Source organism: Micromonospora sp. NPDC023888, assembly GCF_040639415.1.
Classification (GTDB): Bacteria; Actinomycetota; Actinomycetes; order Mycobacteriales; family Micromonosporaceae; genus Micromonospora.
In genome coordinates, this window is the sequence record NZ_JBEZZW010000050.1 from 1 (window position 1) to 52,294 (window position 52,294).

Sequence of the window (52,294 nt, forward strand, 5' to 3'; positions counted from 1 at the left end):
CGGCGGCAGCCGGTCCGGCAGGGCCACCACCAGGGCGTACCCGCCGGTGCCCAACCCCATCAGCAGCGCACAGGCTTGATCCCTGCGTGGGCACGGTCGGCCGCAGCCCCTGACCTGGGGACCTGGGTGCCTCCGTGCCGGCTTTAAAGAGCTTGGGGGTGACCGCCTCGACATAGGCTCCGGTCAGGGTTGCTGCTGTTTCGGTGGGGTCTTTGGCTCGCATGAGTGCGCCGAGCACCGCCACCCCGACGGCTCCCGCCTTGACGCAGGCGGTTACCTGTTCCGGGGTCTCGACTCCGCCCAGCGCCAGCAGGGGTACCGGGCTGGTGCGCACCAGGCTGCCCAGCCCCGCAATGTCCAGGGCTGGGCCGTAACCCGGCTTTGTTCTGGTGGGCCAGACCGGGGAGACGGTGGCGTAGTGCTCGGTGGTCAGGCGGTTCAGCTCGGTTTCGTCGTGGCAGGAGCGGCCGACCAGGCGGTGGGTCGGCGGCGGGTACGCGCCGGCGGCGGGCAGGTGCACGGCGTCACCGCCGAGCGGATCGGGGCCGGCCACGATGAGGGTCCCGCCGACGTCGGCGAGGATCGCGCGCAGGTCGACGGCGAGTGCGGCACGTTCGGCGCGGGGCAGGTCCTTCTCCCGCAGCACCACCCAGCGCACTCCCCCGGCCACAGCTCCCGCCACGACCCGGTCGAGCCCGCTCCGCGCGACGAGCCGGTCGGTCAACAGGACAACACCGGACGGCGGGGTCACAGGTCCGGCCTTCCCTCGTCGGGAGTGGAGGCGAGCGCGTGGAAGCGGCGTTCGATCCGGCCGGCGCCGGCCGCGAGCCGGCCCGCCTCGACCGCGTACCGCATCGCGGTGGCCATCGCCACCGGGTCCGCGGCGCGGGTCACCGCGCTGGCCAGCAGCACCCCGTCGCAGCCCAACTCCATGGCCAGGGCCGCGTCGGAGGCGGTGCCGATGCCGGCGTCGAGGATCACCGGCACGTCGACGCCCTGCCGGATGAGCCGGATGTGGTGGGGGTTGCCGACGCCGAGCCCCGAACCGATCGGGGAGCCGGCCGGCATCACCGCAGCACAGCCCACGTCGGCGAGTCGGCGGGCGAGCACCGGATCGTCGCTTGTGTACGGCAGCACGGTGAAGCCGTCGGCGACCAGCTCCTCTGCGGCGCGGAGCAACTCCACCCCGTCGGGCAGCAGGGTCCGCTCGTCGCCGATCACCTCCAGCTTGACCCAGTCGGTGTCGAACGCGTCCCGGGCCAGCCGGGCCACCTTGACCGCTTCGGTCGCGGTGTGGCAGCCGGCGGTGTTGGGCAGCAGCCGTACCCCGCAGCGGTCCAGCAGGTCAAGCAGCCCGCCGGCCGTACCCGGGGCGGTGTCCACCCGGCGCAGGGCCAGGGTCACCAGCTCGGTGCCGGACGCCCGGATCGCCTGCTCCAGCACGTGCAGGTTGGCGGCCCCACCGGTGCCGAGGATCAGCCGCGAGGTGAACGTCTGTCCACCCAGCTCGAACGGCACGCCGCTCACCCGCCCTGCGCCGCGGTGAGCACCTCGACGCGGTCACCGTCGCGTAGTGCCGTGGTCGCCCAGCCCGCCCGGGGCACCACCTCGCCGTTGACCGCGACGGCCACCCCACGCGGTTGCGGCGCGACGGCACGGACCAGGTCGGCCACCGACACCTCATCCGGGACGCTTCGTCCAGCCCCGTTCACCGTCAACTCCACAGGTCCCCCTTCGTCGTCGGTTCGGGATCGCCCCCGGCCGCCGGGCCGGCGAACCGGTCCGGCCGGACCGCCGGTTCCTGATCGCCCCCGGTCGCCGGGCCGACGAACCGGTCCGGCCGGAAGGGCGCGAGCAGCGGATCGGGTACGCCCGTGCACACCAGGTCGGCGATCAGGTCGGCGGTGATCGGGGTGAGCACGATGCCGTGCCGGTGGTGACCGGTGGCGGCCAGCACGTCCGGCCGGCCGGGCAGCGGTCCGAGGATCGGCGCGTTGTCCGGGGTTCCTGGGCGCAGTCCGGCGACCGCCTCGACCAGGTCGTACTCGGCCAGCTCGGGCAGCAGGTCCACCCCGGCGCGCAGCAGGCGCTGCACGGCACCGGCGGTGACAGTGGTGTCCAACCGTTCCTCGACCGTCGCGCCGAGCACCACCTCGCCGTCGGCTCGGGGCACCAGATAGACGGGCTCGCCGTCGGCGTACCCCCGGATCACGTGCCGGAAGCCCGGCGCGACGCCGTCGGGCGCGCGGAGTCGGAGGATCTGGCCCTTCACCGGCCGCACGGGCAGGCCGGTGAGTGTGGCCGCCCCGCAGCCGGCGGCGACCACCGTCACCTGCGCATCCACGTCGGACAGTTGCGTGACCGCCTGCGGCACCAGCACCGCGCCGGCCCGCTGCGCGGCCGTGCGCAGCGCCGGCACCAGCAGTCGGGGGTCGACCTGGTGGTCGGTGGGCGCGAGCGCGCCGCCGCGCACCCTCGGGGCGAGCGCCGGCTCGCGGTCGCGCAGCTCGCTGGGGCGCAGTGGGGTCACCGGCAGGCCCAACCCCTGCTGGTACGCCCAGAGCCGGCGCGCCTCGGCCAGGTCGTCGCCGGTCAACCCGACAAGCAGGGTGCCGTCGGTCCGGTGGCCGATGTCGACGCCCGTGGCGTCGGCCAGCTCGGCGGCGAACGCCGGCCAGCGGGCGGCGGACGCCAGCAACAGCTCGGTCAGTTTCCGCTCACCGAAGTACGCCTCGGCGACCGGCGCGAGCATGCCGGCGGCCACCGCCGACGCCCCCGAGCCGGGTGCCGGATCGTGCACCACCACCCGCAGCCCTCGGGCGGCGCAGCGCCAGGCGATCGCCAGCCCGATTGGCCCCGCCCCCACCACCGCGACGTCCGGCCGGGCCCGGTCGCTCGATCGCGCTGACGGGGACCGGCCGGTCAGCACGTCAGGGCCTCGATCAGCTCGGCGGTCGCCCGCGCCGGGTCGGCGGCAGCGGAGACCGCACCGACGACCGCCACCCCGTACGCCCCGGCGGCCCGCAGCTCCGGCACCCGGTCGGCGGTCACGCCACCGATCGCGATGACCGGCACGTCGACGGCGTCGGCGACAGCGCGGACCCCGGCCGGCCCGATCGGGTCCGGCAGGCCGGGCTTGGTGCTGGTGGGGTGGCAGGGGCCGACGCCCAGGTAGTCGGCGCCCGCCGCGACGGCCTCGGTCGCTGTTCCCGGCGCGCGGGCGGTGGCGCCCAGCACACCTGTGGGGCCGAGCACCCGACGGGCGGCGGCGACCGGCAGGTCGTCCGCTCCGATGTGGCCGCCGGCCGCGCCCACCGCCAGCGCCACGTGCAGCCGGTCGTTGACCAGGCAGGTCGCGTCGTACGACACGCAGAGCGCCAGCACCCGCCGGGCCAGGTCGTACGCCTCCCGGTCGGTGGCGGAGTCCTCGACCCGGACCTGCACCACGAGGTCGGCGCGGGCCACCGCGAGGGCGGCCCGGACCACGCTGAGCGGGTCCCGACCGGGTCGGGTGTCGGTGATCAGATGCAGTCGCCCCAGGGACGGCACGGCAACGCTCCTCCCTGCGCCGGCATTACCCGGATCAGGTTCGACGGTCGGGGGCTGTCAGCCCCCCTCTCAGCCCGGTACACCGGGCTCCCGTGGGTTACTTGCGTGTCACCGTACGACAGATCCGCCGGTCTGCCAAGGCGAGGTTCGGCGGCGGCCGGCGGGCCGGAACGCACCGAATCGAGCTAGATCTGTGGGGCGGTTCATGCGGTCCTGTTCGGAATGTCGCCTGCCGTTGCAGAACCGTTACCCGCCGGCATCTTGCCGGACATTGAACCAGCCGAATTAATTTGTTCAGCGATTCGACAAAATGTCGGTGGGGGCACCCTGGCACGGCGTCACCACCGGCTCCATCAGGGACGGCCTTCGGCGAGCCGACTCCCGCGAGCTCTGTCACTACGACACAGGAGGCGGCGTGTCCCGTTCTCGTCGTGCCCGCTTACCCATCACCGCAACCCTCATCTCCCTGGCCCTCGCCTCGACGACCCTGTTCGGCACGCCCGCGCAAGCCGCGCCGGCCGCCGCACAGGTCCCGCCGAAGGACGCCGCGGCCGGGACCCCGGTCACCCAGGTGGCGCCGAAGGCGCCCCGAAAGGCAGCCGACGATCCCTTCTCGGTCCTGGTCTTCTCCAAGACCGCCGGCTTCCGGCACGACTCCATCCCCACCGGCATCGCCGCCATCCAACAACTCGGTGCCACCAACGGATTCACGGTGGACGCTTCCGAGGACGGCGCCGCATTCAGCGACGCCAACCTGGCGAAGTACAAGGCCGTGATCTGGCTCTCCACCACAGGTGACGTCCTCAACGCCGAGCAGCAGGCGGCGTTCGAGCGCTACGTGAAGGCCGGCGGCGGTTACGTCGGCATCCACGCCGCGTCCGACACCGAGTACAGCTGGGCCTGGTACGGCGACCTGGTCGGCGCGTACTTCGCCAACCACCCGCAGAACCAGCAGGCCACCGTCAAGGTGGAGGACCACGCCCACCCGTCCACGGCCGAACTGCCGGACCGCTGGTCCCGGTTCGACGAGTGGTACAACTTCCAGACCAACCCCCGGCCGGACGTGCACGTGCTGGCCAGCCTGGACGAGAAGAGCTACACCCCGGGCGCGGGCGCGATGGGTGCCGACCACCCGACCTCCTGGTGTCAGGACTTCGACGGCGGTCGCTCCTGGTACACCGGTGGCGGGCACACCCGGGAGTCGTACGCCGAGCCCGAGTTCCTGTCCCACCTGCTCGGCGGCATCCGGACCGCGGCCGGTGTCGCGGACGCCGACTGCGGTGCCACGAAGACCTCGAACTTCGAGAAGGTCACGCTGGACAGCAACACCAGCAACCCGATGGAGCTGGACATCGCCCCCGACGGGCGGGTCTTCTACATCGAGCGCGACGGCCGGGTGCAGATCGTGAAGCCGGACACCGGCAGCACGGTCACCGCCGTCGACCTGGACGTCTTCACCGGCAACGAGGACGGTCTGATCGGCATCCGGCTCGACCCGGACTTCGCCACCAACAAGTGGGTGTATCTCTACTACGCCCCGAACGACAACGTCACCCGCAACCTGCTGTCAAGGTTCACGGTCAGCGGCGACACCATCGACCTGGCCAGCGAGAAGCAGATCCTGCGGGTCGACACGCAGCGCAACACCTGCTGCCACGCCGGCGGCAGCATGACCTTCGACAGCGCCGGCAACCTCTACCTGGCCACCGGTGACAACACCAACCCGTTCGAGTCGAACTCGTACTCGCCGCTCGACGAGCGGCCGGGTCGCCAGGACTACGATTCGCAGCGCACCTCGGCGAACACCAACGACCTGCGCGGCAAGGTGCTCCGGATCCACCCGGAGGACGACGGGACGTACACCGTTCCGAGCGGCAACCTCTTCGCGCCGGGCACCGAGAAGACCCGTCCCGAGATCTACGCGATGGGCTTCCGCAACCCGTTCCGGATCGGCACCGACCCGAAGACCAACACGCTGTACGTCGGTGACTACGGACCGGACGCCAACGCGAACAACCCGGACCGGGGTCCCCGTGGCCTGGTCGAGTGGAACATCGTGACCCCCGGCAACTACGGCTGGCCGTACTGCACGGGAACGAACGAGGCCTACAACGACTACACGTTCCCGTCCGGCCCGAGCGGTCCGAAGTTCGACTGCGCCGCGCCGGTGAACAACTCGCCGAACAACACCGGCCTGACCAACCTCCCGCCGGTCGTCCCGGCCACCGTCGACTACGGCTACGCCGGTGACGCGCGGTACCCGGAGATCGGTGGCGGCGGCGCGCCGATGGGCGGCCCGGTCTACCGGTACGACGCCAACCTCAACTCCACCCGCAAGTGGCCGGCGTACTACGACGGCAAGGCGCTGCTCGGCGAGTGGAACCAGAACAAGATGTACACGATGCAGGTGACCGCCGACGGCAAGTCGCTTGTGGACATCAACCAGTTGCTCACCGGGATGAGCATGATCCGGCCGATGGACTTCGAGTTCGGCCCGGACGGCGCGTTGTACCTGATCGAGTGGGGCAGCGGCTTCGGCGGCAACAACGACAACTCCGGCATCTACCGGATCGACTACACCGCCGGTGACCGCGCGCCCATCGCGGCGGCGTCCGCCAACCCCACCTCGGGTCCGGCGCCGTTGACAGTCACCTTCTCCAGCGCCGGCTCCCGGGACCCGGACGGTGGCGCGCTCACCTACGCCTGGGCCTTCGGCGACGGGCAGACCTCCACCGAGGCGAACCCGACGCACACCTACGCGACGGCGGGCAACTACACCGCCCAGCTCACCGTGACCAACCCGAAGGGCCGTACCGCGGTGGCCAACGTGCCGGTCACCGTGGGCAACACCGCACCGACGGTGACCATCGAGTTCCCGCCGGACGGTGGCTTCTTCAACTGGGGTGACCAGGTCAAGTACACGATCAAGGTGACCGACCCGGAGGACGGGCAGATCGACTGTGCCAAGGTGAACCTCCAGGTGCTGCTCGGTCACGACGAGCACGCCCACCCGCTGGAGCAGCACACCGGCTGCACCGGCACCGTCCAGACGTCGCTCGCCTCCGGGCACGGCGCCGAGGCGAACGTGTTCGCGGTCTTCGAGGCCACCTACACCGACAAGGGTGGTGCCGGCGGCGCCGGTGCGCTCACCGGTCGGCAGATCGAGGTTCTCCAGCCCAAGCAGAAGCAGGCCGAGTTCTTCACCGCCACCGGCCGTACTCCGGTGAGCACCGGCGGCGGCGACGCCGGCGTGCAGCGGGAGGCCGGGGCCGACACCGCAGGTGGCGGCCAGAGCATCGCGTTCATCGAGGACGGTGACTGGTGGTCGGTCGCTCCGGCGAACCTGACGAACATCACCGAGATCCGGTTCCGGGCCGCCTCGGCCGCCGCTGGCGGTCGGATCGAGGTCCACGCGGGTGCTGTTGACGGACCGGTGGTCGCCACGGCCGTCGTGCCGTCGACCGGGGCCTGGCAGACGTACACGGACGTGAGCGCGCCGGTCACCGGTGCCGCGAGCGGTTCGCTGTTCTTCGTGGCCCGCGACCCGAACGGCGGAACGGGTTCGCTGTTCAACGTCAACTGGATGGACTTCGTCGGCCGCGGTGTCACCGAGAACGCGCCGCCGGTCGTCAGCGCCACGGCCACCCCGGCCACCGGCACCGCGCCGGTAACCGTCGCCTTCGACGGCACGGCCACCGACGCCGAGGGCGACACCCCGCTGACGTACGCCTGGGACTTCGGTGACGGCGGCACGGCGACCACCCTGGACGCCAGCCACACCTACACCAACCCGGGCACCTTCACGGCCACCCTCACGGTGACCGACAGCAAGGGCGCCAAGGCGTACGCCACGGTGCCGGTGCGGGCCGACGCTCCGGACACGTCCTGCTTCGGGGCGCGTTCGGACGACTTCAACGGCAACAGTCTCGACAAGGCCCGTTGGACAAGCGTGATCCGGGAGAACCAGCTCTACTCGCAGAGTGGCGGCGCGCTGCGGCTGCCCACCGGGGTGGGTGACCTCTACGGGGCTCGCAACGACGCCACCAACCTGGTGCTCCAGGCGGCTCCGACCGGCGCCTGGGAGATGACCACCAAGGTCACCCTGCCGGTGACTGCCAACTACCAGCAGGCTGGCCTGCTGGTGTACGGCGACGACGACAACTACGCCAAGCTGGACCTGCTGTACAACGGCAGCCGGCGGGTGGAGTTCATCCGGGAGACGGCTGCCACGCCGCGCAACGACGCTGCCGACAGCGCCGCCGCACCGGCGGGTGACACCGTGTACCTGCGGATCACCAGCGACGGGACGAACCTGACCGCCGCCGCCTCTGGCGACGGGCAGACCTTCACCCCGGTCGGCCGTTCGGCAGCGCTCGCCGGCATCACCAACCCGCGGATCGGGGTCTTCGCCCTCAACGGAGGCACCGAGGCGCCGGTTGTCGACGCCGCGTTCGACTCGTTCCAGGTCACGCCGGACGCCCCGGCCGGCCCGGTCGACCCGTCGGACGAGTTCACCGGCGACACGCTTGACAAGTGCCGGTGGGACGCCATCACGCGGGAGGACCCGGCCGGTTACCGGGTGACCGGTGGCGCGTTGCGGATCGACGTACCCAACGGTGACATCTACGGCACCGACAACACCGGGCCGAAGAACTTCATCCTCCAGACCGCGCCGTCCGGCGACTGGACCCTGGAGACGAAGGTCGACGGCAGCCTGCTGAACGAGCAGTACCAGCAGGCCGGTCTGCTCGTGCAGGCGGACGACGACAACTACCTGAAGTTCGACTTCATCGCGGACAACCAGGCCGGCCAGACGGTGACGCGGCGGATCGAGTTCCGCAGCGAGATCGGCGGCGTCGTCCAGAACCCGCAACCGGAGGCGACAAGCCTCACCTCGGCCGTGTGGCACCTGCGGCTGGCCCGCACGGGCGACACCTTCACGGCGTCGTACTCGGCCGACGGGACGACCTGGACCGCGTTGGAGGCACTGACCAACAGCGCGGTCGGGGCCACCCCGAAGGTCGGTCTGTTCACCCTCGGCGCCAACCAGACGGCGTCGAAGACCGCCTCGTTCGACTACTTCCGGCTCAGCACGGAGGTGGCCGACGAGACCGCGCCGGTCACCACGGCTGCGGTTTCCGGCACCCCGACCGACGGGTGGTACACCGGGCCGGTGACGGTGACGCTCACCGGTGCCGACGAGGCCGGCGGTAGCGGGCTCGCCGGTACGGAGTACCAGCTCGACGGGGCCACCACCTGGACGGCGTACACCGCTCCGGTGGCGGTGAGCGGCGACGGCGAGCACGAGCTGCGGTTCCGCTCGACCGACAAGGCCGGCAACGTGGAGGAGACGAAGACCGTCTCGGTCAAGATCGACGCCACCGCGCCGGTGACCACGGCGACGTTCGCTCCGGCGAACGACGCCGGCTGGCACGACGGGACGATCCCCGTCGTGCTGACCTCGACCGACGCCGGTTCCGGCGTGAAGACGGTGGAGTGGTCGCTCGACGGTGGCGCGTGGACGCCGTACACGACGCCGGTCGAGGTGACCGGTGACGGGCAGCACGAGCTGCTGTACCGCTCCACCGACAAGGCAGGCAACGCCGAGACGCTCAAGTCGGCGATCCTGAAGATCGACGGCACCAAGCCGACGCTGCTGGTCTCCGGCATCGCCGACGGCCAGCTCTACGGTGACAGCCAGGACGTTCGGGTGTCCTGGCAGGCCGTCGACCCGACCTCGGGCATCGCGACGGTGGTCGGCACGTTGGACGGCAAGGCGTACGCCAGCGGCACCCTGCAGGCCATGTACGAGCTTCCGCTCGGCCTGCACGAGCTGACCGTCACCGCGACCGACAAGGCCGGCAACACGACGACCTCGGCGGTCCGGTTCTTCGTCACCACCTCGTTCCGGGACATGCAGAACCTGCTGGACCGGTTCAAGGCGACGGGTCGGCTCTCGGCCAAGGCGCACAAGCAGTTGACGGCGAAGCTGGACGCGGCGCGCAAGGCCGAGGCGGCTGGCAACGACAACAAGGCGATCAAGCAGCTGACCGACTTCCGGAACCTCGCCGCCGACGCCACAGTGGTGGCCGAGGCGGAAATCCGGGATGTCCTGGTCCGGGACACCGACTCCATGATCGTCCGCCTCGGCGGCACGGCCAGCAAGGCCGGCGTCAAGGCGAACGACGGTGAACCGATCAAGGGCACCGGGCGGCTCGGTGGCGATGCCACCCGGCTGGCACCCGGTCGCCAGCTCTGATCCGACGAGGCCCCTCCCCGACGCTTCGGCGTCGGGGAGGGGCCTCCCCCATTCAGTAGTGAGGAGAGGCCCGTGACGGGTATCCGCAAGGTGTTGGCCGCCGTGTTCGCCGGGCTGGCCCTGACCCTGCTCTCCGCTGCCCCGGCGGTCGCCCAGGCCGACAAACTCAAGCTGGCGGTGGCCGGCGACGGGGCCGAGGGGGTCACCATCCAGGCCACCTACGCCGATGGCCGGCGGCTGGACAAGGTGGTGCGGTTGGTGCTCACCGCCACCGGCCCGGACGGTCAGAAGGTCGGGCCGGTGCAGTTGGAGCCGCAGCCCGAGGGGCAGGGCTTCTACAGCAGCGGACCGGTGCTCACCGCCGGCACGTGGAAGGTGACTGTGGACTCCCCTGCTCCGCTGCCGGGCAAGGCCACCGCCACGGTGCAGGCCAGTGCCGCGCAGTCCCCGCCCGCACCCAAGCCGGTGGCGGTCAACAAGCCGGCTGACGGCGGCAGTGGAGCGGGCGCCGGCTGGTGGCCGTTCGCGGCGGCCGGCCTGGTCCTCGTCGCCGTGGCGATGGGGGTGGCCATGCTGTTCGGCCGCCGCCGCACCACCTGACCGACAGGCGTTTCACGAACCGGGCCGGGCCGCCACGAGCGACCCGGCCCGTTTGCCGTCCCAGAGCGGCCCGTGACCGTCGCGAGCGGCCCGTGATCGACTCGGTGTCCTTGAAATCGGGGCTTCCGCGACCACGGGTCACCCCGACTTCAAGGAACGCGAGTGGATCACCAGGCGACGCGGGCCGCAGGCCGTACCCTCGCTCAGAGGATGGCGCGCAGTGCCGCCAGGTCCTCGTCGCTCGGCTCCCAGGTACCGGCGGCGGCGTTGGCGCGTACCTGCTCCGCGGTGGTGGCACCGGCGATCACCGAGGTCACCGCCGGCTGGGCCGCCAGCCCACCGATCGCCACCTGGAGCATGCTCACACCCCGCTCGGCCGCGTACGCCTCGATCGCCTCGATGGTGTCCCAGTCGGCCGCGGCGAGCCGCTCCGCGTACCGGCCTCCGCCGGAGAGCCGGCTGCCGGCCGGCGGCTGGGCCTCGCGCTTGTACTTGCCGGTGAGCAGCCCGTTGGCGAGTGGGAAGAACGGCAGCATGCCGAGGCCGAACCGCTCGCACGCCGGGATGATCTCGGTCTCCACCGAGCGCTCCAGCAGGCTGTAGTGGTTCTGCGCGCTGATGAAGCGGGACCGGCCGTTGGACGAGGCGACCCAGTCGGCGTCGGCGATCTGCCAGCCGGCGAAGTTGGAGTTGCCCAGGTAGCGCACCTTGCCGTCGCGAACCAGGTCATCCAGGGCGGCGAGGGTCTCGTCGATCGGGGTTCCCGGGTCGGGCTCGTGCATCTGGTACAGGTCGATGTGGTCCGTGCCCAGCCGACGCAGCGACGCCTCCACCGCGCGGGCGATGTAGCGCCGCGCACCGCGGGCCCCGAAGTCCGGCCCGTTGAGGCCGTTCATGTCCATACCGAACTTGGTGGCCACCACCACGTCGTCCCGGCGTCCCTTGAGCGCCTGCCCGAGCAGCTCCTCGGAACCGCCCTGCGGTTCGCCGTAGATGTCGGCGGTGTCGAAGAGGTTGATCCCGGCATCCAGGGCGGCGTCCACCACCGCCCGGGTGCCGTCGAGGTCGAGCTTGCGGCCGAAGTTGTTGCAGCCGATGCCGACCACGGACACCACGAGCCCGGAGTCGCCCAGCCGGCGATAGGTCATGTCAGTCACGCGATCCACCCTATGCCGGTCGAGTGTGGGCCACCTCGGCGGCGGCTCAGCCGACCACCTCGGTGACCAGTTCACGGGCGGCGCTGAGCGTCACGCTCAGCTCGGCGGGGCTGCGGCCGACGCTGCCGAGCAGTGCCTGCGCCCGTTGCGCGAAGTCCGGCGGCGCGCCGGGCAGCCGCCCCGCGGCGGCGATCATCCCCTTCTCGTTGACCAACCAACGGCTCGCTCGGGCGTGCAGCACCTGGGCGAGCACTCCCACCACCCGGAACAGGCAGCCGGCGACGTAACCGCTGTCCCCGCCGGCGCTGGCCTTGGCCGCGCCCGCCAGCAGAAACCCGGCCTCCCAGCCACTCGCCACAAGCGCGTCGGCCAGCGCGGGCGGGTACTCCCGGACCTGCTCCCTCAGCCGGGTCAGCTCACCGGTCGGGTCGGCCAGCACCTGGCACAGCGCGACCTCGCCGGCATAGGCCGACGAGTAGAACCCGAGCGGATGCCCAACCTGCGCCCCGACCTCGTACCGGCCGGCCTGGCAGTCCGTCCAGACCCGCCGCACCCGGTCCAGGTCCCGGTAGATCCAGTCCACGGCCGCCCCGCCGATCCGCAACCATCCACCGCCGTCGACCCAGGGACCCCAGCCGCCCGGGGCGGTGAGCGCGACGGCGGTGTCGTCGGCTACCGACGCGGCGACCGCCCGCAACGCCGGCAGGTCAAGCTCGCCCCGGTAGTACAGGCCGAGGTCCCAGTCGGAGTCGGGGCGGTGCTCGGCGCGCGCCCGGCTGCCACCGAGCGCGACGGCGACCACTCCGGTGACGGCGCAGAGTCGAATGGGCAGGTCGGCGGGGATCACCCCACGTCCCAGACCGGTTCCGGGGTCTCCACCACCTCGCTGTCGCCCCGGAACAGCACGAACCGGTCGAAGGAACGGGTGAACCAACGGTCGTGGGTGACCGCGATCACCGTCCCCTCGAACGCGTTCAGGCCCGCTTCCAGGGCCTCCGCGCTGGCCAGGTCGAGGTTGTCGGTGGGCTCGTCGAGCAGCAGCAGCGTCGCCCCGGACAGTTCCAGCAGCAGCACCAGGAAACGGGCCTGCTGACCGCCGGAGAGCGTGCCGAAGCGCTGGTCGCCCTGGGCCGCCAGCTCGTAGCGGCTGAGCACCCCCATCGCCGCGTGCCGGTCCATTCCCGTCCGGTGCTCGTCGCCCCGCCAGAGGATCTCGACAAGCGTCTTCGACATCAGCTCCGGCCGGTCGTGGGTCTGGGAGAAGTGCCCGGGGCGGACCCGGGCGCCCAACCGGGCCGTGCCGTCGTGCGCCACCGGCGCGAGCGCGCCCGCCCCGTCGACCGGCCCGTTGGCCGGGTCGGGGTCGGTGCCGCCCCGGGCCAGCAGCCGCAGGAAGTGCGACTTGCCGCTGCCGTTGGCACCGAGCACCGCCACCCGGTCGCCGTACCAGATCTCCAGGTCGAAGGGGAAGGTCAGGCCGTCGAGCTCCAGCTGCTCGCAGACGACCGCGCGCTTGCCGGTCCGCCCGCCGCTGAGGCGCATCCGGATGTCCTGGTCCTTCGGGGGTACGGGCGGCGGCCCGGCCTCCTCGAACTTGCGCAGCCGGGTCTGCGCGGCCTGGTAGCGCGAGGCCAACCCGTCGTTGTACGCGGCCTTCTGCTTGTACATGAGCATCAGCTCGCGCAGTTTCTGATGCTCCTCGTCCCAGCGTCGACGCAGCTCGTCGAGGCGGGCGTGCCGGGCCACCCGCGCGGAGTGCCAGCTCGCGAAGCCGCCCGGGTGCACCCAGGCGCTGCCGCCCTCGACGGCCACCACCCGGTCGGCGCTCTGGGCCAGCAACTCCCGGTCGTGCGAGACGTAGAGCACCGACTTCGTCGACTCGCGCAGTCGCGCCTCCAGCCAGCGTTTGCCGGGCACGTCGAGGAAGTTGTCCGGTTCGTCGAGCAGCAGCACCTCGTCCGGGCCGCGCAGCAGCAACTCCAACGCGAAGCGCTTCTGCTGCCCGCCGGAGAGGGTGCGCACCGGCCGGTCCCGTACCGCGTCCCAGGGCTGGCCGAGCACGATCGTCGCGACGGTGTCGAAGAGCACCTCGGCGTCGTACCCGCCGGCCTCACCCCAGGCGCCGAGCGCGTCGGCGTACGCCAACTGGGCCTTGGCCGCGGCGTTGCTGAACTTGCCGTGGGCCTCGGCCGCCCGCATGGCCGCCTCGGTCTCGCCGAGCCGGCGGCCGGCGTCCCGCAGCGACGGCGGGGCCAGCGACAGCGCCAGGTCGGCGAGCGTCGACTCGTCGCCGATCATGCCGATGAACTGCCGCATCACGCCCAGGCCACCGGAGCGGGCGACCGCGCCGGTCCGCACCGGCAGGTCACCGGCGACCATCCGCAACAGGGTCGTCTTTCCCGCGCCGTTCGGCCCGACCAGGGCGACCTTGCTGCCCTCGCCCACCCGGAACGACACGTCGGCGAAGAGTTCCCGACCGTCGGGCAGGATGTGCCCGACCGCTGCCACATCCACGTATCCCACGCCGGGATCCTGCCCCAGCGAGGGCGGGAGGGACATCCAATTACCGGGTGACCCGCAGCACCCGGAAGCCCTTCTGGCTGGCGTACCGCTCGACCTGCCAGCCCTGCTCGGTGAGCCAGCGTTGCAGCGAGTCGCCGCCGAGGTGCCGGGCGACGACCAGCCAGCCGACGCCGTTCGTCGCGAGTAGGGGCAGCCAGCGCAGCAGCAGCTCGTGCAGCTCGTCCTTGCCGATCCGGATGGGTGGATTGGACCAGATCTGGGCGAACCGGGTGTCCGCCGGCACGTCGTCCGGGGCGTGGACCCGGACCCGGTCGGCGGCATCGACCCGGGCCGCGTTGGCGGCGGTCAGCTCGCGGGCGCGGGCGTTGACGTCGACGGCCCAGACCGTGCTCGCCGGTGCCAGGTCGGCCAGCACACACGCGATCGGGCCGAACCCGCAGCCGAGGTCGAGCAGGTCACCGGCGGTGTCGGCGGCGGGCAGCTCGGCCTTGCGCAGGAGGACGGCGGTGCCGGGGTCGAGGCGGCTGGCGGAGAAGACACCGCCGGCCGAGACGAGCCGGTAGTCGCGGTCGGCGACGGAGAACTCGACCTCGCGCGGCGGAGCGTCGCTGGCGGGCTGAGCGGTGAAGTAGTGGTCGCCGGTCACGTCGGCAATTCTCGCACCGGCCCGGGCCGACGATGACGCGACCCAGGCGCACATTTCCCCGATATTACCCCCTAAAGGGACAATCACTCCTACTCTGGGCGACATGGTGTATCGGTACGAGTCCGATGAGGACGCTTTCGAGGAGTACCCGGAGCCCGGGTCCGATCTGTCGGTGTTCGGCGCCGGTCCGCCCCCGCCGGCCGGGCCCTCTCCGTCACGCTTCCCCACACCGTCGCTGCCCCGGGCGAACCAGCTCGCCCTGCCGTCGACGCAGCCAGCACCGACCCGTGCCGACATCCCGCCCGCCGCGCCCGCACCCGCGCCCCGCAGCCAGGTCTACACCTCCGCCACGGCGGCGCAGCCCAGAGCCCGGCGCGGCGGCGGCAAGCTGTGGCAGGTGCTGATCGGCGGCGCGGCCGTCCTGGTACTGCTCGCACTCTGCGGCCTCGGTGCCGCCGCGCTGCTCGACGAGCGCGACGGGCAACCGGCGGCCAACCCGACACACCAGCCGAACACCGCGCCGACGTCCGCCGCGGCGGAACCGCTGGCCCTCGATTCCCGGGAATCCGACCAGGCCCCGCTCACCGCCAAGGAACTCTTCCCCGGCAAGGAGCTGAAAGTCACCGCCGGCCAGCCGAGCTACCAGGTGCTCAAGACACAGTCCAGTGGAAGCTGCGCCGTCGCCGCCACCGGCGAGGTCGCCGACCTGCTGACCCTCCTCGGCTGCAACCAGGTCGTCCGAGCCACCCTGCGTACGCCCGACGGCGGCCACCTGGTGACCGCCGGATTGTTCAACCTCACCGACAAGGTCAGCGCGGAACGAGCCCGGGACCGGATCCGCCCACTCCTCGACGAGCGGCAGGGCCGGTTCCGTGGCCTCACCGCCGGCGACGGCACCGACGTGCTGACAAGCGCCCCCGCCCGGGTCGGTTGGCAGGTGCGCGGTCACTACCTGGCGTACGCGCTCGTCGTCCGCGAGGACGGGGCGACGATCAAGTCGGGCGACACCACGGTCCGCGAGATCCTGTTCGACATGATCGAGCTGCACCTCAGCCGGGGTGTCCTGCAACAGCGGGCCGACGGTGGCACCGCCGCCCAGCCGACCCCGGAACCCACCACCGCCCAGCCGACACCGGAGCCCACCACCAGCAGCGCCGACAGCGACCTGCCCGGCGAGTGACCCCCCCGCCACACCGTCGGCGGTCAGCCCTCGACCGGGACCCGCAGTCGACGGGTGAGGTCGGCCCGGCGGGCGTACTCGGACGGATCCGCGGGGTAGCCCACGGCGACCAGGGTCAGCCCGTGCGCGGGAGCCACTGTCACCTCGCTGGAACGCTCCTGGCGGGTGAGCAGGCTGCCCGGCCACTCGACCGGGCGGCGACCGTCCCCGGCCACCAGCATCGCCCCCACCAGGCTGCGCACCATCGCCTGGCAGAACGCGTCGGCCTGCACGGTGGCGACCAGGATGCCGTCCGGGTCGCGGCGCCAGTCCAGTCGGGTCACCTCGCGCCACGTTGTCGCGTTCTCCTTGCGCCGGCAGTACGCGGCGAAGTCGTGCTCACCGACCAGACCTGTCGCGGCGGCATTCAGCGCGGCCAGATCGAGCGGCTTCGGCCAGGCCAGCACCTCGTGCCGGCGTAACGGCTCCGCGCCGAAGGGCGCATCGGTGACCCGGTACTCGTAGCGCCGGAAGGTCGCCGAGAACCGGGCGTCGAAGTCGGCAGGCATCTCGGTCATCGCGCGCACGCGCACGTCGGTGGGGAGCAGCCGGGCCAGGCGACGCAGCAGCCGCCCCTCGTGCTGCCGCCACACGTCGACGGGCAGATCCAGGTGGCAGACCTGCCCGGTGGCGTGGACTCCCGCGTCGGTGCGCCCGGCGACCGTCAGCCCGGTGACCGTGCCGGCACCGAGGACCAGGTCCAGGGCCTCGACGAGCACACCCGCGACGGTGCGCCGGGTCGGCTGGGCGGCCCAGCCGGAGAAGCCCGTGCCGTCGTACGAGACGTCCAGCCGCAGCCGGATCCGCTCGTCCACCTCGTACCTCCTGTTACGGATCGGGCCCGGCACCCCCAGTGGGGTGCCGGGCCCGACGATGCCCTTGATCAGGCCTTGTTCTCGGTGGCCTCGTCGCTGTCCTCGCGGGCGGCGTCGGTGTCACCGGACGCCGACACCGGCGCCTCGGAGTCCTGGTCGGCCGAGGCCGACTGCGGGGTCTCGTCGGCCGGGGCGAGCGCCTCGACCTTGTCCTGCTGCGCGGCCTTGCGGGCGGCGGTCTTCTTGTTCACCTTGGGCTCGGCGACCTGAAGCTCTTCCACCAGCTCGATGATGGCCATCGGCGCGTTGTCACCCTTGCGCGGACCGGTCTTCACGATCCGGGTGTAACCGCCGGGACGGTTGGAGTACCGGGGCGCGATCTGGTCGAACAGGGCGTAGACGACGTCCTTGTCCTTGACGACACCCAGCACCCGCCGCCGCGAGGCGAGGTCACCGCGCTTGGCCTTGGTGATGAGCTGCTCGGCCAGCGGGCGCAGCCGCCGGGCCTTCGTCTCGGTGGTCTGGATCTTGCCGTGCTGGAACAGCGCGGTCGCCAGGTTGGCGAGCATCAGCCGCTCGTGCGAGGGGCTGCCGCCGAGGCGGGGGCCCTTGGTGGGCGTGGGCATTTTTGGTGCTCCTCAGTTGTGGCGGCAGCGCGGACTAGAGCTGCTCGGTCTCGCGGTAGTCGTCGGTGTCGTAGTCGGCCTCGCCGAAGGTGTCCACGACGTGCGCCGGGTCGAAGTTCGGAGCCGAGTCCTTCAGCCCGAGACCCATCCCGGCGAGCTTCATCTTGACCTCGTCGATCGACTTCTGCCCGAAGTTGCGGATGTCGAGGAGGTCGGCCTCGGTACGCCCGATGAGCTCACCAACGGAGTTGATGCCCTCGCGCTTGAGGCAGTTGTAGGAGCGGACGGTGAGGTCCAGCTCCTCGATCGGCAGGGCCAGGTCCGCCGCGAGCTGGGCGTCCTGCGGGGACGGCCCGATGTCGATGCCCTCGGCGGTCTCGTCCAGCTCCCGGGCCAGCCCGAACAGCTCCACGAGCGTCGAACCGGCGGAGGCCAGCGCGGTACGCGGACCCATCGACGGCTTGGTCTCGACGTCGATGATCAGCCGGTCGAAGTCGGTGCGCTGCTCGACACGGGTCGCCTCGACGCGGTAGGTCACCTTCAGCACCGGCGAGTAGATCGAGTCGACCGGGATGCGGCCGATCTCGGCGCCGGACTGCTTGTTCTGCGCCGCCGTCACGTAGCCCCGGCCCCGCTCGACGGTCAGCTCCATGTCGAGCCGGCCCTTGCCGTTGAGGGTGGCGAGCTTGAGATCCGGGTTGTGCACCGAGACGCCGGCCGGCGGCTGGATGTCGCCCGCGGTCACGTCGCCCGGGCCCTGCTTGCGCAGGTACATGCTGACCGGCTCGTCGTGCTCGGAGCTGACGCACAGCTCCTTGATGTTCATGACGAGCTCGACCACGTCCTCCTTGACACCGGGGATCGTGGTGAACTCGTGCAGCACACCGTCGATCTTGATCGAGGTGACGGCCGCGCCCGGGATCGACGACAGCAGCGTACGCCGCAGCGAGTTACCCAGGGTGTAGCCGAAGCCCGGCTCCAGCGGCTCGATGGCGAACCGGGAACGGGTCTCGTTGATCGACTCCTCGGAGAGGGAGGGTCGCTGGCTGATGAGCATCTTGTCTCTTCTCTTCCGGGGCGCCCGCTATTTGACGCCCACGACACAAACTGTTCCGGTGGCCCGCCCCGAAGGACGGGCCACCGCAGGAGCTCCGACTACTTGGAGTAGAGCTCGACGATCAACTGCTCCTGGACCTGCGTGTCGATGACCTGCCGGGCCGGGAGGGAGTGCACGAGCACCTTCATCTGGCTCGGGATGGCCTCAAGCCACGCCGGAACCGTCTTCGAGCCGGCCTGGGCCTGCGCGACGATGAACGGGGTGAGCTCCTTGCTCTTGCCCCGAACCTCGATGATGTCGTGCTCCTTGACGCGGTACGACGGGATGTCGACCTTCTTGCCGTTCACCGTGAAGTGACCGTGCTTGACCAACTGGCGGGCCATGTCCCGCGAGTGGGCGTAGCCGGCCCGGTAAACGACGTTGTCCAGCCGCGACTCGAGGATCTGCAGGAGGACCTCACCGGTCTTCGCCTGCTTGCCAACGGCTTCCTCGTAGTAACCGCGGAACTGCTTCTCCAGCACGCCGTAGACGCGGCGGGCCTTCTGCTTCTCGCGGAGCTGGAGCAGGTACTCCGTCTCCTTGGTGCGGCCGCGGCCGTGCTGCCCGGGCGGGAACGGCCGGGACTCGAACGGGCACTTCGGACCATCGCACTTGCTGCCCTTGAGGAACAGCTTCATCTTCTCCCGCCGGCAACGGCGGCAGTCAGCACCGGTGTAACGAGCCATCTCTCTCTACCTCTCAGACCCGGCGACGCTTCGGCGGACGGCACCCGTTGTGCGGCTGCGGGGTGACGTCGGCGATCTGCCCGACCTCGAGGCCCACGGCCTGCAGCGAACGGATGGCGGTTTCCCGGCCGGAGCCGGGGCCCTTGACGAACACGTCGACCTTGCGCATGCCGTGCTCCATGGCGCGACGCGCGGCAGCCTCGGCGGCCAGCTGCGCGGCGAACGGAGTCGACTTGCGGGAGCCCTTGAAGCCGACCTGGCCGGCGGAGGCCCAGGAGATGACCGCACCGGTCGGGTCCGTGATGGACACGATGGTGTTGTTGAACGTGCTCTTGATGTGCGCCTGCCCGTGGGCGACGTTCTTGCGTTCCTTGCGCCGGACCTTCTTGACAGCGGCTCCGGCACGAGCCTTCGGTGGCATAAGTTTTCTGCGCTCCTATTACTTCTTGCCGGGCTTCTTCTTGCCGGCGACGGTCCGCTTCGGGCCCTTGCGGGTCCGTGCATTGGTCTTGGTCCGCTGGCCACGCACGGGCAGGCCCCGGCGGTGCCGGATGCCGGCGTAGCAGCCGATCTCGACCTTGCGGCGGATGTCAGCGGCGACCTCGCGGCGCAGGTCGCCTTCAACCTTGTAGTTGCCCTCGATGTGGTCGCGGAGCTGCACGAGCTCCTCGTCCGTGAGGTCCCGAGCGCGCTTGTCCGGCGAGATGCCGGTGGCGGCGAGTGTCTCCAGGGCGCGGGTGCGACCGACCCCGAAGATGTAGGTGAGCGCGATTTCCATCCGCTTCTCGCGGGGGAGATCCACGCCGACTAGACGTGCCATGTGCGGGCGTACTCCTCGTGATGTGTGGCGGAGGTGTGGACCCGTCCCATCCCGCTACCGGCCGTCCCGTCTTTCCGACGCGGTGAGCGCCGGCGACCGGGAACGGTCGCTGCCCGAGCGGGCCCCGGCCTCCGACCGGGGGTCAGCCACGAAGGAGTACGACTCGCGTACCGCTCGCGGCTGGGACGAGCATGTGTGATGTGTGTGTCGCTGAGGATCTGCCCGGACCAACGCCACCCGGCCGGACTACGGCCGGACGGGCTGAGTCAGCCCTGGCGCTGCTTGTGGCGCGGGTCGCTGCAGATGACCATGACCCGGCCGTGCCGGCGGATAACCCGGCATTTCTGGCAGATCCTCTTGACGCTCGGCTTGACCTTCACGGTTGCCTTACTTCCCATCTGGCCCGGGGACGCGCGTTGCGCGACGCCGGACGTCGAAGACGGACAGGGACTTCCCGGCCGTCGTCAGGACTACTTGTAGCGGTAGACGATGCGCCCGCGGGTCAGGTCGTACGGCGAGAGTTCGACGACGACCCGGTCCTCCGGAAGAATGCGGATGTAGTGCTGCCGCATCTTGCCGCTGATGTGAGCCAACACCTTGTGGCCGTTCGCGAGCTCCACCCGGAACATGGCGTTCGGCAGGGGCTCGATGACCCGACCCTCGATCTCAATGGCTCCGTCTTTTTTCGGCATGTCCTCCGCTGTCCTGACGTCGATTGCTCCGGGCGGCCCACAACGTCTTACACGGAAATCTGACCAGAATCAGAAGACCGCGCCAGCCGCGGCTCCAGGTCCCACCGAAGCGCAGGGTGGGCATGCCGGAGTGGACGCTGTGCGCCGATCTGAAAGTGTACGCCGGCCTGCGGGCGCTCGCCAAACCGGCCACCCAACACGCCCCCGGGGCGGATGCCGAGCCGTCACCCCAGGGCCAGATGATCTTTAGGAGACCGCCTGTCGATAGGTGACCCGGCCGCTTCCAACCCGGGTCGACGCCACCGGTGGTCAACCAGCCGGCTGCGGATCGTCCCGTTCGTCCGATTCACCGGAACGCAGCTCGCGCCGTCGTTCCCGCTTCGCCCGTTTGCGCTGCCGCCGACGCGCCCGCTCGATCGCCTGACGTCGGGGCTCTCCCCCGGTCAACCCCGTGACCGTACGCACCACGAGCACCGCACCCCAGGGCCCCGCCACCCACGCGGGCCAGAAGTAGAGCAACTGCTGGCTCAGCAGCGACGTCACCGCCCAGATGGTCACGACGATGGCGATCACCTTCAGGTACGGCAGCCACACCTCACCCAACCAGCGTGCGGTGACACCACCGGTCGACACCTGATCGGGCTGGCCGGCCGACGGGCTGACCGCCGGTCCGCCGGGCGAGGCCGGCGCCAGGACCGACGACTGCGACGGCGTCACCGGCGGCAGATCAGTGAGCAGAGCTTCCAACTCGGCGTACGTGCGGGCCGCGTAGGCCCGCTGCAACCGCTCGTCGTACTCGTGCAGGTCCAGTCGACCCTCATTGAGGGCTACCAGTAGCCGGTCGGCCACCGCCGCGCGGTCCGCGTCCGCGGCTCGCATTCCGTCGCGCCCGTCCATGCCGGCAAGCATGCCACTCCCAAGCCAGCCCCGCGCCCCGCCGAAACCGCCCCCACCGGACGCCGCGCGCCGGCCACCCGCCCGCCGGTCGATCATGAGGTTGTTGGCGGGGATAGCGGCGCGCCGTCCCGATAACCTCATGATCAACAGGACGGGACGGGGTGGGGCGGGGCGGGGCGGGACGGGGCGGGGTGGGGTGGGGTGGGGTTTACGGGGTGGTGGAGGCCGCGGGTTGGCGGGCGGTCACCAGGTCGCCCAGGCGGGCGCGGCCTCCGTCGAAGGCCGTGAGCACCCACACGCCGTCGGGCAGCAGCGCCATCGAGTGCTCGACGTGCGCCGCGATCGAGCCGTCCCGGGTGACGACCGTCCAGCCGTCGGCCAACTCGACAGTACGGGGGGACGCCATCGTGATCATCGGCTCGATGGCCAACGCCATGCCGGGCACCAGACGAGGGCCCTTACCCGGCCGGCCGTGGTTGAGCACGTGCGGGTCCTGGTGCATCTCGGTGCCGATGCCGTGCCCGCCGTAGCCGTCGACGATGCCGTACCGGCCGCCCTTGCGAACCGCGCTCTCCACGGCGTGCGAGATGTCGGTGAGGCGGCCCTTGCCGCTTGCCGCACCGCGCGCGGCGGCGGCGATGCCGGCCCACATCGCGTCCTCGGCGACCTCGGCTATCTTCAGCAGGGCCGGGTCGACCTCGCCGACCCCGACGGTGATGGCGGAGTCGCCGTGCCACCCGTCCAGCACCGCACCGCAGTCGATCGAGATCAGATCACCGGCCTGAAGCACCTGCTTCGGCGACGGGATGGCGTGCACGATCTGCTCGTTGACCGAGGAGCAGATCGACGCGGGGAAACCGTGGTAGCCCTTGAACGACGGGACGCCGCCCGCCTCGCGGATTGTCGACTCGGCGATGGCGTCCAGGTCGGCGGTGCTCACACCGGGGGCGACAGCCTCCCGCATCCGGCGAAGCGCCTCGGCGACCACCAGACCGGCGGCCCGCATCTTCTCGATCTGGTCAGGGGTCTTCAGCTGGATGTCCAGCTGGGGACGACGCATGGAGCGATTACCTTTCGTTGCCGAACAGCGGGGCACGTCGTGCGTACCCCGCTGTTCGCACTCTATCCGCCGTGGTCCGGCAGGACCTCAGCCGCCGTACGACCGCAGTGCGTCGATGGCCCGGGTGGTGACGTCCTCCACCGGGCCGGTGGCGTCGATCCCGACCAGCTTGCCCTGAGCGCCGTAGTAGTCGACCAGGGGCGCGGTCTTCTCGCTGTACTCACGAAGCCGGGTGGCGATCGTCTCCGGCTTGTCGTCGTCGCGCTGGAACAGCTCGGCGCCGCACCTGTCGCAGATGCCCGGCCGGGTGGTGGCGTCGAACTCGACGTGCCAGATCTTGCCGCAGCCCCGGCAGGTGCGCCGGCCGGACAGGCGCCGGATCACCTCGTCGTCGTCGACCACCAGCTCCAGGACCAGATCCAGCGCGGTGCCCAGGTCGGCGAGGAGCTTGTCCAGGGCGGCCGCCTGCGGAGTGGTCCGCGGGAAGCCGTCGAGCAGGAAGCCCTCGCTGGCGTCGGGCTCGGCCAGCCGGTCCCGGACCATGTTGATGGTGACCTCGTCCGGGACCAGCTCGCCCGCGTCCATGTACCGCTTCGCCTCGACGCCGAGCGGCGTGCCCTGGGTGACGTTCGAGCGGAAGATGTCTCCGGTCGAGATCTTGGGTACCGACAGGTGCGCGGCGACGAACTCGGCCTGCGTGCCCTTACCCGCACCCGGCGGGCCAACCAGAACGAGTCTCATCTACCGCAGGAACCCTTCGTAGTTCCGCTGCATGAGTTGGCTCTCGATCTGCTTCACGGTCTCCAGACCGACGCCGACCATGATGAGCACAGCGGTGCCACCGAACGGGAAGTTCTGGTACTGCTGGCTGTCCAGCCAGATGAAGAAGAAGTTCGGCAGGATCGAGATGATGCCGAGGTAGAGCGCGCCCGGCAGGGTGATCCGGCTGAGGATGAAGTCCAGGTAGTCCGCCGTCGGCTTGCCCGGCCGGATACCCGGCACGAACCCGCCGTACTTCTTCATGTTGTCCGCGACCTCGGTCGGGTTGAACGTGATCGAGACGTAGAAGTACGTGAAGAAGATGATCAGCAGGAAGTACACCGAGATGTAGATCGGGCTGTTCGGAGCGACCAGGTTGTTCTGGATCCACGCCTGGACCTTGCCCGGGTCGTTCTGGTCGAAGAACTGGAGCGCCAGCTGCGGGAGGTAGAGCAGCGACGAACCGAAGATGACCGGGATCACACCAGCCTGGTTGACCTTCAGCGGGATGTAGGTCGAGGTGCCGCCGTACATCCGCCGGCCGATCATCCGCTTGGCGTACTGCACGGGGATCCGGCGCTGCGCCTGCTCGATGAAGGTGACAGCGGTGATGACCACCAGAACCAGCGCGATGACCAGGGCGAACTTGCCCCAACCCTGGCTGGTCTTGATCTGCCAGCCCTCGCCGGGCAGCCGGGCCGCGATCGAGGTGAAGATCAGCACGGACATGCCGTTGCCGACGCCCCGGTCGGTGATCAGCTCACCGAGCCACATGACCATGCCGGTGCCGGCGGTCATGGTGATCACCAGGATGGTCAGGGTCAGCCAGTCCGGGATGCCGGTGCCGGTCGGGATGATCGGGAACTGGTCGCAGCGGTTCTGGAACAACTGACCCGAGCGGGCCAGGGCCACGAACGCCGAGGCCTGCAGCACACCGAGACCGAGGGTCAGGTAGCGGGTGTACTGCGTGATCTTCGCCTGGCCGGCCTGGCCCTCCTTGCGGAGCTGCTCCAGCCGCGGGATCACGACCGTCAGAAGCTGCAGGATGATCGACGCGGTGATGTAGGGCATGATGCCCAGCGCGAAGACCGAGAGCTGTAGCAGCGCTCCGCCGGAGAAGAGGTTGAGCAGATTCAGCGGGCCCGTCGTGTCACCCGAGATGGAGTCGAGGCACTTCTGCACGTTGCCGTACGAGACGCCCGGGCTGGGGAGCGTCGCACCCAGCCGGTAGACCGCGATGATGCCTACTGTGAACAGCAGCTTCTTGCGCAGGTCAGGCGTACGGAACGCACTGAGAAAGGCGGACAGCAACTTCTTCCTCCTGCGCGAGGCGGGCCGCCGGTGATCCCTGGCGGGTGGGGGTGGACCACGGGCGAGTGCCCGCAATCCATGGCTGGGATGGGACTCTAACAGTCCGACCCCGGTCCGGGCAGATGCGCCCGACTACATAAATCGATTCCGATGTTACCGGGCGCTTGAGGCCCAGGCAGACCATGGCGCCCGCCAGTTGCTCACAACTGGACGGGCGCCATGGGTGTACGCCTTACAGCTCGGTGGCGGAGCCACCGGCAGCAGCGATCTTCTCCTTGGCCGACGCACTGAACGCGTGCGCGGACACCTGGAGCGCCACACCGCCGAGGTCCCCGGTGCCGAGGACCTTGACCGGGTGACCCTTGCGGACCGCGCCGGACTCGACGAGCTCCAGCGGGCCGACCTGACCACCATTCGGGAACAGCTCAGCGAGTCGGTCCAGGTTTACCACCTGGAAGACCACCTTGAACTTGTTCTTGAAGCCCTTCATCTTCGGCAGGCGCATGTGGATGGGCATCTGCCCACCCTCGAACGCCGCCGAGATGTTCTTCCGGGCCTTGGAACCCTTGGTACCGCGACCAGCGGTCTTGCCCTTGGAACCCTCACCGCGACCCACGCGGGTCTTCGCGGTCTTGGAACCGGGCGCCGGGCGCAGGTGATGCACCTTGATCGTCATTACTCGACCTCCTCGACCTTCACGAGGTGGCTCACAGTGAAGATCATGCCGCGGATCTCGGGCCGGTCCTCCTTGACCACCACGTCGTTGATCCGCTTGAGACCGAGCGAACGCAGCGACTCACGCTGGTTGTGCTTGGTCCCGATACCGGACCGGAGCTGGGTGACCTTCAGGCGTGCCATCAGTGCGCCACCCCCGCACGCGACGCCAGCATGGCGGCCGGCGCGACGTCCTCCACCGGCAGACCACGACGCGCCGCGACCTGCTCGGGGGACTCAAGCCCCTTCAGGGCCGCCACGGTGGCGTGCACGATGTTGATCGGGTTCGACGAGCCGAGGCTCTTGGAGAGCACGTCGTGGATCCCGGCGCACTCCAGCACGGCGCGCACCGGGCCACCGGCGATGACACCCGTACCGGCCGAGGCCGGCTTGAGCAGCACGACGCCAGCGGCGTCCTCACCCGTCACCGGGTGCGGGATCGACTGACCGATCCGCGGGACCTTGAAGAAGTGCTTCTTGGCCTCCTCGACACCCTTGGCGATGGCCGCGGGCACCTCCTTGGCCTTTCCGTAGCCCACGCCGACCGTGCCGTCGCCGTCGCCCACGATCACCAGGGCGGTGAAGCTGAAGCGACGACCACCCTTCACGACCTTGGCGACGCGGTTGATCGCGACGACCCGCTCAAGGTGCGGGGTCTTCTCGACGGGCGCGTTTCCGCGGCCGCCCTCACGGCGGTTGTCGCGGCGACCACCCTCGTTGCCACCGGACCCGCCGCCACGGCGCTGTTGACCTGGCATCAGCAGCCTTCCTTATCTCTCGTGACGGGGTTGTTAGAACTCGAGCCCGGCTTCGCGGGCGGCGTCGGCAAGCGCGGCGACTCGCCCCGCGTACCGGTTACCGCCGCGGTCGAAGACGACCTTGGAGACGCCGGCGGCCTTGGCCCGCTCGGCGAGCAGTGCGCCCACCTTGCCGGCGAGGGCGCTCTTGTCGCCCTCCGTACCGCGCAGCGAGGCGTCCAGGGTCGACGCCGACGCCAGGGTGTGGCCCTTGGTGTCGTCGACGATCTGGGCGACCATGTGCCGCAGCGAACGGGTGACGACCAGGCGCGGACGCTCGGACGTACCGCTGACGTTCTTGCGGACGCGGAAGTGCCGACGCGCACGCCCAACGGCGCGCTTGGCGGCGACACCGCGGCGGCGCTTGAGCAGCGTGGCGCTCACTTCTTACCTGCCTTTCCGGCCTTGCGGCGGATGACCTCGCCCTGGTACTTGACGCCCTTGCCCTTGTAGGGCTCCGGCGGGCGGATCTTCCGGATGTTGGCGGCGACCTCACCGACCTGCTGCTTGTCGATGCCAGCCACGTGGAACAGGGTCGGCCGCTCCACCGTGAAGGTGATGCCCGCCGGGGCGGGGACGACCACCGGGTGCGAGAACCCGAGCGCGAACTCGAGGTCCGAACCCTTGGCGGTGACCCGGTAACCGGTGCCGGCGATCTCCAGGCTCTTGCGGTAGCCCTCGGTGACCCCGACGATCATGTTGGCAACCAGCGTACGGCTCAGGCCGTGGAGTTCCTTGGCCTTGCGCTCGTCGTTCGGCCGGTTGACGTTGAGCTGCCCATCCTCGGCCCGCTCGACCGTGATCGGCTCGGCGAGGGTGTGCTCAAGCTGGCCCTTGGGGCCCTTGACCTTGACGGTCTGCCCGTCGATCGTGATGTCGACGCCGGCTGGTACCGGGATCGACTTACGTCCAATTCGCGACATTTCTACCAGTCTCCCGTTACCAGACGAAGGCGAGGACTTCCCCGCCAACACTCCGCTTGCGGGCCTGCCGGTCGGTCAGCAGCCCCTGGGACGTCGAAATGATCGCCACGCCCAGCCCACCGAGCACCCGCGGGAGCCCGTCCGACTTGGCGTACACCCGGAGACCGGGCTTGGACACGCGCTTGATGCCGGCCAGGCTCCGCTCGCGGTTCTGGCCGTACTTCAGCTCGACGACCAGTCGCTTGCCGACGGCACCCTCCTCGGGCTCCTCGACCGACCAGGTGGCGATGTAACCCTCGGCCTTCAGGACCTCGGCGATGTTCGCCTTGATCTTGGAGTAGGGCATCTTCACCTGATCGTGGTACGCCTGGTTGGCGTTACGCAGACGCGTGAGCATGTCTGCGATCGGGTCGGTCATCGTCATGGATTTCGTCAGCCTTTCTCGCCGGGGTTCCCGGGGCATCAGCCCCGGGCCTACGGCGAAGAGCAATACCTAATCGGTGCAGGAGTTCCCGGCCGACGGCCGGGACGCGGTCGCCCTTACCAGGAAGCCTTGGACACGCCCGGCAGCTCACCGCGGTGAGCCATCTCCCGGATGCAGACCCGGCAGAGCCCGAACTTGCGGTAGACCGCCTTCGGACGCCCGCACCGCTGGCAGCGGGTGTACGCGCGAACCGAGAACTTCGGCTTCGCGGCCGCCTTGATGATCAGCGCCTTCTTGGCCATCTCAGTTCTCCTTGAACGGGAAGCCCAGGAGCTTGAGCAGCGCCCGGCCCTCGTCGTCGGTCGTGGCGGTCGTGACCACCGTGATGTCCATGCCCCGCTGGCGATCGATCCGGTCCTGGTCGATCTCGTGGAACACCGACTGCTCGGTCAGACCGAACGTGTAGTTGCCGTGCCCGTCCAGCTTGCGCCCGTCCAGACCGCGGAAGTCGCGGATACGCGGCAGCGAGATGGACAGCAGCCGGTCCAGGAACTCCCACATCCGGTCGCCGCGAAGGGTCACCTTCGCACCGATCGGCATGCCCTCGCGCAGCTTGAACTGCGCGATGGACTTGGTCGCCCGCCGCACCTGCGGCTTCTGGCCGGTGATCGTGGCGAGGTCGCGGACCGCGCCATCGATCAGCTTGGCGTCGCGAGCAGCCTCGCCGACACCCATGTTGACGACGATCTTGACCAGCCGCGGCACCTGCATGGGGTTGCCGTAGCTGCGCTGCTCACGCAGCTGGGCCACGATCTCGTTGCGGTACCGCTCCTTGAGGCGCGGCAGGGTCTTTTCGGTAGCCGTGGTCATCACAGGTCCTTACCGGTGCTACGCGCGATGCGGACCTTCTGGCCGTTGTCGTCGATCCGGTAACCGACGCGGGTCGGCTTGCCGTCGGAGTCCAGGACCTGCACGTTCGAGACGTGGATCGGGGCCTCCTGGGTGACGATGCCGCCGGTCTTGGCGCCACGCTGGGTGGTGCTGATGCGGGTGTGCTTCTTGACCCGGTTCACGCCCTCGACCAGGACCTTGTCCTGCCGCGGGTAGGCCTGAATGACCTTGCCCTTGGCACCCTTGTCCTTGCCGGCGATGACGACGACCGTGTCGCCCTTCTTGACCTTCACGGTCACAACACCTCCGGCGCGAGGGAAATAATCTTCATGAACCGCTTGTCCCGCAGCTCCCGGCCCACCGGGCCGAAGATGCGGGTACCACGCGGGTCCCCGCCGTCCTTGATGATGACGGCGGCGTTCTCGTCGAAGCGGATGTACGAGCCGTCCGGCCGACGCCTCTCCTTGGCCGTGCGAACGACGACCGCCTTGACGACGTCGCCCTTCTTCACACCGGCACCCGGGATCGCGTCCTTGACCGTGGCCACGATGACGTCGCCGATGCTCGCGTAGCGCCGACCCGAGCCACCGAGAACCCGGATGCACAGGATCTCCCGAGCACCCGTGTTGTCGGCGACGCGCAGTCGCGACTCCTGCTGAATCACGTCTATCTCCTATGTCTGCCGGTTCTCCGGCCGCCGTAGCGGCCGGAGCCTGGCGGAACCTACGCCCGACGCAACGCCGGGCGAGCTCGAGCCTTCGCTACTTGGCCTTTTCCAGGATCTCCACGATCCGCCAACGCTTCGTGGCGCTCAGCGGCCGGGTCTCCATGATGAGAACCCGGTCACCGGTGCCAGCGGCGTTCTGCTCGTCGTGCACCTTCAGCTTGGCCGTACGGCGCATGATCTTGCCGTACAGCGCGTGCCGAACCCGGTCCTCGACCTCGACCACGACGGTCTTGTCCATCTTGTCGCTGATCACCAGGCCCTCGCGGACCTTGCGGCGCGACCGCGCGGCGGCGGTGGCGGTCTCTTCGGTCATGATGCAGTCACCTCAGTCGGCGCGGCCGAGAGCCCCAGCTCGCGCTCACGCATGATCGTGTAGATCCGGGCGATCTCCCGACGGATGACCTGCAACCGCCGGTTGTTGTCCAGCTGCCCGGTTGCGGCCTGCACGCGGAGGTTGAACAGCTCCGCCTTGGCCTCCCGCAGCTTCGTGACCAGCTCCTCTTCGGAGAGCTCACGCAGCTCGGTCGCCTTAACGCCCGCTGCCATCAGGATTCACCCACTTCGCGCGTAACAATGCGGCACTTCATCGGGAGCTTGTGGATCGCGCGACGCATGGCCTCTCGCGCGGTCTGCTCGTTGGGGAAGGACATCTCGAAGAGAACCCGCCCCGGCTTGACGTTGGCGACCCACCACTCGGGCGAACCCTTACCGGAACCCATCCGGGTCTCGGCAGGCTTCTTGGTGAGGGCCTGGTCCGGGAAGATCGTGATCCAGACCTTGCCACCACGCTTGATGTGGCGAGTCATCGCGATACGTGCCGACTCGATCTGCCGGTTCGTCACGTACGCCGGCTCGAGAGCCTGGATCCCGAACTCGCCGAACACCACCCGGTTACCACCCTTGGACGCGCCACTGCGGTCCGGGTGGTGCGGCTTGCGGAAGCCCTTCGGGGGCTTGCGCGGCATCAGCATCTGTCAGCCCTCCTGCTGCGTTTCTGCCGGAGCAGCCGCGGCGGCGACAGCAGCGCTGTCCACCGGCTCGCCGCTCGGCGTCTCGGCCTGCTGCGCGATGGTGGTCGCAGCAGCCCGCCCGGCCTCGGTGCCACCGGCCGTGGTGCCGGACGAACCCGACCGACCACGACGCGGACGCTCGGGACGGTCGCCACGCTCACCACGACGCGGGCGGGACGGACCGGCCTCGGCCGGAGCCTCCCGGCCCGGGACGGCGTCGCCCTTGTAGATCCAGACCTTCACACCGATCCGGCCGAACGTGGTACGGGCCTCGAAGAAGCCGTACTCGATGTTGGCCCGCAGCGTGTGCAGCGGAACCCGGCCCTCACGGTAGAACTCGGTCCGGCTCATCTCGGCGCCGCCGAGGCGGCCCGAGACCTGAACCCGGATGCCCTTGCAGACCGGGTTCTTCATCGCCGACTGCATGGCCTTGCGCATCGCCCGACGGAAGCTGACCCGGCTGGACAGCTGCTCGGCCACGCCCTGCGCGACCAGCTGAGCGTCCGACTCGGGGTTCTTCACCTCGATGATGTTCAGCTGAACCTGCTTGCCGGTGAGCTTCTCAAGCTCGCCGCGGATCCGGTCGGCCTCCGCACCCTTACGGCCGATGACGATGCCCGGCCGGGCGGTGTGGATGTCGACCCGGACCCGGTCGCGGGTGCGCTCGATGTCGACCTTGGAAATCCCGGCACGCTCGAGGCCCTTGGACATCATGCGGCGAATCTTGACATCTTCGCCGATGTAGTCCTTGTAGAGCTTGTCCGCGAACCAGCGGGACTTCCAGTCGGTCGAGATGCCGAGCCGGAACCCAGTGGGGTGAACCTTCTGACCCATTACTCGGCGTCCTCCGTCTTGCTCTGCGCTTCGGCCGGTGCGGCCTCCGTGGCCGGGGCGGCCTTCTTCGCCGCGGCCTTCCTCGGCGCTGCCGGCGCGACCGCTTCGACCGCCACGGTGATGTGGCAGGTGCGCTTGCGGATTCGGTACGCCCGACCCTGCGCCCGCGGCTGGAACCGCTTCATCGTCGGGCCCTCGTCCACGAAGGCCTCGCTGACGAGCAGCGCGTCGGGGTCCAGCCGCTCGTTGTTCTCCGCGTTGGCGATCGCGCTAGCGAGCACCTTGTACACCTGCTCGCTCGCAGCCTGCGGCGCGAACTGCAGCACCGTGAGCGCCTCCTTCGCGGGCAGGCCGCGGACGAGGTTGACCACCCGGCGCGCCTTCATCGGCGAGATGCGCACGTGCCGCGCAACCGCCCGCGCGCCCGGAAGCACCGGAGCGTCGCCCTTTCCTGGCATCGCTGTAACCCCTTGTTCCCTCTATCCGTATGCCCGCGGCGTCAGCGCCGACGGCTCTTCCGGTCGTCCTTCTCGTGACCCTTGAACGTGCGGGTCAGCGCGAACTCGCCGAGCTTGTGCCCGACCATCGCCTCGGTCACGAACACCGGGACGTGCTTGCGTCCGTCATGAACGGCGATCGTGTGCCCCAGCATCTCGGGGATGATCGTCGAACGCCGCGACCAGGTCTTGATCACGTTCTTGGAGCCCTTGTCGTTCTGTACTTCCACCTTCTTGAGCAGGTGGTCGTCGACGAACGGGCCCTTCTTCAGGCTGCGAGGCATGTCTTATCTCCCTCAGCCGCGCTTACGCGTGGCGTAGCGGCGGCGGACGATCAGCCGGTCACTCGGCTGGCCCTTACGGCGGGTGCGGCCCTCGGGCTTACCCTGCGGGTTGACCGGGTGGCGACCACCGGAGGTCTTACCCTCACCACCACCGTGCGGGTGGTCGACCGGGTTCATGGCGACACCACGGACGGTCGGGCGCTTGCCCTTCCACCGCATCCGGCCGGCCTTGCCCCAGTTGATGTTCGACTGGTCGGCGTTGCCGATCTCGCCGATGCTGGCGCGGCAGCGCACATCCACCCGCCGGATCTCGCCGGACGGCATACGCAGGGTCGCGTACGCGCCCTCGCGGCCGAGCAGCTGGATACCGACGCCGGCGGAACGGGCCAGCTTGGCCCCGCCACCCGGACGCAGCTCCACGTTGTGGATCGTGGTACCGACCGGGATGTTGCGCAGCGGCAGGTTGTTACCCGGCTTGATGTCGGCGCCCGGCCCGGACTCGACGCGGTCGCCCTGCTTCAGGTCCTTCGGCGCGATGATGTACCGCTTCTCGCCGTCGGCGTAGTGCAGCAGCGCGATGCGCGCCGTGCGGTTCGGGTCGTACTCGATGTGAGCGACCTTCGCCGGCACGCCGTCCTTGTCGACCCGCTTGAAGTCGATCAGACGGTACTGGCGCTTGTGACCGCCGCCGTGGTGCCGCGTGGTGATCCGGCCGTGGGCGTTACGCCCGCCCTTCTTCGGCAGCGGAACCAGCAGCGACTTCTCCGGCGTGGACCGGGTGATCTCGGCGAAGTCAGCGACACTCGAGCCACGTCGGCCCGGCGTCGTCGGCTTGTACTTACGGATAGCCATTGTCTACACCCCTCAGCTGACCGGGCCGCCGAAGGCCTCGATGCGGTCACCGTCAGCCAGCTTCACGATCGCCCGCTTGGTCGCCTTGCGCTGACCGAAGCCGGTCTTGGTGCGCTTGCGCTTACCCTGGCGGTTGAGCGTGTTGACCGTCAGGACGCGGACGTTGAAGATCTGCTGGATAGCGATCTTGATCTCGGTCTTGTTCGCGTCCGGGTGCACCAGGAAGGTGTACCAGTTCCGGTTCAGCTCGCTGTAGCTCTTCTCCGAGACGACCGGCGCCACGATGATGTCGCGCGGGTCGGCGATCGTGCTCACTTGCCACCCTCCTCGGTGGTCTCGGCGGGCACGCCCAGGAACTCGTCCAGGGCGTCCTTGGTGAAGACCACGTCGTCGGCCACCAGCACGTCGTACGTGTTCAGCTGGCCGGACTCGATCAGGTGCACGCGCGGCTCGTTGCGCAGCGACACCCAGTTCAGCTCGTCGGTGCTGCTCAGCACGACCAGGACCCGACGGGCCTCGGTGAGCTTGGTCAGCGTGGCCAGGGCCGCCTTGGTCGACGGCTTCTCGCCCGAGACGAACGCCTCGACGACGTGCACCTGCCCGGCGCGGGCCCGGTCGGAGAGGGCACCCCGCAGAGCGGCTGCCTTCATCTTCTTCGGGGTCCGCTGGCTGTAGTCGCGCGGCACGGGACCGTGCACGACGCCACCGCCGGCGAACTGCGGCGCGCGGATCGAGCCCTGCCGGGCGCGACCGGTGCCCTTCTGCTTGTACGGCTTCTTGCCGCCACCAGCAACCTCGGCGCGGGTCTTGGTCTTGTGCGTGCCCTGTCGGGCCGCCGCGAGCTGGGCCACCACGACCTGGTGCATCAGCGCGACGTTGGCCTGCACGTCGAAGATGTCCGCCGGCAGCTCGACGGAGCTGCTGGTGGTGCCTTCGACGGTGCGCACGTCAACGGTGGTCACTTGGCCGCACCGCCCTTCTTCACCTTGATCTTGGCCGCGGTACGGACCAGAACCAGCGCGCCCTTGGGGCCAGGAATGGCACCCCGGACGAGCAGGAGGTTGTTCTCGGTGTCGACCGCCTGGACGGTCAGGTTCTGCACGGTGTACCGCACGCCACCCATCCGACCGGCCATCCGGGTGCCCTTGAAGACGCGACCGGGGGTCGCGCAGGCGCCGATGGAACCGGGCGAGCGGTGCTTGCGCTCGACACCGTGGCTGCTGCCCAGACCGTGGAAGCCGTGCCGCTTCATGGCGCCGGCGAAGCCCTTGCCCTTGGTCTTGCCGGTGACGTCGATGGTGACGCCGGCCGGGAACTCCTCGACAGTGACTTCCTGGCCGAGCGAGTACTCCCCCGCGTCGGTGGTGCGCAGCTCGACGATGTGCCGGCGCGGCGCCACGTCCGCCTTGGCGTAGTGCCCGCTGATCGGCTTCTTGACCTTGCGCGGGTCGATGGTGCCGTAGGCCAGCTGGACCGCGGAGTAACCGTCCTTCTCGGCGCTACGAACCTGGCTGATGACGCACGGGCCGGCCTCGACCACGGTCACGGGAACAACACGGTTGTTGTCCCAGACCTGGGTCATGCCGAGCTTGGCGCCCAGGATCCCCTTGACTTGCCTGTCCATTTGTCCGGTCCCTACAGCTTGATCTCGATGTCGACGCCAGCCGGCAGGTCGAGGCGCATGAGCGAGTCGACCGTCTTCGGGGTCGGGTCGATGATGTCGATCAGCCGCTTGTGCGTGCGCATCTCGAAGTGCTCGCGCGAGTCCTTGTACTTGTGCGGCGAGCGGATAACGCAGAAACGGTTGATCTCCGTGGGCAGCGGCACCGGGCCCGCGACCTGCGCCCCGGTGCGCGTCACCGTCTCGACGATCTTCCGAGCCGAGGAGTCGACGACCTCGTGGTCATAGGCCTTGAGCCGGATGCGGATCTTCTGTCCCGCCATGGTGGCTTCTGTTCCTTCTCTCGATGCCGCTGTGTTGCGGGCGCCTGTGCCGGCTGGCACAGGCCCACTTCGCCGACCCCCGCGGTCGGGCGTGTCGCGCCCTCGGGCCGAGCTCCGCCCCGTGGTTCCGGAGTGGTGCTGACCGCGCGGTGGGTCAAGGCGCCGATCGCATTACCGCGACCTGAACGCCGTGCGAGGGTGGTTGGCGACTGGGCCGCCAACCACCCTACGCTCGACTGTCTCGCCACCCGGAGGTTCAGCGAAAGCCGAACACAGGCGACGAACTGTCGTTACGCAACCTGACTAGTATGCCGCACGACCGGCGGCGGGTCTAATCGGGGTTACCTAGTTCACTTGATGATCTTGGTGACGAACCCGGCGCCGACGGTGCGGCCACCCTCGCGGATCGCGAACTTGAGGTTCTCCTCCATGGCGATGGGCTGGATCAGCTTCACCGACATGGACGTGTTGTCACCCGGCATGACCATCTCGGTGCCCTCGGGGAGGGTGACGACACCGGTGACGTCCGTGGTCCGGAAGTAGAACTGCGGACGGTAGTTCTGGAAGAACGGGGTGTGGCGGCCGCCCTCCTCCTTGGAGAGGATGTAGACCGTCGCCTCGAACTCCGTGTGCGGGGTGTTCGAGCCCGGCTTCACGACGACCATGCCGCGCTCGACCTCGTCGCGCTTGGTGCCACGCAGCAGCAGGCCGACGTTCTCGCCTGCGCGGGCGTCGTCCAGGGTCTTCCGGAACATCTCGATCGCGGTGACCTTGGTCTTGAAGCTCTTCTCCTTGATACCGACGAGCTCAACATCCTCGTTCGGCAGGAGAACGCCGCGCTCCACGCGACCGGTGACGACGGTGCCACGACCGGTGATCGTGAAGACGTCCTCGACCGGCATCAGGAACGGCATGTCGACCTCGCGCTCCGGCTGCGGGATCGAGGTGTCGACAGCGGTCATCAGGTCCAGCAGCTTGCCGGTCCACTCGGGGTCACCCTCGAGGGCCTTCAGCGCCGAAACCCGAACGACCGGCAGGTCGTCACCCGGGTACTCCTGCGAGGAGAGCAGCTCACGGACCTCGAGCTCGACGAGCTCCAGGAGCTCCTCGTCATCGACCATGTCGCTCTTGTTGAGCGCCACGACGATGTACGGCACACCAACCTGACGGGCCAGCAGCACGTGCTCGCGGGTCTGCGGCATCGGGCCGTCGGTCGCCGCGACCACCAGGATCGCGCCGTCCATCTGCGCGGCACCGGTGATCATGTTCTTGATGTAGTCCGCGTGGCCGGGGCAGTCGACGTGCGCGTAGTGCCGCGCCTCGGTCTGGTACTCGACGTGCGCGATCGAGATCGTGATACCGCGGGCCTTCTCCTCCGGCGCCTTGTCGATCTCGTCGAACGGCGTGTAGGGGTTCAGGTCCGGGAACTGGTCGTGCAGGACCTTGGTGATGGCCGCCGTCAGCGTCGTCTTACCGTGGTCGATGTGACCAATGGTGCCGATGTTGACGTGCGGCTTAGTCCGCTCGAACTTAGCCTTCGCCACTGGTGTCCTCCTGTGGACTTCTTGGTTCGTACGCCCGGCGCGCCGGTCGGCGCTTAGGACTCTGTCGACAGCCTTTCCGACCTGACGGTCGGAGAGCCTTTGTGGGTTCTGCGGCGATGAAGCCTACAGGCCCGGTCTCACGCGATCCGATCGTGGTGGCCGCGGGCGGGTAACCCTCCCGCGACCGACCACGAATCACCTGCTCAGGGCGTTACTCGCCCGTTGCCTTCGCGATGATCTCCTTCGCGACGCTCTGCGGAACCTCGGCGTAGGAGTCGAACTGCATGCTGTAGCTAGCCCGGCCCTGGGTCTTCGACCGCAGGTCGCCGACGTAGCCGAACATCTCCGACAACGGCACCAGAGCCCTGACGATGCGGGCGCCACTGCGCTCCTCCATCGCCTGGATGATGCCGCGGCGGGAGTTGAGGTCACCGATGACGTCACCCATGTTCTCCTCAGGAGTGGTGACTTCAACGGCCATCATCGGCTCGAGCAACGCGGGATCGGCCTTGCGGGCCGCGTCCTTCATCACCATCGAGCCGGCGATCTTGAATGCCATTTCCGACGAGTCGACCTCGTGGTACTGGCCGTCAAGCAGAGTCAGCTTCACACCGACGAGCGGGAAGCCCGCGAGGATGCCGTACTGCAGCGCGTCCTGCGCACCGGCGTCCACCGACGGGATGAACTCCCGGGGGATCCGGCCGCCGCTGACGGCGTTGGCGAACTCGTAGGTCGGCGATTCGTTGTCCAGCGGCAGCGGCTCGACGCTCACGATCACGCGGGCGTACTGGCCGGAACCACCGGTCTGCTTCTTGTGGGTGTACTCGACCTTGTCCACCTTGCGGCGGATGGTCTCGCGGTACGCCACCTGCGGCTTGCCGACGTTGGCCTCGACGTTGAACTCGCGGCGCATCCGGTCGACCAGGATGTCCAGGTGCAGCTCACCCATGCCGGAGATGACCGTCTGACCGGTCTCCTCGTCCAACTGGACGCGGAAGGTCGGGTCCTCCTCGGCCAGCCGCTGGATGGCGGTGCCGAGCTTCTCCTGGTCGGACTTGGTCTTCGGCTCGATCGCCACCGAGATGACCGGCTCCGGGAAGGTCATGGACTCCAGGATCACCGGGTTCGCCGGGTCGGAGAGCGTGTCGCCGGTGGTGGTCTGCTTGAGACCCTGCACGGCGATGATGTCGCCGGCCTGCGCCGACGGACGCTCTTCCCGCTTGTTGGCGTGCATCTGGTAGATCTTGCCGATGCGCTCCTTGCGGTCCTTGGTGGAGTTGACCACCTGGGAACCGGAATCGAGCGTGCCGGAGTAGACCCGCACGTAGGTGAGCTTACCGAGGTGCTTGTCCGTCTGGATCTTGAACGCCAGGCCGGAGAACGGCTCCGAGTTGGACGGCTTCCGCAGCAACGGGGTCTCACCGTCGGGGGCCGTACCCTCGATGGCCGGAACGTCGAGCGGCGACGGCAGGAAGTCGACAACGGCGTCGAGCATGGGCTGAACGCCCTTGTTCTTGAACGCCGAGCCGCACAGCACCGGGTTGGCCTTGCCGGCGATGGTGGCACGCCGAATGGCGGCCTTGATCTCCTCGACGGAGACCTCCTCGCCTTCCAGGTACTTCTCCATCACCGCGTCGTCGACGTCGGCCAGGGTCTCCATCAGCTTCTCGCGCCACTCGGCCGCGGAGTCGGCCAGGTCGGCCGGGATCTCCTCGATCGCGTAGTCCTCACCCTTCTGGGTCTCCCCACGCCAGGTGAGCGCGCGCATGCCGATCAGGTCGACGACACCGATGTGGTCGCCCTCGAGCCCGATCGGGATCTGGAGCACCAGCGGGGTGGCGTTCAGCCGGTCGATCATCATCTGCACGCAGCGGAAGAAGTCGGCGCCGGTCCGGTCGAGCTTGTTGACAAAGCACATCCGCGGGACGTTGTACTTGTCGGCCTGCCGCCAGACGTTCTCCGTCTGCGGCTCCACGCCGGCGACACCGTCGTAGACCGCGACCGCACCATCCAGCACCCGCAGCGACCGCTCGACCTCGACGGTGAAGTCGACGTGACCGGGCGTGTCGATGATCTGGATCGTGTGGCCCTTCCACTCACACTTGGTAGCAGCGGAGGTGATGGTGATGCCACGCTCCTGCTCCTGCTCCATCCAGTCCATGACGGCAGCGCCCTCGTGGACCTCACCGATCTTGTACGTGATGCCGGTGTAGAACAGGATCCGCTCGGTGGTCGTGGTCTTACCGGCATCGATGTGCGCCATGATGCCGATGTTGCGTACGTTGGCGAGCGCGTCTGCGGCGGCCACTTCAATCCCTACTTATCGTCGTCTCGACACAACTGGTGGCGGTTCCGGCGCCCGGAGGCGCCGGAACCAGGGTGTTACCAGCGGTAGTGCGCGAAGGCCTTGTTCGACTCGGCCATCTTGTGCGTGTCCTCGCGCCGCTTGACGGCGGCACCGAGGCCGTTGCTCGCGTCGAGCAGCTCGTTCATCAGCCGCTCGACCATGGTCTTCTCGCGCCGGGCGCGCGAGTAGGTGACCAGCCAGCGCAGGCCCAGCGTGGTCGCCCGGGTCGGGCGGACCTCGACCGGAACCTGGTAGGTGGCGCCACCGACGCGACGGCTGCGCACCTCGAGGGTCGGCTTGACGTTGTCCATCGCCCGCTTGAGGGTGACGACCGGGTCGGTGCCGGACTTCTCGCGGCAGCCCTCCAGGGCCGCGTACACGATGGACTCGGCGAGCTGACGCTTGCCGCGCAGCAGGATCTTGTTCACCAGCTGGGTGACCAGCGGCGAGTTGTACACCGGGTCAGCGACCAGTGGCCGCCGCGGAGCGGGTCCCTTACGCGGCATGTCAGCTCTTCTCCTTCTTCGCGCCGTAACGGCTGCGCGCCTGCTTGCGGTTACGGACACCCTGGGTGTCGAGCGAACCGCGAACGATCTTGTAACGCACGCCGGGGAGGTCCTTCACCCGGCCGCCGCGCACGAGCACGATCGAGTGCTCCTGGAGGTTGTGACCGACGCCCGGGATGTAGGCGGTCACCTCGATCTGGCTGCTGAGCTTCACGCGAGCGACCTTGCGCAGCGCCGAGTTCGGCTTCTTCGGGGTGGTGGTGTACACGCGGGTGCACACGCCGCGCCGCTGAGGGGAACCCTTCAGCGCCGGGGTCTTGGTCTTGGTCGTCTTCGCCTGGCGGCCCTTTCGGACCAGCTGCTGGATCGTGGGCACCGGGTTTCTCCGCTCCCTTCGGCCGCATTCGCGGCCGCGCCGTCTGCTCGTTAGCCGGCCTGCTGACCGGCTCTCCTACATTCCGACCTGGGCCACCTCACGGAGGCCCCGGCACCCGCGGTCGGGCGTGTCGCCCTCTTCACGGTCCCGTTGCGGACGCTTGCGCGTGCGATCGGGTTTGTGTCACCGGCGCGCGGGTCGCCCCGCCCCGGATCCTTGGCTTGTCGTGCCGCCGTCCGGAATCCGGAAACAGCGCACGCACGAGTTGCCCGGGCATGCCCGGGCACAAGGGGAAAGAGTACCTACCACAACCGCCCAGGTCAAAACGGAAGGGCCCGGCGACTGTCTCACACCCGCCGGTCGAATCTCGTTTTGCCCCGTCGCCCGCGATGGGCACCTACGAACACAAGTGTACCGGCTTCCCCGCGGGACCACCCGTCACCCCCGGGCCGGACAGCGGCGAGGGGGTGCAAAGGCGGGTCAGGTGCCGGAGCGGACCGTGACCAGCCTCAGGTCAGGGTGAGCAGCAGCGCCACTCCGAGACCCAGGACGCTGAGCAGTGCCCCCGCCGCGCCACAGCTCATTCCGGCCACCGCGAGCCCTCTGCCGGTGAACCGGACCGCAGGAGGCGCGGCCGGACGGCGGATCTGCCGCCGGCCGAGCAGACCGGCGACGATCGCCCCCACCCCGGCCAGCAACCCGAGCGTTGCGAAAGCTCCGGAAGCCCAGGCCCCGCCCTCGTTCGCGAAGGCCACCCCGAAGCAGATCACCAGGAACGACACCAGGACCGACGCGATCCCTGCCACCAGGGCCCCGATGGCAAGCCCAGACGTGACCGGTGCCACATCCAGGTGCACGACACCGAACGGGGTGCCCGCCACCGCCTCCACCCGTTTCGGCGGCCGGTGCTGGGCGTCGGCAGGTGGCGGAACCGGATGCCCCGGCATCCCAGCCCAACCCGGCGCGGGACCGGACGGCGGACCCCAACCCGGCGGGACACCGGGCCCGGACTGCGGCGGACCCCAACCCGACGGCATGCCGGCCCCGGACTGCGGCGGACCCCAACCGGGCGGCATTCCAGGCCCAGGTTGCGGCGGACCCCACCCGTACGGGCCACCGGACGACGGCGGACCCCAACCCGGCGGTGTCGGGGTGGGCACCCCGGAGGCCGGGTACGGCTGACCGGAGCCGGGCGGACTTGTCGTACCCCACCCTGGGTGCGGCGCGGCAGAGGTCGGCGCGCCAGGCGTGGCCGCGGGTGGGTGCGGCTCGCTGTTCGGGCCCGGCTGCGCCCAGCCGGTGGGTTCCGACGCTGTCAGCTCGGACGGGGCCGGCTGGCCGGCCGGCTCGTCCGCAGGGGGCCGCGCCGGATCCGTCACGAGGTCCTCCTGTCGAAAGGCCGCCACCGCCGCACGGCGGACACCGGCCAGGCTACCGCCGAGGGCGCCGGCGCCGACGCCGGGCGCGGCGGCTCAATCCATGTTCGCCGGGTAGTCGTGACCGAACGGCGCACCAGCCAACCGCACCACGCCGATCACCACCAGTGCCACCACGCTGACCGCGACCAGCACCAGGCCGGTCCAGGCCATCCGCTCCCCCCGTCGCAGCCAGCTACCGCCGGTCAGGAACCCCCCCGAGGAGTACGCCTCACGGCGCGCCTGCCGGGCCAGTTGCAGTGCCACCGTCGCCGGCACCACCCCGCCGATGAACAACCCGGTCAGCAGGCCGAGCAGCCCGAGCGCGAAAACCGCCCGAGCCTTCGTGGCGCGGGCCGGATCCGGGTCCAACGGGTGGCGCAGGCCCTGCTGCGCGACGGACACCTGCCCGGGTGCGGTCGTCATCCCCCCATCATGCCGAACTCGACAGGGGGTGGGTGGGTCCGGACACGACGAGGCCCCCGGTGGATACCGGGGGCCTCGTCGTGTGCCTGGTGTTTAGCGGTACGACCCGAAGTCGAAGTCGTCAAGCGGCACAGCCTGCCCGCTGGCCGGTCCGAAGCCGTAGTCGGTCTCCGGGTACCCGGTCATCGAGTAGACCTTGGCCTTGGCCTCCTCGGTCGGCTCGACCCGGACGTTGCGGTACTTGCTGATGCCCGTACCGGCCGGGATGAGCTTTCCGATGATCACGTTCTCCTTGAGGCCGACCAGCGAGTCGCTGCGCGAGTTGATCGCAGCGTCGGTCAGCACCCGGGTGGTCTCCTGGAAGGAGGCCGCCGAGAGCCAGGAGTCGGTGGCCAGCGAGGCCTTGGTGATACCCATCAGCACCGGACGACCGGCGGCGGGCTCGCCGCCCTCCGAGACGAGCCGGCGGTTCTCCGACTCGAACAGCGCCCGGTCGACGAGCACACCCGGCAGGAACTCGGTCGAGCCGGAGTCGATGACCGTCACCCGCTTGAGCATCTGGCGGATGATGATCTCGATGTGCTTGTCGTGGATGAGCACACCCTGCGAGCGGTAGACCTCCTGGACCTCACTGGTCAGGTGGACCTGGACCGCCCGCGGACCCATGATCCGCAGAAGCTCGTGCGGGTCGATGGTGCCCTCGGTCAGCTTCTCGCCGACCGCGACGTGACCGCCGTCGTGGGTCCGGAGCTTGACCCGCTTCGAGATCTTGTCGTAGACGATCTCTTCGCTGCCGTCGTCCGGCACCACGATGATCTTCCGCGAGCGCTCGCCGTCCTCGATCCGGATCCGACCCGGGGTGTCGGCGATGGGCGCCTTACCCTTCGGGACCCGAGCCTCGAAGATTTCCTGCACACGCGGCAGACCCTGGGTGATGTCCTCACCCGCGACACCACCGGTGTGGAAGGTACGCATCGTCAGCTGCGTACCGGGCTCACCGATGGACTGGGCGGCGATGATGCCGACCGCCTCGCCGATGTCGACCGACTTGCCGGTCGGCAGCGACCGGCCGTAGCAGGCCGCGCAGACGCCCAGCTTCGACTCACAGGTGAGCACGCTGCGCACTCGGACCGTCTCCACGCCGGCGGCGACGATCTTGTCGACCCCGATGGAGTTGATGTCCTGACCGCGCTCGGCGACCACGGTGCCGTCCGGCCCCTTGATGTCGTCGGCCAGGGTCCGGGCGTGCACGCTGGTCTCGGCGTGCGTGTGGACGACGAGCTTGCCGTCGAGCTTCTCGCCGATCTGCATCGGGATCGCCCGGTCGGTGCCGCAGTCCTCTTCGCGGATGATGACGTCCTGCGAGACGTCCACCAGACGACGGGTCAGGTAACCCGAGTCGGCGGTCCGCAGCGCGGTGTCGGCGAGACCCTTACGGGCACCGTGCGTGGAGATGAAGTACTCCAGCACGGACAGACCCTCCCGGTAGCTGGCCTTGATCGGCCGCGGGATGATCTCGCCCTTCGGGTTGGCCACCAGACCACGGATCGCGGCGATCTGCCGGAGCTGGAGCAGGTTACCGCGGGCACCCGAGTTGATCATCTTCCACAGTGGGTTCTCCTGCGGCAGCGCGGTGTCCATCTCCTTGGCGACCTCGTTGGTCGCCTTGGTCCAGATCGTGATGAGCTCGCCGCGACGCTCCTCGGCGGTCATCAGACCACGCTGGTACTGCTTGTCGATCTGGTCGGCTTCCTTCTCGTACTTCGCCAGGATCTCCGCCTTACGCGGCGGAGCGATGACGTCCTCCATGCCGATCGTCACGCCGGACCAGGTGGCCCAGTGGAAACCGGCCTCCTTGAGCCCGTCCAGGGTGGCGGCCAGCGCCACCTTGGGGAAGCGCTCGGCGAGGTCGTTGACGATCGCGGAGAGCTGACCCTTGCGGATCTCGTAGTTCACGAAGCGGTAGCCCTGCGGCAGCGTCTCGTTGAACAGCACCCGACCCAGGGTGGTCTCCACGGTCAGCGGGTCACCCTCGACCCAGCCCTCCGGGGCGGTCCACGCCTCGGCGCCGGCGCCGTTGTCGACACCGACCACGGCACGCAGGCGGATCTTCACAGGCGCCTGCAGGTGCAGCTCGCCGTTGTCGAAGGCCATCCGCGCCTCGGCGTCCGAGCTGAACGCCCGGCCCTCGCCCTTCTCACCGGCGGTGAGGTGGGTGAGGTGGTACAGACCGATGACCATGTCCTGCGTGGGCATGGTGACCGGCTTACCGTCGGCAGGCTTGAGGATGTTGTTCGACGACAGCATCAGGATCCGGGCCTCGGCCTGAGCCTCGGCGGACAGCGGCACGTGCACCGCCATCTGGTCACCGTCGAAGTCGGCGTTGAACGCGGTGCAGACCAGCGGGTGGATCTGGATCGCCTTGCCCTCGACCAACTGCGGCTCGAAGGCCTGGATGCCCAGACGGTGCAGGGTCGGCGCGCGGTTCAGCAGCACCGGGTGCTCGCCGATGACCTCTTCCAGCACATCCCACACGACCGGGCGCTGACGCTCGACCATCCGCTTGGCGGACTTGATGTTCTGTGCGTGGTTGAGGTCGACAAGCCGCTTCATCACGAACGGCTTGAACAGCTCCAGCGCCATCTGCTTGGGCAGACCGCACTGGTGCAGCTTGAGCTTCGGGCCGACCACGATGACCGAACGGCCGGAGTAGTCGACGCGCTTGCCCAGCAGGTTCTGGCGGAACCGGCCCTGCTTGCCCTTGAGCATGTCGGACAGCGACTTGAGCGGGCGGTTACCCGGACCGGTGACCGGCCGACCACGACGGCCGTTGTCGAACAGCGCGTCGACGGCCTCCTGGAGCATCCGCTTCTCGTTGTTGACGATGATCTCGGGCGCGCCGAGGTCGATCAGTCGCTTGAGGCGGTTGTTCCGGTTGATCACGCGGCGGTACAGGTCGTTCAGGTCCGAGGTCGCGAACCGGCCACCGTCGAGCTGCACCATCGGGCGCAGGTCCGGCGGGATGACCGGGACGCAGTCCAGCACCATGCCGAGCGGCGAGTTGCGGGTGTTCAGGAACGCCGCGACGACCTTGAGCCGCTTGAGCGCCCGGATCTTCCGCTGACCCTTGCCGGACCGGATGGTCTCCCGCAGGCTCTCGGCCTCGGCGTCGAGGTCCATGTTCTGGACCAGCGCCTTGATCGCCTCCGCGCCCATGGAACCGGTGAAGTACTCACCGAACCGGTCGCGCAGCTCGCGGTAGAGCAGCTCGTCGGTGACAAGCTGCTTCGGCTCCAGCTTGCGGAAGGTGTCCAGCACCTCGTCCAGGCGGTCGATCTCGCGCTGGGCCCGGTCGCGGATCTGGCGCATCTCGCGCTCTCCGCCCTCCTTGACCTTGCGCCGGACGTCCGCCTTGGCACCCTCGGCCTCCAGCTCGGCCAGGTCGGCCTCGAGCTTGGCGGCCCGCTTCTCGATCTCCGAGTCGCGGCTGTTCTCGGACTGCCGCTTCTCGGCCAGGATCTCGTTCTCGATCGTCGAGAGGTCACGGTGACGCGACTCCGCGTCCACGCTCGTCACGACGTACGAGGCGAAGTAGATGATCTTTTCGAGGTCCTTGGGGGCGAGGTCCAGCAGGTAGCCCAGCCGGCTCGGAACGCCCTTGAAGTACCAGATGTGGGTCACCGGAGCGGCGAGCTCGATGTGCCCCATCCGCTCACGACGGACCTTGGAGCGAGTCACCTCGACGCCGCAGCGCTCACAGATGATGCCCTTGAACCGGACGCGCTTGTACTTACCGCAGTAGCACTCCCAGTCCCGCTGCGGACCGAAGATCTTCTCGCAGAAGAGCCCGTCCTTTTCCGGCTTCAGGGTGCGGTAGTTGATCGTCTCAGGCTTCTTGACCTCGCCGTGCGACCACTGACGGATGTCGTCGGCGGTGGCGAGACCAATGCGCAGCTCGTCGAAGAAGTTGACGTCGAGCACTATGTCCCCTATGTCGTCGTCTGTACTGCTAATTCTCGGGTGGGGTCGGGGGCCGGCGAGCCGGCCCCCGACCGCTCACCTCAGACCTCTTCGACCGAGCTCGGCTCGCGCCGGGACAGGTCGATGCCCAGCTCCTCAGCGGCCCGGAACACCTCGTCGTCGGTCTCGCGCATTTCCAGGGCCACACCGTCGCTGGACAGCACCTCAACGTTGAGGCACAGCGACTGCAGCTCCTTGAGCAGCACCTTGAACGACTCCGGGATGCCCGGCTCCGGGATGTTCTCGCCCTTGACGATGGCCTCGTAGACCTTCACGCGGCCGAGCACGTCGTCGGACTTGATCGTGAGCAGCTCCTGCAGGGCGTACGCGGCGCCGTACGCCTGCATCGCCCAGCACTCCATCTCACCGAAACGCTGACCACCGAACTGCGCCTTACCACCCAGCGGCTGCTGCGTGATCATCGAGTACGGGCCGGTCGAACGAGCGTGGATCTTGTCGTCGACCAGGTGGTTGAGCTTCAGGATGTAGACGTAGCCGACCGCGATCGGGTCCGGCAGCGGCTCACCGGAACGACCGTCGAACAACTGCGCCTTGCCGGTACGGCCGATCAGCTGCTTGCCGTCCCGGTTGGGCAGGGTCGACTCGAGCAGACCGGAGATCTCCTCCTCGCGGGCACCGTCGAAGACCGGGGTGGCCACGTTGGTGTCCCCCTCGGACTCGTGCGCGTCGATCGAGCGGAGCTGGCGCTTCCAGTCGGCGTCGTCACCCTCGACCTTCCAACCGGTCTTGGCGACCCAACCGAGGTGGGTCTCCAGGACCTGGCCGATGTTCATCCGGCTCGGCACGCCGAGCGGGTTGAGCACGATGTCGACCGGGGTGCCGTCCTCAAGGAACGGCATGTCCTCGATCGGCAGGATCTTCGAGATGACACCCTTGTTGCCGTGCCGGCCGGCGAGCTTGTCGCCGTCCTGGATCTTGCGCTTCTGGGCGACGTAGACCCGGACCAGCTCGTTGACACCCGGCGGCAGCTCGTCGCCGTCCTCGCGGGAGAACGTGCGCACACCGATGACCGTGCCGGTCTCGCCGTGCGGCACCTTCAGCGAGGTGTCCCGAACCTCACGCGCCTTCTCACCGAAGATCGCGCGGAGCAGACGCTCCTCCGGGGTCAGCTCGGTCTCGCCCTTGGGCGTGACCTTGCCGACCAGGATGTCGCCGGGAACGACCTCGGCACCGATCCGGATGATGCCGCGCTCGTCGAGGTCGGCGAGCATTTCCTCGCTGACGTTCGGGATGTCGCGGGTGATCTCCTCCGGGCCGAGCTTGGTGTCCCGAGCGTCGACCTCGTGCTCCTCGATGTGGATCGAGGTGAGCACGTCCTGCTGCACGAGGCGCTGCGACAGGATGATCGCGTCCTCGTAGTTGTGGCCCTCCCAGCACATGAACGCCACCAGCAGGTTGCGTCCGAGTGCCATCTCGCCCTCGTCGGTGCACGGCCCGTCGGCGATGACCTGACCGGCCTCGACGCGGTCGCCCTCGAAGACGACCGGCTTCTGGTTGACGCAGGAGCCGGCGTTGGAGCGGCGGAACTTGTGCAGCAGGTACGTCCGGCGGTGGCCGTCATCCTGGTGGATGGTGACGTAGTCGGCGCAGAGATCCTCGATCACACCGCCGACCTCGGCGACCACCACGTCGCCAGCGTCGACCGCGGCCCGGTACTCCATGCCCGTGCCCACGAGCGGCGCCTCGGCCTTGACCAGCGGCACCGCCTGGCGCTGCATGTTCGCGCCCATCAGTGCCCGGTTGGCGTCGTCGTGCTCGAGGAACGGGATCATGGCGGTCGCGACCGAGGTCATCTGCCGGGGCGAGACGTCCATGTAGTCGACGGCACCGGGGAGGACGTCCTCGGTCTCGCCGCCCTTACGACGGCAGAGCACCCGCTCCTCGGCGAACGTGCCGTCAGCCTTCAGGCGCGCGTTGGCCTGGGCCTTGACGAACCGGTCCTCCTCGTCCGCGGTCAGGTAGTCGATCTGGTCGGTGACCCGACCCTCGACGACCTTCCGGTACGGCGTCTCGATGAAGCCGAACGGGTTGACCCGGGCGAAGGTGGACAGCGCGCCGATCAGACCGATGTTCGGGCCTTCCGGCGTCTCGATCGGGCACATCCGGCCGTAGTGGGACGGGTGCACGTCGCGGACCTCGAAGCCGGCCCGCTCCCGGGACAGACCACCCGGGCCGAGCGCGCTCAGCCGGCGCCGGTGGGTAAGACCCGCCAGCGGGTTGGTCTGGTCCATGAACTGGGACAGCTGCGACGTCCCGAAGAACTCCTTGATCGCCGCCACCACCGGGCGGATGTTGATCAGGGTCTGCGGGGTGATCGCCTCGACGTCCTGCGTGGTCATCCGCTCACGGACGACCCGCTCCATCCGGGACAGGCCCACCCGGACCTGGTTCTGGATCAGCTCACCCACGGTACGCAGGCGCCGGTTGCCGAAGTGGTCGATGTCGTCGGCCTCGTAGCCGTCCTCACCGGCGTGCAGCCGGCACAGGTATTCCACGGTGGCGACGATGTCGTCCTCGGTCAGCGTGCCGGTGGTGATCGGCACGTCGACTTCGAGCTTCTTGTTGAACTTGTAGCGCCCGACCTTGGCGACGTCGTACCTCTTCGGGTTGAAGAAGAGGTTGTCGAGCAGGGTCTGGGCGTTCTCGCGCGTCGGCGGCTCGCCAGGGCGCAGCTTGCGGTAGATGTCTAGCAGGGCCTCGTCCTGGCCGGCGATGTGGTCCTTCTCGAGCGTGGTCATCAGCAGCTCGGACCAGCCGAACCGCTCACGGATCCGCTCGGCCGACCAGCCGATGGCCTTGAGCAGGACCGTGACGGCCTGCCGACGCTTGCGGTCGATGCGTACGCCGACCGTGTCGCGCTTGTCGATGTCAAACTCCAGCCAGGCACCCCGACTCGGGATGACCTTGACGCTGGAGAGGTCGCGGTCGGAGGTCTTGTCCGGCTGCTTGTCGAAGTACACGCCCGGAGACCGGACGAGCTGGCTGACCACGACGCGCTCGGTGCCGTTGATGACGAAGGTGCCCTTGGGCGTCATCATCGGGAAGTCACCCATGAACACCGTCTGGCTCTTGATCTCGCCAGTGGTGTTGTTGGTGAACTCCGCGGTCACGAAGAGCGGAGCGCAGTAGGTCAGGTCCTTCTCCTTGCACTCCTCGATCGAGGCCTTGACCTCGTCGAAGCGCGGCGCCGAGAAGGAGAGTGACATGGTGCCGGAGAAGTCCTCAATGGGACTGATCTCTTCAAGGATCTCCGCGAGACCCGAGCGTGCGTGCGGGTCGTCCGCCGACCGGCCCTGCCAAGCCTCGTTGCCCACGAGCCAGTCGAAGGACTCGTTCTGGATGGCAAGGAGGTTGGGGACCTCGAGGTGTTCGGTGATCCTGCCGAATGAAACTCGGCGGGGAGCGAATGCGCTCGACGTACGACTGGTCTTCGCAGGGCGGGAAGCTGCCAAGATGCGTCCTTCCGAGGACCGGTGCTGCAGAACGGCTGGTACGCGTGCACTCCAATGACCCCACCAGAAATATCCGTAAACGGACATTTCCGAGCAGGGGTCAAGTCGGAAGGCAGCGCAAACTAGCAGTGTAGCCGAGAGGCTAACCGCTGTCCAGCCCACCCCGCAGGTCGTTTGCGGAACGTGCCTCGGCCCCCGTAAACCGGGGTCTGCCGGGCCGCTCAGAACGCAACGTCCCCACTGGGCCGCTCAGGTCGACACGGCCGATGGTGGCGCCGCTGTCATACCCACGTCGTGGCCGTCGCAAGCGCGGTGTCTTGCTGGTGTCAGCGTGCCTGGCAGCCCGGGGCCGCGTCAAGGGCCGGGATCCGGGTCGGCCCTTCTTTCCCACCGGAGGGCGACCCGCCAAGCACGTTCGGGTCGACCGCCACGGCCGCCGGCGCCCAGCTCAGAGCAGGTCGGGGCGGGAACCACAAACACGGCGGGCGGCGATCCGTGTCGGATCACCGCCCGCCGCGACGCGATCGTGTCCCAGCTCACGAGCCAGGTACGCGCAGGTGGAGCTCAGGTCACTTGAGGGTGACCTTGGCGCCCTCACCCTCGAGCTTGGCCTTCGCCTTGTCGGCGGTCTCCTTGTTGACCTTCTCCAGGATGGCCTTCGGCGCGGACTCGACCGCGTCCTTGGCCTCCTTGAGGCCCAGGCCGGTCAGCTCACGCACGACCTTGATGACCTGGATCTTCTTGCCACCGTCAGCCTCGAGGATGACGTCGAACTCGTCCTTCTCCTCCTCGGCCGGGGCAGCGGCGCCACCGGCGCCACCACCGGCAGCGGCAACCGCGACCGGAGCAGCGGCGGTGACCTCGAAGGTCTCCTCGAACTGCTTCACGAACTCAGAGAGCTCGATCAGCGTCATCTCCTTGAACGCGTCGAGCAGCTCGTCGGTGCTGAGCTTCGCCATATCTGGCGTCCTTTCCTGATTCTGTTAAGTAAGAACTGGTGCGCCGTGGGGGCCTCAGGCCGCCTCGGCGCCCTCCTGCTCGCGCTTCTTGTCCGCCAGGGCGGCCGCCGCGCGGGCGGCCTTGGAGAGCGGAGCCTGGAACAGGGCCGCGGCCTTGCTCAGGTTGCCCTTCATCGCGCCGGCCAGCTTGGCCAGCAGCACCTCGCGGGACTCCAGGTCGGCGAGCTTCGTGACCTCGGCCGCGGAAATGGCCTTGCCCTCGAAGACGCCGCCCTTGATGACGAGCTTCGGGTTGGCCTTCGCGAAGTCGCGAAGACCCTTCGCCGCCTCGACGACGTCGCCCGAAACGAAAGTCAGCGCGGTAGGACCGGTGAACAGCTCGTCGAGGCCGGTGATGCCCGCGTCCGTCGCAGCACGCTTCGCCAGCGTGTTCTTCGCGACCGTGTAGCTGGTCTCGGCGCCGAGCGAGCGCCGAAGCTGGGTGAGCTGGGAAACCGTCAGACCGCGGTACTCGGTCAGCACGGTGGCGCCCGAGCTGCGGAAGCTCTCGGTCAGCTCAGCGACGGCCGTGGCCTTGTCGGCCCGGATCGGCTTGTCCGCCATGTCCCTCCTCTCTCGTTACTCGAGGCTGGTCCCCGTCACAGCCGAAGCCGGAACAGGGGCGGAGGCAGCACGACAACGAAAAAGCCCCGGCGCAGGGCGCACGGGGCGAGGGCCGGCGGATCAACACAGTCGGCGGACCATGTTCACTGCCGAGTTACGCTTGCCGCCCTACGCGGGTCGCCCGTTGTCGCGGGACCTTCGACCGTGCCGGAGCACGGTGACCAGCGGTCTCTGGGTGGTTCCTCATCCATGAGAACACGGATGACCTGTTGGAGAGTACGCGCCTCCGCCACCAGCGCCAAATCCCGCCGGGTGAGCCACACCACCGACGCCGACGCCGCTCAGCCCTGGGCCCGCCGCCGCCACAGGTAGCCGCCGACCACGGCGGTGCTCCAGGCCAGCGCCCAGGCGGTCAGCCCCAGCAGTGTGAGCGCGGCCGCGTCGCCACCGGTGGTGCGGGCGGCGGCCATGATCGGCGGCGCCAGCCAGGGCGCCACCGAACCGCTCAGGCCGAGCACCGCCGCGCCGACACCCCCGAGGGCCAGCACCGCGACGCCGTACGCGGCACCCCCCACCGACGCCCGGCTGGCCAACGCACCGAGGGCAACAGCGGCGGGTACGGCGAGCAGGTGCGCCCACAACCCCAGCGCGAGCCCGACCAGGATCGGCCGGTCCCCCGGCTCCACCGGACCGGTGACCCCGCCGACCAGCCACGGGAAGAGCAGCGCAACGGCCACCGTCACCAGCGCCGCCACGACCGCGGCGAGGAGCCCGGCAAGCCGCTCGCGGGCCGCCCCGACGGTCACCTGGGCCAGCCGGCGCTGCACGTCCGGCTCGACGTCGAGCAGGATCTTGGTCTGCCAGGCGAGCACCGGGAACAGCACCACTGCCGAGACGCCGTACGCCTCCGCTGGCTGCGATCGGCCGCCGCCGTAGAGCGTGCCGAGCACGACCAGGCCGGCGAGCAGCGGCGCCAGCGCCCGACCGGTCCGCAGGAGAGCGGCCAGCCGCATCCGCACCAGGGCGCTCACCGGGCCTCCTCCGCTGCCTGCTCGACCGTGTGCGTGCCCTCGGTGGCCTCGGGCTGCCCGGGTGCCCGCCCACCATCGGGCCGGGCCGGGGAGGTCGATCCGGGACGAGCCTGCGACGCGGTGGTGGAGGCGTCGGCGCGTACCCGAAGAATGTGGTGGCCCTCGGCGCGCAACCGGGCGACGGTGCCGGCGACCCGCGCGGTCGGGACCGCGACCTCGACCACCGCGAACGTCTCGTCCGCCGACGGCGTCTCCTCGGTCAGTGACCCGTCGGCCACCAACCAGCGGCGCGCGGTCGGCAGCCGGACCGTTTCCCCGCGGTGGTCGCTGACCAGCACGGCACCATCGGCGGCGAGCACTTCGGAGATCAGCTCGGGAACCAGCTCGCGGGTGGTGGCGTCCAGCCCTTCCCACGGCTCGTCGAGCACCAGCAGGCCCGGCGGACGCAGCATCGCCTGGGCGAGGCCCACCTTCTGGGCGGTGCCCTTGGACAGCTCCGGCAGCCGGACCGAGCGGAAGGCGGCCAACCCGAGCCGGTCGGTCCAGGAGGCGACCGCCTCGTCGGCCGCCGCCGCGCCCAGCCCCGCCACCCGGGCCATCCCGCTCAGGTAGCGGGCCACGGTGAACGGCTGGTCGGCCGGGAAACGCTCCGGTACCCAGCCCACCCGCGCCGGTCGGTCGCTGACCCGGCCCCGGCCTGGCCGGAGGACCCCGGCGGCCACCTGGAGCAGTGTCGACTTGCCGACGCCGTTGCGACCCAGAACGACAGCCACCTCGCCCGGACCGATCCGCACGTCCACGCCGCGCAGCACCCACGGCCCACGCCTGTGGTACCGCAACCAGACGTTCTCCAGCCGCATGGGATAGAGGGTGCCACACCGCAGACGTGGTGGCCCGGTGGCGCGCGGTGCAGCTCCTGGAGCGGTGCAACTAGGGCAAATGGTCGTAGGAGCGCTCCCAAGGCGAGTTGCACTCGTAGTTG

General features: G+C 69.3%; 56 protein-coding genes, 1 pseudogene and 1 riboswitch. Of the genes and pseudogenes, 3 read left to right on the forward strand and 54 right to left on the reverse strand.

All coding sequences use genetic code 11. From position 1 onward, the window contains the following. Positions 1 to 172: 172 nt before the first annotated feature. The 5 genes and pseudogenes from AB0F61_RS30510 to thiE form a co-directional block, all read right to left on the reverse strand. Positions 173 to 751: pseudogene (locus AB0F61_RS30510) on the reverse strand (thiamine phosphate synthase); the annotation flags it as partial. After that, the gene (locus AB0F61_RS30515) at positions 748 to 1,527 is read right to left on the reverse strand and encodes a thiazole synthase (RefSeq protein ID WP_357816784.1); all 780 of its coding nucleotides are present in this window, start codon (positions 1,525 to 1,527) and stop codon (positions 748 to 750) included. The gene AB0F61_RS30515 and the pseudogene AB0F61_RS30510, both read right to left, overlap by 4 nt. Then, complete coding sequence (thiS, locus tag AB0F61_RS30520; protein WP_357816787.1) at positions 1,524 to 1,724, reverse strand: sulfur carrier protein ThiS; 201 nt, start codon at positions 1,722 to 1,724, stop codon at positions 1,524 to 1,526. Before thiS ends, AB0F61_RS30515 begins: the two co-directional genes overlap by 4 nt. Then, a complete protein-coding gene (gene thiO / locus AB0F61_RS30525; protein ID WP_357816790.1) occupies positions 1,715 to 2,929 on the reverse strand; it encodes a glycine oxidase ThiO in 1,215 nt (404 codons plus the stop codon). Before thiO ends, thiS begins: the two co-directional genes overlap by 10 nt. Next, positions 2,923 to 3,549 carry a thiamine phosphate synthase gene (gene thiE, locus AB0F61_RS30530; RefSeq protein ID WP_357816793.1) on the reverse strand — a complete coding sequence of 209 codons (627 nt, stop codon included), beginning with the start codon at positions 3,547 to 3,549 and terminating at the stop codon, positions 2,923 to 2,925. Before thiE ends, thiO begins: the two co-directional genes overlap by 7 nt. Next, positions 3,544 to 3,653, reverse strand: a riboswitch (TPP riboswitch). (Overlaps the previous gene by 6 nt.) A 311-nt stretch (positions 3,654 to 3,964) precedes the next feature. Here thiE and AB0F61_RS30535 point away from each other — a divergent pair. Together AB0F61_RS30535 and AB0F61_RS30540 are read left to right on the forward strand one after the other, a co-directional pair. Continuing rightward, positions 3,965 to 9,808 (forward strand): ThuA domain-containing protein, encoded by a 5,844-nt coding sequence (locus AB0F61_RS30535; protein WP_357816796.1) that lies wholly within the window; start codon positions 3,965 to 3,967, stop codon positions 9,806 to 9,808. Between the two features lie 72 nt (positions 9,809 to 9,880). Then, on the forward strand, positions 9,881 to 10,408 hold the full coding sequence (locus tag AB0F61_RS30540) for a hypothetical protein (RefSeq protein ID WP_357816799.1): 528 nt from the start codon (positions 9,881 to 9,883) through the stop codon (positions 10,406 to 10,408). Positions 10,409 to 10,611: 203 nt separating this feature from the next. On the opposite strand, the gene AB0F61_RS30545 is transcribed toward AB0F61_RS30540, so the two are convergent. Genes AB0F61_RS30545 through AB0F61_RS30560 form a run of 4 tightly spaced genes read right to left on the reverse strand, consistent with a single transcriptional unit; the run spans position 10,612 to position 14,734 of the window. Next, the gene (locus AB0F61_RS30545) at positions 10,612 to 11,556 is read right to left on the reverse strand and encodes an aldo/keto reductase (protein ID WP_357816849.1); all 945 of its coding nucleotides are present in this window, start codon (positions 11,554 to 11,556) and stop codon (positions 10,612 to 10,614) included. Positions 11,557 to 11,611: 55 nt separating this feature from the next. Continuing rightward, positions 11,612 to 12,412 carry a nucleotidyltransferase domain-containing protein gene (locus AB0F61_RS30550; protein ID WP_357816802.1) on the reverse strand — a complete coding sequence of 267 codons (801 nt, stop codon included), beginning with the start codon at positions 12,410 to 12,412 and terminating at the stop codon, positions 11,612 to 11,614. Continuing rightward, complete coding sequence (locus AB0F61_RS30555; RefSeq protein WP_357816804.1) at positions 12,409 to 14,088, reverse strand: ATP-binding cassette domain-containing protein; 1,680 nt, start codon at positions 14,086 to 14,088, stop codon at positions 12,409 to 12,411. The genes AB0F61_RS30550 and AB0F61_RS30555 overlap by 4 nt, the downstream gene beginning before the upstream one ends. A 40-nt stretch (positions 14,089 to 14,128) precedes the next feature. Then, a complete protein-coding gene (locus AB0F61_RS30560) occupies positions 14,129 to 14,734 on the reverse strand; it encodes a methyltransferase (RefSeq protein ID WP_357816807.1) in 606 nt (201 codons plus the stop codon). A gap of 103 nt (positions 14,735 to 14,837) precedes the next feature. On the opposite strand from AB0F61_RS30560, the gene AB0F61_RS30565 reads away from it, so the two are divergent. After that, positions 14,838 to 15,914: a hypothetical protein gene (locus tag AB0F61_RS30565; protein ID WP_357816810.1), complete on the forward strand. Its 1,077-nt coding sequence runs from the start codon at positions 14,838 to 14,840 to the stop codon at positions 15,912 to 15,914. Positions 15,915 to 15,937: 23 nt separating this feature from the next. Here the strand turns inward: AB0F61_RS30565 and truA are convergent, their stop codons facing one another. From truA to AB0F61_RS30790, 45 genes are all read right to left on the reverse strand, one after another. Continuing rightward, positions 15,938 to 16,768 (reverse strand): tRNA pseudouridine(38-40) synthase TruA, encoded by an 831-nt coding sequence (truA, locus tag AB0F61_RS30570; RefSeq protein WP_357816813.1) that lies wholly within the window; start codon positions 16,766 to 16,768, stop codon positions 15,938 to 15,940. A 68-nt stretch (positions 16,769 to 16,836) separates the two neighbouring features. Further along, complete coding sequence (gene rplQ, locus AB0F61_RS30575) at positions 16,837 to 17,394, reverse strand: 50S ribosomal protein L17 (protein ID WP_357816816.1); 558 nt, start codon at positions 17,392 to 17,394, stop codon at positions 16,837 to 16,839. Between the two features lie 34 nt (positions 17,395 to 17,428). Continuing rightward, a complete protein-coding gene (locus tag AB0F61_RS30580; protein ID WP_007465227.1) occupies positions 17,429 to 18,451 on the reverse strand; it encodes a DNA-directed RNA polymerase subunit alpha in 1,023 nt (340 codons plus the stop codon). A gap of 98 nt (positions 18,452 to 18,549) precedes the next feature. Further along, positions 18,550 to 19,176, reverse strand: coding sequence for a 30S ribosomal protein S4 (gene rpsD / locus AB0F61_RS30585; protein ID WP_030489600.1), 627 nt, complete (start codon positions 19,174 to 19,176; stop codon positions 18,550 to 18,552). A 13-nt stretch (positions 19,177 to 19,189) separates the two neighbouring features. Further along, the gene (gene rpsK, locus AB0F61_RS30590; protein ID WP_030329919.1) at positions 19,190 to 19,597 is read right to left on the reverse strand and encodes a 30S ribosomal protein S11; all 408 of its coding nucleotides are present in this window, start codon (positions 19,595 to 19,597) and stop codon (positions 19,190 to 19,192) included. An 18-nt stretch (positions 19,598 to 19,615) separates the two neighbouring features. After that, entirely contained in the window at positions 19,616 to 19,996 is a 381-nt protein-coding gene (gene rpsM, locus AB0F61_RS30595; RefSeq protein ID WP_007465236.1) for a 30S ribosomal protein S13, read from the reverse strand. Positions 19,997 to 20,262: 266 nt separating this feature from the next. Further along, complete coding sequence (gene rpmJ, locus AB0F61_RS30600; protein WP_088952025.1) at positions 20,263 to 20,376, reverse strand: 50S ribosomal protein L36; 114 nt, start codon at positions 20,374 to 20,376, stop codon at positions 20,263 to 20,265. A gap of 90 nt (positions 20,377 to 20,466) precedes the next feature. Continuing rightward, positions 20,467 to 20,688: a translation initiation factor IF-1 gene (gene infA, locus AB0F61_RS30605; RefSeq protein ID WP_007073013.1), complete on the reverse strand. Its 222-nt coding sequence runs from the start codon at positions 20,686 to 20,688 to the stop codon at positions 20,467 to 20,469. 309 nt (positions 20,689 to 20,997) lie between these two features. Further along, the gene (locus tag AB0F61_RS30610) at positions 20,998 to 21,585 is read right to left on the reverse strand and encodes a DUF1707 domain-containing protein (protein WP_357816820.1); all 588 of its coding nucleotides are present in this window, start codon (positions 21,583 to 21,585) and stop codon (positions 20,998 to 21,000) included. Positions 21,586 to 21,793: 208 nt separating this feature from the next. Continuing rightward, entirely contained in the window at positions 21,794 to 22,645 is an 852-nt protein-coding gene (gene map, locus AB0F61_RS30615; RefSeq protein WP_357816823.1) for a type I methionyl aminopeptidase, read from the reverse strand. Between the two features lie 87 nt (positions 22,646 to 22,732). Beyond that, positions 22,733 to 23,386, reverse strand: a complete 654-nt coding sequence (locus AB0F61_RS30620; RefSeq protein ID WP_007465256.1) for an adenylate kinase — start codon at positions 23,384 to 23,386, stop codon at positions 22,733 to 22,735. Beyond that, complete coding sequence (gene secY, locus AB0F61_RS30625) at positions 23,387 to 24,715, reverse strand: preprotein translocase subunit SecY (protein WP_357253566.1); 1,329 nt, start codon at positions 24,713 to 24,715, stop codon at positions 23,387 to 23,389. A gap of 232 nt (positions 24,716 to 24,947) precedes the next feature. Then, complete coding sequence (rplO, locus tag AB0F61_RS30630) at positions 24,948 to 25,391, reverse strand: 50S ribosomal protein L15 (RefSeq protein ID WP_088950230.1); 444 nt, start codon at positions 25,389 to 25,391, stop codon at positions 24,948 to 24,950. Beyond that, positions 25,391 to 25,573 carry a 50S ribosomal protein L30 gene (gene rpmD, locus AB0F61_RS30635; RefSeq protein WP_007465262.1) on the reverse strand — a complete coding sequence of 61 codons (183 nt, stop codon included), beginning with the start codon at positions 25,571 to 25,573 and terminating at the stop codon, positions 25,391 to 25,393. The genes rplO and rpmD overlap by 1 nt, the downstream gene beginning before the upstream one ends. After that, positions 25,573 to 26,187, reverse strand: a complete 615-nt coding sequence (gene rpsE / locus AB0F61_RS30640) for a 30S ribosomal protein S5 (protein ID WP_074314587.1) — start codon at positions 26,185 to 26,187, stop codon at positions 25,573 to 25,575. Before rpsE ends, rpmD begins: the two co-directional genes overlap by 1 nt. A 33-nt stretch (positions 26,188 to 26,220) precedes the next feature. Continuing rightward, the gene (gene rplR / locus AB0F61_RS30645; protein ID WP_357080808.1) at positions 26,221 to 26,610 is read right to left on the reverse strand and encodes a 50S ribosomal protein L18; all 390 of its coding nucleotides are present in this window, start codon (positions 26,608 to 26,610) and stop codon (positions 26,221 to 26,223) included. Further along, on the reverse strand, positions 26,607 to 27,149 hold the full coding sequence (rplF, locus tag AB0F61_RS30650) for a 50S ribosomal protein L6 (RefSeq protein WP_266246314.1): 543 nt from the start codon (positions 27,147 to 27,149) through the stop codon (positions 26,607 to 26,609). Before rplF ends, rplR begins: the two co-directional genes overlap by 4 nt. 16 nt (positions 27,150 to 27,165) lie before the next feature. Continuing rightward, entirely contained in the window at positions 27,166 to 27,573 is a 408-nt protein-coding gene (gene rpsH / locus AB0F61_RS30655) for a 30S ribosomal protein S8 (protein ID WP_007465270.1), read from the reverse strand. 116 nt (positions 27,574 to 27,689) lie between these two features. Further along, positions 27,690 to 27,875 carry a type Z 30S ribosomal protein S14 gene (locus AB0F61_RS30660; RefSeq protein WP_007465272.1) on the reverse strand — a complete coding sequence of 62 codons (186 nt, stop codon included), beginning with the start codon at positions 27,873 to 27,875 and terminating at the stop codon, positions 27,690 to 27,692. Between the two features lies 1 nt (position 27,876). Continuing rightward, positions 27,877 to 28,443, reverse strand: coding sequence for a 50S ribosomal protein L5 (rplE, locus tag AB0F61_RS30665; protein WP_110563094.1), 567 nt, complete (start codon positions 28,441 to 28,443; stop codon positions 27,877 to 27,879). Next, positions 28,443 to 28,763: a 50S ribosomal protein L24 gene (rplX, locus tag AB0F61_RS30670; RefSeq protein WP_172899047.1), complete on the reverse strand. Its 321-nt coding sequence runs from the start codon at positions 28,761 to 28,763 to the stop codon at positions 28,443 to 28,445. The genes rplE and rplX overlap by 1 nt, the downstream gene beginning before the upstream one ends. Further along, positions 28,760 to 29,128: a 50S ribosomal protein L14 gene (gene rplN / locus AB0F61_RS30675; protein WP_007465279.1), complete on the reverse strand. Its 369-nt coding sequence runs from the start codon at positions 29,126 to 29,128 to the stop codon at positions 28,760 to 28,762. Before rplN ends, rplX begins: the two co-directional genes overlap by 4 nt. 97 nt (positions 29,129 to 29,225) lie before the next feature. After that, positions 29,226 to 29,504 (reverse strand): 30S ribosomal protein S17, encoded by a 279-nt coding sequence (rpsQ, locus tag AB0F61_RS30680; RefSeq protein WP_030489590.1) that lies wholly within the window; start codon positions 29,502 to 29,504, stop codon positions 29,226 to 29,228. After that, complete coding sequence (gene rpmC, locus AB0F61_RS30685; protein ID WP_007465283.1) at positions 29,501 to 29,737, reverse strand: 50S ribosomal protein L29; 237 nt, start codon at positions 29,735 to 29,737, stop codon at positions 29,501 to 29,503. The genes rpsQ and rpmC overlap by 4 nt, the downstream gene beginning before the upstream one ends. Continuing rightward, positions 29,737 to 30,162, reverse strand: coding sequence for a 50S ribosomal protein L16 (gene rplP, locus AB0F61_RS30690; RefSeq protein ID WP_053653940.1), 426 nt, complete (start codon positions 30,160 to 30,162; stop codon positions 29,737 to 29,739). Before rplP ends, rpmC begins: the two co-directional genes overlap by 1 nt. Positions 30,163 to 30,165: 3 nt before the next feature. After that, entirely contained in the window at positions 30,166 to 31,035 is an 870-nt protein-coding gene (rpsC, locus tag AB0F61_RS30695) for a 30S ribosomal protein S3 (RefSeq protein WP_007465294.1), read from the reverse strand. After that, positions 31,035 to 31,493 carry a 50S ribosomal protein L22 gene (gene rplV / locus AB0F61_RS30700; RefSeq protein WP_007465297.1) on the reverse strand — a complete coding sequence of 153 codons (459 nt, stop codon included), beginning with the start codon at positions 31,491 to 31,493 and terminating at the stop codon, positions 31,035 to 31,037. Before rplV ends, rpsC begins: the two co-directional genes overlap by 1 nt. A 41-nt stretch (positions 31,494 to 31,534) precedes the next feature. Continuing rightward, entirely contained in the window at positions 31,535 to 31,816 is a 282-nt protein-coding gene (rpsS, locus tag AB0F61_RS30705; protein ID WP_007465299.1) for a 30S ribosomal protein S19, read from the reverse strand. 12 nt (positions 31,817 to 31,828) lie between these two features. Next, positions 31,829 to 32,668, reverse strand: coding sequence for a 50S ribosomal protein L2 (gene rplB, locus AB0F61_RS30710; protein WP_357557766.1), 840 nt, complete (start codon positions 32,666 to 32,668; stop codon positions 31,829 to 31,831). Between the two features lie 12 nt (positions 32,669 to 32,680). Then, positions 32,681 to 32,983 carry a 50S ribosomal protein L23 gene (rplW, locus tag AB0F61_RS30715; protein WP_007465304.1) on the reverse strand — a complete coding sequence of 101 codons (303 nt, stop codon included), beginning with the start codon at positions 32,981 to 32,983 and terminating at the stop codon, positions 32,681 to 32,683. Then, positions 32,980 to 33,630 (reverse strand): 50S ribosomal protein L4, encoded by a 651-nt coding sequence (gene rplD, locus AB0F61_RS30720; RefSeq protein WP_110563096.1) that lies wholly within the window; start codon positions 33,628 to 33,630, stop codon positions 32,980 to 32,982. Before rplD ends, rplW begins: the two co-directional genes overlap by 4 nt. After that, on the reverse strand, positions 33,627 to 34,292 hold the full coding sequence (rplC, locus tag AB0F61_RS30725) for a 50S ribosomal protein L3 (RefSeq protein ID WP_184178725.1): 666 nt from the start codon (positions 34,290 to 34,292) through the stop codon (positions 33,627 to 33,629). Before rplC ends, rplD begins: the two co-directional genes overlap by 4 nt. 11 nt (positions 34,293 to 34,303) lie before the next feature. Beyond that, positions 34,304 to 34,612, reverse strand: a complete 309-nt coding sequence (rpsJ, locus tag AB0F61_RS30730; protein ID WP_007073037.1) for a 30S ribosomal protein S10 — start codon at positions 34,610 to 34,612, stop codon at positions 34,304 to 34,306. Positions 34,613 to 34,962: 350 nt separating this feature from the next. Next, positions 34,963 to 36,156: an elongation factor Tu gene (gene tuf, locus AB0F61_RS30735; protein WP_357253575.1), complete on the reverse strand. Its 1,194-nt coding sequence runs from the start codon at positions 36,154 to 36,156 to the stop codon at positions 34,963 to 34,965. A 211-nt stretch (positions 36,157 to 36,367) separates the two neighbouring features. Next, entirely contained in the window at positions 36,368 to 38,464 is a 2,097-nt protein-coding gene (fusA, locus tag AB0F61_RS30740) for an elongation factor G (protein ID WP_357816832.1), read from the reverse strand. Between the two features lie 74 nt (positions 38,465 to 38,538). Next, positions 38,539 to 39,009 (reverse strand): 30S ribosomal protein S7, encoded by a 471-nt coding sequence (rpsG, locus tag AB0F61_RS30745; protein WP_007465317.1) that lies wholly within the window; start codon positions 39,007 to 39,009, stop codon positions 38,539 to 38,541. A gap of 1 nt (position 39,010) precedes the next feature. After that, positions 39,011 to 39,385, reverse strand: a complete 375-nt coding sequence (gene rpsL, locus AB0F61_RS30750) for a 30S ribosomal protein S12 (protein ID WP_007465318.1) — start codon at positions 39,383 to 39,385, stop codon at positions 39,011 to 39,013. Positions 39,386 to 39,894: 509 nt separating this feature from the next. Beyond that, entirely contained in the window at positions 39,895 to 40,275 is a 381-nt protein-coding gene (locus AB0F61_RS30755) for a hypothetical protein (protein ID WP_357816852.1), read from the reverse strand. A gap of 582 nt (positions 40,276 to 40,857) precedes the next feature. Beyond that, positions 40,858 to 41,226: a hypothetical protein gene (locus AB0F61_RS30760; RefSeq protein WP_357816835.1), complete on the reverse strand. Its 369-nt coding sequence runs from the start codon at positions 41,224 to 41,226 to the stop codon at positions 40,858 to 40,860. A 93-nt stretch (positions 41,227 to 41,319) separates the two neighbouring features. Next, the gene (locus tag AB0F61_RS30765; RefSeq protein ID WP_357816838.1) at positions 41,320 to 45,207 is read right to left on the reverse strand and encodes a DNA-directed RNA polymerase subunit beta'; all 3,888 of its coding nucleotides are present in this window, start codon (positions 45,205 to 45,207) and stop codon (positions 41,320 to 41,322) included. 80 nt (positions 45,208 to 45,287) lie between these two features. Next, positions 45,288 to 48,719 (reverse strand): DNA-directed RNA polymerase subunit beta, encoded by a 3,432-nt coding sequence (locus AB0F61_RS30770; protein ID WP_204942104.1) that lies wholly within the window; start codon positions 48,717 to 48,719, stop codon positions 45,288 to 45,290. Positions 48,720 to 49,288: 569 nt separating this feature from the next. Then, positions 49,289 to 49,678 (reverse strand): 50S ribosomal protein L7/L12, encoded by a 390-nt coding sequence (gene rplL, locus AB0F61_RS30775; protein ID WP_030329874.1) that lies wholly within the window; start codon positions 49,676 to 49,678, stop codon positions 49,289 to 49,291. 54 nt (positions 49,679 to 49,732) lie between these two features. Beyond that, positions 49,733 to 50,281, reverse strand: coding sequence for a 50S ribosomal protein L10 (gene rplJ, locus AB0F61_RS30780; protein ID WP_357816841.1), 549 nt, complete (start codon positions 50,279 to 50,281; stop codon positions 49,733 to 49,735). A gap of 341 nt (positions 50,282 to 50,622) precedes the next feature. After that, positions 50,623 to 51,312, reverse strand: coding sequence for a hypothetical protein (locus AB0F61_RS30785; RefSeq protein WP_357816844.1), 690 nt, complete (start codon positions 51,310 to 51,312; stop codon positions 50,623 to 50,625). After that, entirely contained in the window at positions 51,309 to 52,172 is an 864-nt protein-coding gene (locus AB0F61_RS30790; protein WP_357816847.1) for an ATP-binding cassette domain-containing protein, read from the reverse strand. Before AB0F61_RS30790 ends, AB0F61_RS30785 begins: the two co-directional genes overlap by 4 nt. Positions 52,173 to 52,294 lie beyond the last annotated feature (122 nt).

Coding starts and splice junctions, on each gene's coding strand:
- map (WP_357816823.1), bottom strand. CDS start 22,645: ATGCGTCGTCCCCAGCTGGACATCCAGCTGAAGACCCCTGACCAGATC.
- rpsK (WP_030329919.1), bottom strand. CDS start 19,597: ATGCCACCGAAGGCTCGTGCCGGAGCCGCTGTCAAGAAGGTCCGGCGC.
- AB0F61_RS30580 (WP_007465227.1), bottom strand. CDS start 18,451: ATGCTCATCAGCCAGCGACCCTCCCTCTCCGAGGAGTCGATCAACGAG.
- rplP (WP_053653940.1), bottom strand. CDS start 30,162: ATGCTGATGCCGCGCAAGCCCCCGAAGGGCTTCCGCAAGCCGCACCAC.
- rplJ (WP_357816841.1), bottom strand. CDS start 50,281: ATGGCGGACAAGCCGATCCGGGCCGACAAGGCCACGGCCGTCGCTGAG.
- rplV (WP_007465297.1), bottom strand. CDS start 31,493: ATGCCAGGAAAGGGCGACGCTCCGGTGCTTCCGGGCGCGCGGGCGGTT.
- infA (WP_007073013.1), bottom strand. CDS start 20,688: ATGCCGAAAAAAGACGGAGCCATTGAGATCGAGGGTCGGGTCATCGAG.
- rpsE (WP_074314587.1), bottom strand. CDS start 26,187: ATGCCAGGTCAACAGCGCCGTGGCGGCGGGTCCGGTGGCAACGAGGGT.
- rpsS (WP_007465299.1), bottom strand. CDS start 31,816: ATGCCTCGCAGCCTGAAGAAGGGCCCGTTCGTCGACGACCACCTGCTC.
- rpsH (WP_007465270.1), bottom strand. CDS start 27,573: ATGACGATGACCGACCCGATCGCAGACATGCTCACGCGTCTGCGTAAC.
- rplC (WP_184178725.1), bottom strand. CDS start 34,292: ATGGACAGGCAAGTCAAGGGGATCCTGGGCGCCAAGCTCGGCATGACC.
- AB0F61_RS30660 (WP_007465272.1), bottom strand. CDS start 27,875: ATGGCCAAGAAGGCGCTGATCATCAAGGCGGCCGCGAAGCCGAAGTTC.
- AB0F61_RS30790 (WP_357816847.1), bottom strand. CDS start 52,172: ATGCGGCTGGAGAACGTCTGGTTGCGGTACCACAGGCGTGGGCCGTGG.
- rplB (WP_357557766.1), bottom strand. CDS start 32,668: ATGGCTATCCGTAAGTACAAGCCGACGACGCCGGGCCGACGTGGCTCG.
- AB0F61_RS30760 (WP_357816835.1), bottom strand. CDS start 41,226: ATGACGACCGCACCCGGGCAGGTGTCCGTCGCGCAGCAGGGCCTGCGC.
- AB0F61_RS30610 (WP_357816820.1), bottom strand. CDS start 21,585: ATGGACGGGCGCGACGGAATGCGAGCCGCGGACGCGGACCGCGCGGCG.
- rpsG (WP_007465317.1), bottom strand. CDS start 39,009: ATGCCGCGTAAGGGACCCGCTCCGCGGCGGCCACTGGTCGCTGACCCG.
- AB0F61_RS30565 (WP_357816810.1), top strand. CDS start 14,838: ATGGTGTATCGGTACGAGTCCGATGAGGACGCTTTCGAGGAGTACCCG.
- rpsJ (WP_007073037.1), bottom strand. CDS start 34,612: ATGGCGGGACAGAAGATCCGCATCCGGCTCAAGGCCTATGACCACGAG.
- rpsD (WP_030489600.1), bottom strand. CDS start 19,176: ATGGCTCGTTACACCGGTGCTGACTGCCGCCGTTGCCGGCGGGAGAAG.
- rplE (WP_110563094.1), bottom strand. CDS start 28,443: ATGACCACGGCTACCGAAAAGACCCTGCCGCGCCTCAAGGAGCGGTAC.
- rpsM (WP_007465236.1), bottom strand. CDS start 19,996: ATGGCACGTCTAGTCGGCGTGGATCTCCCCCGCGAGAAGCGGATGGAA.
- rpsC (WP_007465294.1), bottom strand. CDS start 31,035: ATGGGTCAGAAGGTTCACCCCACTGGGTTCCGGCTCGGCATCTCGACC.
- rplQ (WP_357816816.1), bottom strand. CDS start 17,394: ATGCCCACGCCCACCAAGGGCCCCCGCCTCGGCGGCAGCCCCTCGCAC.
- rplF (WP_266246314.1), bottom strand. CDS start 27,149: ATGTCGCGAATTGGACGTAAGTCGATCCCGGTACCAGCCGGCGTCGAC.
- rpsQ (WP_030489590.1), bottom strand. CDS start 29,504: ATGACCGAAGAGACCGCCACCGCCGCCGCGCGGTCGCGCCGCAAGGTC.
- rpmD (WP_007465262.1), bottom strand. CDS start 25,573: ATGGCACGCCTGAAGGTCACCCAGCTCCGGTCCGGTATCGGGACCAAG.
- rplO (WP_088950230.1), bottom strand. CDS start 25,391: ATGACGATCAAGGTGCATCACCTGCGCCCGGCGCCCGGTTCCAAGACC.
- rplL (WP_030329874.1), bottom strand. CDS start 49,678: ATGGCGAAGCTCAGCACCGACGAGCTGCTCGACGCGTTCAAGGAGATG.
- AB0F61_RS30620 (WP_007465256.1), bottom strand. CDS start 23,386: ATGAGACTCGTTCTGGTTGGCCCGCCGGGTGCGGGTAAGGGCACGCAG.
- AB0F61_RS30545 (WP_357816849.1), bottom strand. CDS start 11,556: ATGACCTATCGCCGGCTGGGCGACTCCGGGCTCGTGGTGTCCGTGGTC.
- rpmC (WP_007465283.1), bottom strand. CDS start 29,737: ATGGCAGCGGGCGTTAAGGCGACCGAGCTGCGTGAGCTCTCCGAAGAG.